Origin of the sequence: Vagococcus lutrae (assembly GCF_003987555.1) — a bacterium.
GTDB lineage: Bacteria > Bacillota > Bacilli > Lactobacillales > Vagococcaceae > Vagococcus_A > Vagococcus_A lutrae.
The window spans coordinates 1-57,671 of sequence record NZ_NGJW01000003.1; the positions used below are offsets into that span (position 1 = coordinate 1).

General features: G+C 37.7%; 55 protein-coding genes, 1 pseudogene, 1 riboswitch and 1 other annotated feature (1 of these 58 running past the window's edge). Of the genes and pseudogenes, 47 read left to right on the plus strand and 9 right to left on the minus strand.

Annotated elements, in window-relative coordinates; all coding sequences use genetic code 11:
- A pseudogene (locus CBF33_RS02815) lies at positions 1–343 on the minus strand (transposase family protein); the annotation flags it as partial.
- A gap of 257 nt (positions 344–600) precedes the next feature.
- Between CBF33_RS02815 and CBF33_RS02820 the strand changes: the two are divergent.
- The 22 genes from CBF33_RS02820 (at position 601) to CBF33_RS02925 (ending at position 25,841) form a co-directional block, all read left to right on the plus strand.
- Positions 601–987, plus strand: a complete 387-nt coding sequence (locus tag CBF33_RS02820; protein WP_023605633.1) for a DUF1149 family protein — start codon at positions 601–603, stop codon at positions 985–987.
- A gap of 137 nt (positions 988–1,124) precedes the next feature.
- The gene (locus CBF33_RS02825) at positions 1,125–3,320 is read left to right on the plus strand and encodes a Tex family protein (RefSeq protein ID WP_126761421.1); all 2,196 of its coding nucleotides are present in this window, start codon (positions 1,125–1,127) and stop codon (positions 3,318–3,320) included.
- Positions 3,321–3,369: 49 nt separating this feature from the next.
- Entirely contained in the window at positions 3,370–3,819 is a 450-nt protein-coding gene (locus CBF33_RS02830) for a SprT family protein (RefSeq protein ID WP_126761705.1), read from the plus strand.
- 81 nt (positions 3,820–3,900) lie between these two features.
- On the plus strand, positions 3,901–4,788 hold the full coding sequence (cdaA, locus tag CBF33_RS02835; protein ID WP_272163232.1) for a diadenylate cyclase CdaA: 888 nt from the start codon (positions 3,901–3,903) through the stop codon (positions 4,786–4,788).
- Positions 4,778–5,821: a CdaR family protein gene (locus CBF33_RS02840; protein ID WP_170167734.1), complete on the plus strand. Its 1,044-nt coding sequence runs from the start codon at positions 4,778–4,780 to the stop codon at positions 5,819–5,821. The genes cdaA and CBF33_RS02840 overlap by 11 nt, the downstream gene beginning before the upstream one ends.
- Positions 5,822–5,854: 33 nt before the next feature.
- Positions 5,855–7,213: a phosphoglucosamine mutase gene (gene glmM, locus CBF33_RS02845; RefSeq protein WP_023605628.1), complete on the plus strand. Its 1,359-nt coding sequence runs from the start codon at positions 5,855–5,857 to the stop codon at positions 7,211–7,213.
- 282 nt (positions 7,214–7,495) lie between these two features.
- The gene (alaS, locus tag CBF33_RS02850; RefSeq protein ID WP_126761425.1) at positions 7,496–10,156 is read left to right on the plus strand and encodes an alanine--tRNA ligase; all 2,661 of its coding nucleotides are present in this window, start codon (positions 7,496–7,498) and stop codon (positions 10,154–10,156) included.
- Positions 10,157–10,182: 26 nt separating this feature from the next.
- On the plus strand, positions 10,183–10,740 hold the full coding sequence (locus CBF33_RS02855) for a DUF805 domain-containing protein (RefSeq protein WP_126761427.1): 558 nt from the start codon (positions 10,183–10,185) through the stop codon (positions 10,738–10,740).
- Positions 10,741–10,873: 133 nt separating this feature from the next.
- Complete coding sequence (locus CBF33_RS02860; protein WP_126761429.1) at positions 10,874–11,635, plus strand: hypothetical protein; 762 nt, start codon at positions 10,874–10,876, stop codon at positions 11,633–11,635.
- A 137-nt stretch (positions 11,636–11,772) separates the two neighbouring features.
- A complete protein-coding gene (gene murC, locus CBF33_RS02865; protein WP_371871931.1) occupies positions 11,773–13,104 on the plus strand; it encodes a UDP-N-acetylmuramate--L-alanine ligase in 1,332 nt (443 codons plus the stop codon).
- Between the two features lie 63 nt (positions 13,105–13,167).
- A complete protein-coding gene (locus CBF33_RS02870; protein WP_023605623.1) occupies positions 13,168–13,872 on the plus strand; it encodes a Bax inhibitor-1/YccA family protein in 705 nt (234 codons plus the stop codon).
- Positions 13,873–13,990: 118 nt separating this feature from the next.
- Positions 13,991–16,645, plus strand: coding sequence for a DNA polymerase I (gene polA, locus CBF33_RS02875; protein ID WP_126761431.1), 2,655 nt, complete (start codon positions 13,991–13,993; stop codon positions 16,643–16,645).
- 67 nt (positions 16,646–16,712) lie between these two features.
- Complete coding sequence (gene mutM / locus CBF33_RS02880) at positions 16,713–17,540, plus strand: DNA-formamidopyrimidine glycosylase (RefSeq protein WP_126761433.1); 828 nt, start codon at positions 16,713–16,715, stop codon at positions 17,538–17,540.
- A gap of 17 nt (positions 17,541–17,557) precedes the next feature.
- Positions 17,558–18,163 (plus strand): dephospho-CoA kinase, encoded by a 606-nt coding sequence (coaE, locus tag CBF33_RS02885; RefSeq protein ID WP_126761435.1) that lies wholly within the window; start codon positions 17,558–17,560, stop codon positions 18,161–18,163.
- Between the two features lie 92 nt (positions 18,164–18,255).
- The gene (gene nrdR, locus CBF33_RS02890) at positions 18,256–18,744 is read left to right on the plus strand and encodes a transcriptional regulator NrdR (RefSeq protein ID WP_126761437.1); all 489 of its coding nucleotides are present in this window, start codon (positions 18,256–18,258) and stop codon (positions 18,742–18,744) included.
- Between the two features lie 12 nt (positions 18,745–18,756).
- A complete protein-coding gene (locus CBF33_RS02895; RefSeq protein WP_126761439.1) occupies positions 18,757–20,160 on the plus strand; it encodes a replication initiation and membrane attachment family protein in 1,404 nt (467 codons plus the stop codon).
- A complete protein-coding gene (gene dnaI / locus CBF33_RS02900; protein WP_126761441.1) occupies positions 20,160–21,089 on the plus strand; it encodes a primosomal protein DnaI in 930 nt (309 codons plus the stop codon). The genes CBF33_RS02895 and dnaI overlap by 1 nt, the downstream gene beginning before the upstream one ends.
- 101 nt (positions 21,090–21,190) lie before the next feature.
- A complete protein-coding gene (locus tag CBF33_RS02905) occupies positions 21,191–21,757 on the plus strand; it encodes a YceD family protein (protein ID WP_126761443.1) in 567 nt (188 codons plus the stop codon).
- Between the two features lie 57 nt (positions 21,758–21,814).
- Positions 21,815–21,985: a 50S ribosomal protein L32 gene (gene rpmF, locus CBF33_RS02910; RefSeq protein ID WP_023605615.1), complete on the plus strand. Its 171-nt coding sequence runs from the start codon at positions 21,815–21,817 to the stop codon at positions 21,983–21,985.
- Between the two features lie 151 nt (positions 21,986–22,136).
- Positions 22,137–23,555: an NADP-dependent phosphogluconate dehydrogenase gene (gene gndA, locus CBF33_RS02915; RefSeq protein ID WP_126761445.1), complete on the plus strand. Its 1,419-nt coding sequence runs from the start codon at positions 22,137–22,139 to the stop codon at positions 23,553–23,555.
- A gap of 112 nt (positions 23,556–23,667) precedes the next feature.
- Positions 23,668–24,354, plus strand: coding sequence for a response regulator transcription factor (locus CBF33_RS02920; protein WP_023605613.1), 687 nt, complete (start codon positions 23,668–23,670; stop codon positions 24,352–24,354).
- Positions 24,354–25,841, plus strand: coding sequence for a HAMP domain-containing histidine kinase (locus CBF33_RS02925; protein ID WP_126761447.1), 1,488 nt, complete (start codon positions 24,354–24,356; stop codon positions 25,839–25,841). Before CBF33_RS02920 ends, CBF33_RS02925 begins: the two co-directional genes overlap by 1 nt.
- A gap of 42 nt (positions 25,842–25,883) precedes the next feature.
- Here the strand turns inward: CBF33_RS02925 and CBF33_RS02930 are convergent, their stop codons facing one another.
- The 3 genes from CBF33_RS02930 to CBF33_RS02940 all read right to left on the minus strand — a co-directional run bounded on the left by CBF33_RS02930 (position 25,884) and on the right by CBF33_RS02940 (position 28,211).
- Positions 25,884–26,327 carry a GNAT family N-acetyltransferase gene (locus CBF33_RS02930; protein WP_023605611.1) on the minus strand — a complete coding sequence of 148 codons (444 nt, stop codon included), beginning with the start codon at positions 26,325–26,327 and terminating at the stop codon, positions 25,884–25,886.
- 291 nt (positions 26,328–26,618) lie between these two features.
- A riboswitch (M-box (ykoK) riboswitch) is annotated at positions 26,619–26,795 on the minus strand.
- A 95-nt stretch (positions 26,796–26,890) separates the two neighbouring features.
- Positions 26,891–27,841 carry a membrane protein insertase YidC gene (yidC, locus tag CBF33_RS02935; protein WP_126761449.1) on the minus strand — a complete coding sequence of 317 codons (951 nt, stop codon included), beginning with the start codon at positions 27,839–27,841 and terminating at the stop codon, positions 26,891–26,893.
- Positions 27,842–27,935: 94 nt separating this feature from the next.
- Positions 27,936–28,211, minus strand: a complete 276-nt coding sequence (locus CBF33_RS02940; RefSeq protein ID WP_126761451.1) for an acylphosphatase — start codon at positions 28,209–28,211, stop codon at positions 27,936–27,938.
- A 108-nt stretch (positions 28,212–28,319) separates the two neighbouring features.
- Here CBF33_RS02940 and CBF33_RS02945 point away from each other — a divergent pair, with 108 nt between their 5' ends.
- The 16 genes from CBF33_RS02945 to CBF33_RS03020 all read left to right on the plus strand — a co-directional run bounded on the left by CBF33_RS02945 (position 28,320) and on the right by CBF33_RS03020 (position 44,137).
- Positions 28,320–29,081, plus strand: coding sequence for a TrmH family RNA methyltransferase (locus CBF33_RS02945; protein WP_126761453.1), 762 nt, complete (start codon positions 28,320–28,322; stop codon positions 29,079–29,081).
- Positions 29,082–29,179: 98 nt separating this feature from the next.
- Entirely contained in the window at positions 29,180–29,671 is a 492-nt protein-coding gene (locus CBF33_RS02950; RefSeq protein WP_023605607.1) for an HD domain-containing protein, read from the plus strand.
- 88 nt (positions 29,672–29,759) lie between these two features.
- Positions 29,760–30,098: a winged helix-turn-helix transcriptional regulator gene (locus CBF33_RS02955; protein ID WP_126761709.1), complete on the plus strand. Its 339-nt coding sequence runs from the start codon at positions 29,760–29,762 to the stop codon at positions 30,096–30,098.
- 34 nt (positions 30,099–30,132) lie between these two features.
- Positions 30,133–30,343 (plus strand) — a binding site (T-box leader).
- 55 nt (positions 30,344–30,398) lie between these two features.
- Positions 30,399–31,451: a phenylalanine--tRNA ligase subunit alpha gene (gene pheS / locus CBF33_RS02960; RefSeq protein ID WP_126761455.1), complete on the plus strand. Its 1,053-nt coding sequence runs from the start codon at positions 30,399–30,401 to the stop codon at positions 31,449–31,451.
- 1 nt (position 31,452) lies between these two features.
- Positions 31,453–33,867, plus strand: a complete 2,415-nt coding sequence (gene pheT / locus CBF33_RS02965) for a phenylalanine--tRNA ligase subunit beta (protein WP_126761457.1) — start codon at positions 31,453–31,455, stop codon at positions 33,865–33,867.
- A 171-nt stretch (positions 33,868–34,038) separates the two neighbouring features.
- Positions 34,039–34,851: a glutamate racemase gene (racE, locus tag CBF33_RS02970; RefSeq protein WP_126761459.1), complete on the plus strand. Its 813-nt coding sequence runs from the start codon at positions 34,039–34,041 to the stop codon at positions 34,849–34,851.
- Positions 34,852–34,872: 21 nt separating this feature from the next.
- Positions 34,873–36,219 carry a ribonuclease PH gene (gene rph / locus CBF33_RS02975; protein ID WP_126761461.1) on the plus strand — a complete coding sequence of 449 codons (1,347 nt, stop codon included), beginning with the start codon at positions 34,873–34,875 and terminating at the stop codon, positions 36,217–36,219.
- Position 36,220: 1 nt separating this feature from the next.
- Positions 36,221–36,736, plus strand: a complete 516-nt coding sequence (locus CBF33_RS02980) for a metallophosphoesterase (protein ID WP_126761463.1) — start codon at positions 36,221–36,223, stop codon at positions 36,734–36,736.
- Between the two features lie 23 nt (positions 36,737–36,759).
- On the plus strand, positions 36,760–37,218 hold the full coding sequence (gene cbpB / locus CBF33_RS02985; RefSeq protein ID WP_126761465.1) for a cyclic-di-AMP-binding protein CbpB: 459 nt from the start codon (positions 36,760–36,762) through the stop codon (positions 37,216–37,218).
- Positions 37,219–37,289: 71 nt separating this feature from the next.
- Entirely contained in the window at positions 37,290–38,423 is a 1,134-nt protein-coding gene (locus CBF33_RS02990) for an N-acetyldiaminopimelate deacetylase (RefSeq protein WP_126761467.1), read from the plus strand.
- Positions 38,424–38,589: 166 nt separating this feature from the next.
- A complete protein-coding gene (locus CBF33_RS02995) occupies positions 38,590–40,104 on the plus strand; it encodes an ABC transporter substrate-binding protein (protein WP_126761711.1) in 1,515 nt (504 codons plus the stop codon).
- A gap of 69 nt (positions 40,105–40,173) precedes the next feature.
- Complete coding sequence (locus tag CBF33_RS03000) at positions 40,174–41,133, plus strand: ABC transporter permease (protein ID WP_126761469.1); 960 nt, start codon at positions 40,174–40,176, stop codon at positions 41,131–41,133.
- Complete coding sequence (locus CBF33_RS03005; RefSeq protein ID WP_126761471.1) at positions 41,133–41,963, plus strand: ABC transporter permease; 831 nt, start codon at positions 41,133–41,135, stop codon at positions 41,961–41,963. The genes CBF33_RS03000 and CBF33_RS03005 overlap by 1 nt, the downstream gene beginning before the upstream one ends.
- Positions 41,964–41,965: 2 nt before the next feature.
- Positions 41,966–42,859 (plus strand): ABC transporter ATP-binding protein, encoded by an 894-nt coding sequence (locus CBF33_RS03010; RefSeq protein ID WP_126761473.1) that lies wholly within the window; start codon positions 41,966–41,968, stop codon positions 42,857–42,859.
- 2 nt (positions 42,860–42,861) lie between these two features.
- The gene (locus tag CBF33_RS03015) at positions 42,862–43,749 is read left to right on the plus strand and encodes an ATP-binding cassette domain-containing protein (protein ID WP_126761475.1); all 888 of its coding nucleotides are present in this window, start codon (positions 42,862–42,864) and stop codon (positions 43,747–43,749) included.
- 1 nt (position 43,750) lies between these two features.
- Positions 43,751–44,137 carry an OsmC family protein gene (locus CBF33_RS03020; protein ID WP_126761477.1) on the plus strand — a complete coding sequence of 129 codons (387 nt, stop codon included), beginning with the start codon at positions 43,751–43,753 and terminating at the stop codon, positions 44,135–44,137.
- Positions 44,138–44,342: 205 nt separating this feature from the next.
- Here CBF33_RS03020 and CBF33_RS03025 read toward each other — a convergent pair whose 3' ends face one another.
- Positions 44,343–45,236, minus strand: coding sequence for a LysR family transcriptional regulator (locus CBF33_RS03025; RefSeq protein WP_126761479.1), 894 nt, complete (start codon positions 45,234–45,236; stop codon positions 44,343–44,345).
- Positions 45,237–45,365: 129 nt separating this feature from the next.
- Here CBF33_RS03025 and CBF33_RS03030 point away from each other — a divergent pair, with 129 nt between their 5' ends.
- Genes CBF33_RS03030 through CBF33_RS03050 form a run of 5 tightly spaced genes read left to right on the plus strand, consistent with a single transcriptional unit; the run spans position 45,366 to position 50,517 of the window.
- Positions 45,366–46,277 (plus strand): ACP S-malonyltransferase, encoded by a 912-nt coding sequence (locus tag CBF33_RS03030; RefSeq protein WP_126761481.1) that lies wholly within the window; start codon positions 45,366–45,368, stop codon positions 46,275–46,277.
- A 1-nt stretch (position 46,278) separates the two neighbouring features.
- Positions 46,279–47,922, plus strand: a complete 1,644-nt coding sequence (mdcA, locus tag CBF33_RS03035; RefSeq protein WP_126761483.1) for a malonate decarboxylase subunit alpha — start codon at positions 46,279–46,281, stop codon at positions 47,920–47,922.
- Positions 47,923–47,937: 15 nt separating this feature from the next.
- On the plus strand, positions 47,938–48,240 hold the full coding sequence (locus CBF33_RS03040) for a malonate decarboxylase subunit delta (RefSeq protein ID WP_126761485.1): 303 nt from the start codon (positions 47,938–47,940) through the stop codon (positions 48,238–48,240).
- Positions 48,230–49,903, plus strand: coding sequence for a biotin-independent malonate decarboxylase subunit beta (gene mdcD / locus CBF33_RS03045; protein ID WP_126761713.1), 1,674 nt, complete (start codon positions 48,230–48,232; stop codon positions 49,901–49,903). Before CBF33_RS03040 ends, mdcD begins: the two co-directional genes overlap by 11 nt.
- On the plus strand, positions 49,897–50,517 hold the full coding sequence (locus tag CBF33_RS03050; protein ID WP_126761487.1) for a malonate decarboxylase holo-ACP synthase: 621 nt from the start codon (positions 49,897–49,899) through the stop codon (positions 50,515–50,517). The genes mdcD and CBF33_RS03050 overlap by 7 nt, the downstream gene beginning before the upstream one ends.
- Before the next feature lie 30 nt (positions 50,518–50,547).
- Here the strand turns inward: CBF33_RS03050 and citG are convergent, their stop codons facing one another.
- The 4 genes from citG to CBF33_RS03070 form a co-directional block, all read right to left on the minus strand.
- Positions 50,548–51,462: a triphosphoribosyl-dephospho-CoA synthase CitG gene (citG, locus tag CBF33_RS03055; RefSeq protein ID WP_126761489.1), complete on the minus strand. Its 915-nt coding sequence runs from the start codon at positions 51,460–51,462 to the stop codon at positions 50,548–50,550.
- Positions 51,463–51,518: 56 nt separating this feature from the next.
- Entirely contained in the window at positions 51,519–52,799 is a 1,281-nt protein-coding gene (locus CBF33_RS03060; protein ID WP_126761491.1) for a purine/pyrimidine permease, read from the minus strand.
- Between the two features lie 90 nt (positions 52,800–52,889).
- Positions 52,890–53,978, minus strand: a complete 1,089-nt coding sequence (locus tag CBF33_RS03065) for a M42 family metallopeptidase (RefSeq protein WP_126761493.1) — start codon at positions 53,976–53,978, stop codon at positions 52,890–52,892.
- Between the two features lie 156 nt (positions 53,979–54,134).
- The gene (locus tag CBF33_RS03070) at positions 54,135–55,031 is read right to left on the minus strand and encodes a mechanosensitive ion channel family protein (protein WP_244919677.1); all 897 of its coding nucleotides are present in this window, start codon (positions 55,029–55,031) and stop codon (positions 54,135–54,137) included.
- A gap of 128 nt (positions 55,032–55,159) precedes the next feature.
- Here CBF33_RS03070 and CBF33_RS03075 point away from each other — a divergent pair, with 128 nt between their 5' ends.
- The 4 genes from CBF33_RS03075 to gcvH form a co-directional block, all read left to right on the plus strand.
- Complete coding sequence (locus CBF33_RS03075) at positions 55,160–55,600, plus strand: DUF948 domain-containing protein (RefSeq protein WP_126761497.1); 441 nt, start codon at positions 55,160–55,162, stop codon at positions 55,598–55,600.
- A 26-nt stretch (positions 55,601–55,626) separates the two neighbouring features.
- Positions 55,627–56,238, plus strand: coding sequence for a YtxH domain-containing protein (locus CBF33_RS03080; protein ID WP_126761499.1), 612 nt, complete (start codon positions 55,627–55,629; stop codon positions 56,236–56,238).
- Between the two features lie 112 nt (positions 56,239–56,350).
- Positions 56,351–57,427: a glycine cleavage system aminomethyltransferase GcvT gene (gene gcvT / locus CBF33_RS03085; RefSeq protein WP_126761501.1), complete on the plus strand. Its 1,077-nt coding sequence runs from the start codon at positions 56,351–56,353 to the stop codon at positions 57,425–57,427.
- 27 nt (positions 57,428–57,454) lie between these two features.
- On the plus strand, positions 57,455–57,671 hold the 5' portion of the coding sequence (gcvH, locus tag CBF33_RS03090) for a glycine cleavage system protein GcvH (RefSeq protein WP_126761503.1). Its footprint extends 170 nt past the window's final position; the window shows 217 of its 387 coding nt (coding positions 1–217); the start codon lies at positions 57,455–57,457; its stop codon lies beyond the right edge, outside the window.

Sequence of the window (57,671 nt, forward strand, 5' to 3'; positions counted from 1 at the left end):
GTCTTGAAATAGAGTGTCCTTTCTCGACAAAATAAGGGGTAGCGGTCCAATGATGAGCACAATTTTTACAGGTATAGCGTTGTTTTGCGACGTTCATAATTAAAGGCAAATGATTAAATTGATCAAAACGCACGACCGCTTTTTTCTTACCATTTCTTACGACTACTTGTTTCCCACTTTCGTTATACACCGTTGAACCACAATGATGACAAGGTGTTAGAGGGGGTGAAAAAGTAGCGTTCACCACACATGTTTGTTGTCCTTTTACCATTTCGTAAGAAATGTCAGATGTGATTAAATTTGGCTCTATGATTCGTAGTAATTTTTTGATATCATTAGACATGAGCATATCGCCTCCCGTTTGGTTTTTTGTCGTAAATTAATCATATAGGAGAACGGTATGCTTTTTAATACCTAAAATTAAGAAAATTAAAAAAGGGCTGACGAATCATTTTTTTGATTCATCAGTCCTTTAAATTATAGAGCCCTTTTTTGTTATCCTAGGAATTTTAAACGCATTTTTAAGTATTTCATGATATAATAGAGAAGTGAAAACTCTTAAGATTGAAGAGTAATTTGTGATGGATAGGGAGATTAGTCATGGAAATTATTAGACAAAAAGAGATGGTGGAAGCTTTTCACTATGATTATCATCAAGAAACAGATAGCGAAACAGAAATTCGTGTAGAGATTAAACCGATAGATATGTCTGAAGAGCCAAACTTTAAACACGATCGTGATAGCGTACTAGGTCTTCGCGTTGTTTTTAAAGTGGTCTTTGAACAATTTGCTTTAACTGGTGCAGTTAACCAATTAGTAACGGTTTTACATCGTACAATTAAAACTGCAGATGAATTAGAACCTGCGGAGTTAGATGAATTAATGAAGCCGTTATTCTCGATGATTGAGCGTCTAACATATGAAGTAACAGAGATTGCATTAGATCAACCAGGTATTCAATTAAATTTTCAAAATGAAAACCAATAGTTATGAGCACAGTCAACGTGACAATCATCGGTTGTCACGTTTTTTTGTAGGGTTAAATGGAATGATGTGTGTCTAAAGAGAAAGTATGTTACCATAAAATAGCAGAAAATGTCATGGTTGAGAAGGAGAAACAAAGTATGTCAGAAGATAAAAATCAACAAATTATGAACTTGCTGATGCAAGAGTTAGATAACCGTTATGCAATGAAACAAATGAAGACGGTCTTGTCGCTAATTGATGAAGGCAATACGATTCCGTTTATTGCACGATACCGTAAAGAAATGACAGGTAGTCTAGATGAAGTAGCGATTCAAGAAATATTAGAACGTCATCGTTTCCTTGAAAACTTGGAAACAAGACGAAGTGAAGTACTCCGTTTAATCGATGAACAAGGTAAATTAACCGAAGAGTTAGAGCGTGATATAGTAAAAGCGACGAAACTTCAACAATTAGAAGATTTGTATCGTCCATACAAGCAAAAACGTCGTACGAAAGCAACAATTGCCAGAGAAAAAGGACTATTGCCATTGGCAGAATGGTTATTATCATTGCCAAACCAAGCAGAAGTAGAAGCAGAAGCACAGAAGTATATTAACGAAGAAAAAGAATTGACGACCGTAGAAGACGTTTTAAGTGGTGCACATGAAATCATGGCTGAAACGATTAGCGATGAGCCTAAATATCGTCAATGGTTACGAAACTTTGCTGAGCGGACAGGTGTCTTGGTAACAGAGGGGAAACAAGTCGAAAAAGATGAGAAGAAAGTATATGAAATGTACTATGATCATCAAGAACCGGTAGCTAAAGTGGCTTCGCACCGTGTGTTAGCTATGAATCGTGGTGAGAAAGAAGACATATTAAAGGTTTCAGTGAGTGTTGAGGAAGAAAAAGTTATGGCTTATTTTGACGAACAACTTATTGGAAATAAAACATCAAGTCCAGCTGTCAGTTATGTCAGAAATGCCTACGAGGATAGTTATAAACGTTTTATTGGACCAGCGATTGAACGAGAAATACGTAGTAATTTAACAGAACAAGCGGATCAGCAAGCGATTGATATCTTTGGCGAAAACTTGCGTCACCTATTATTACAATCACCTTTAAAGAAAAAAGTAGTGATGGGGTTTGACCCAGCGTATCGTACCGGTTGTAAATTAGCAATTGTCGATGAAACTGGAAAAGTTGAAGCAATCGATGTGATTTATCCACATAAACCAGCTAGTCATGCTAAACGTGCTGAAGCTGCAACAAAATTCCAAGAATTGATTAAAAAATATCAAGTCGAAATGGTAGCAATTGGTAATGGTACCGCGAGCCGTGAATCAGAAAAATTTGTGGCAGAAAACTTAAAAGCGCTAGAAGAAACAGTTTACTATGTGATTGTAAATGAAGCGGGAGCATCGGTTTATTCTGCGAGCGAAGTGGCGAGAGAGGAGTTTCCAGACCTTCAAGTAGAAGAACGTAGTGCGGTTAGTATTGCTCGCCGTTTACAAGATCCTTTAGCGGAATTAGTGAAAATCGACCCGAAAGCAGTAGGAGTCGGGCAGTATCAACATGACGTTTCACAAAAACAACTGAACGAGCAACTGTCCTTTGTGGTCGAAACTGCCGTCAACCAAGTCGGGGTAAATGTTAATACAGCTAGTCCTCAACTGTTAGAGCATGTATCGGGTTTAACAAAAGCGACAGCTAAAAATCTAGTAGCTTATCGTGAGGAAAATGGGGCGTTCAATAGTCGAAATGAGTTTAAAAAAGTACCGCGCTTAGGGCCTAAAGCATTTGAGCAGTCGGTTGGTTTCTTACGAATTTTAGACGGAAAGTCACCATTAGATAATACAAGTATCCATCCAGAGTCATATGATACGACTAAAGCGTTGTTGCAACGTCTAGAGATTGAGCTTGAAGAACTAGGTAGTAAAGAGGCAACCGATAAACTAGAGGCGATTTCTGTTAACAACTTGGCAAAAGAACTTGAAGTTGGCGAGCAAACCCTTGAAGATATTGTCGAAGCATTAAAACAGCCGGGTCGCGATTTGCGCGAAGATATGCCAGCACCTTTATTACGACAAGATGTTTTAGAAATGAAAGATTTGCTTGTTGGAATGGAACTTGAGGGGACTGTTCGTAATGTTGTTGACTTTGGTGCGTTTGTCGATATTGGAGTAAAGCAAGACGGTTTAGTTCATTTATCAAAAATGAGCACCAAGTTTGTTAAACATCCTCGAGATATTGTTTCAGTCGGAGATGTTGTGACCGTATGGGTAGAAAAAGTTGAGTTAGATAAACAGCGTATATCATTGACGATGAAACAGCCAAAAGACAGTGCACAATAAAGAAAAAATAGCACGGTATCAAAAGTTAATAGAAGAAACACCAGTTAAAATGCAAGCCACTAATCATTGGCTTACCAACTTAGTTTGTGAGATTTCAGTGGCATTTTTTAATAAACCTTTTCGGCATCGTGCAAGCTATAATAATAGGTTGAAAACAACGGGTGGTCGTTATCGTCTTGATAATCATCACTTAGAGTTCAATTGGTTAGTTTTAGAGCGTTTATCGGCAACAATCTTTGTACAAGTGATTTTACATGAATTGTGTCACTATCATCTTCATTTAATGGGAAAAGGATATCGACATCGTGATCAGGATTTTAAACGTTTATTAAAACAAACGGGTGGCTTACGTTATGTGCCCAATCTCAGACTTGATGAAGAATATCCCTATCTATACCAATGTTTAGCGTGTGAACAGAAAATACATCGTTTTAAGAAAATAGACACGAAAAAGTATCGCTGTCGTTGTCATGGTCAATTATCTTTAATAGATAATTGATTGAAATAATTACTAAACCAATTTAACTCTATATGTTATAATAAAAAAATAACCAAGTCATACCAAAGGGGAGAAGCGAATGTGATAAAACTTAGCGAAATATTTAATCTCCAAGCTTGGAATGATATTTTACAGCAGAATATTATGACGCGAGGTTTCTTAGTTAATATCTTGGATATTTTAGTTGTTTGGTATCTCATTTATAAGTTAATGGACTTATTACGTGGGACTAAAGCTATTCAAGTGTTGAAAGGAATCGCAGTCATTTTAATTATTCGTGTTGTCAGTGGTGTGGTCGGTTTAAACACTGTATCGTGGTTAATGAATCAAGTCATCACATACGGCGTCATTGCCACTATCATTATTTTCCAACCGGAAGTGAGACGGGGACTTGAACATTTAGGTCGTGGCTCATTCTTTTCTCGTAAGAGTAACACCGACTTGAGAAAAGAAGAGTATATGGTTCAAAGTTTTGACAAGGCCATTCAATATATGTCAAAACGAAAAATTGGTGCGCTCATCACAATCGGGAGAAAAACAGGTTTGGAAGATTTTATCGAAACAGGGATTCCGTTAAATGCAGCGATATCGGGTGAATTGTTAATCAATATATTCATTCCCAATACACCGTTACATGACGGTGCTGTGATTGTGAAAGACGGGAAACTTGCTGCTGCATCGGCTTATTTACCGTTATCTGAAAATGACAGTATTCCTAAAGAATTTGGTACCCGTCATCGGGCAGCTTTGGGTATCAGCGAAGTGAGTGATGCATTAACTATAATTGTTTCAGAAGAAACGGGTGATGTGAGTATTACGAAAGATGGCAAACTATTACCACATCTAACAAAAGAAGAATATTTAGACATATTAACACATGAGTTAGTCGAAAAACATGAGCCAAAAGAAGATAAGTTACTCGCTTCTTTCTTTGAAGGGTTCTCAAAGGGGGCTAATCATGATAAATAAACTAACGACAACGAAAGCCTTTACGATTGTTTTATCGTTTATGTTTGCGATGTTATTGTTCTTTAATGCCAATCCGGAAAGTCGTTTGGTTAGTCGAAATGAAGCCGGAAATACGATGAAAGAGTTATCAGATGTTGCTGAAAATGTTAAAATAAAACTTATCTATGATGACCAAAAATATTTTGTATCTGGCTATGAAGAAGAAACCAATGTTTATTTACAAAGTGCGAACAAAGTATTGCTAGATACAGAAAAGGCGGAAGAAACGCGTAATTTTTCTGTGGTTGCAGATTTAACCGATTTTAAAGAAGGAACCTATGAAGTTCCACTTAAAATAGACGGATTAAATCGGGCTGTCAGTGCAACGTTAGAGAAAGAAAGTATTTTTGTGACGCTCGAACGCCGGAAAACGAGTTCATTTAAAGTTTCTCCGCGCTTAAATGATAGTTTATTGAAACAAGGATACGATTTAACTGATATTACAGTAGAACCTGAAACAGTATCGATAACAGCAGGAGAACAAACGCTACAAAAAATTTCGGATGTGATTGTATCTATTGATGACAAGGAAGTATCCTCTGATTTTACTAAGCAAGTGACAGTTTTACCAATCGATGATAAGGGTAACGTTTTAGGGGTGATTGCAGTCCCTTCTGTTGTAACGGTAAGATTGACTATTACCGCACCGACGAAGTCTGTTCCAATTAAAGTGAATCAGTCAGGGTCGATACCTGAGGGTGTTGCATCCTATCGATTTGAACCTACGATTGATCATGTAAAAGTTACTGGACCTCGTGAAGCGTTAGATCAGGTTGAAGAAGCCGTTATTATCGTGGACACCTCGTCTGTTAATCGTAAAACAACGCAATCGTATCGTTTTGAGGCTATTCCTAACGTGACGTTAGAACCGACTGTGACAGATGTCACCGTCATTCCGGAAATGAAGCCGACAAAAGAAACATCTGAAAAAAATCAGTCATCATCTAAAGAAAAAGAAGAATCAAAAGTTAAAGAAACAGATGAAACCAAGTAATTGGTAAATTTTAATGAAATAGGTGAATAGAGAATGGGTAAATATTTTGGAACTGATGGTGTACGAGGCATTGCCAATCAAGAATTAACACCAGAACTAGCATTTAAACTAGGAAGATGTGGTGGTCATGTATTAGTTCAACATCACCAAGATGAAGAAACGCGTCCTCAAGTTTTAGTTGGTAGAGATACACGTATCTCAGGACAAATGTTAGAACAAGCGTTAGTAGCGGGTTTAATGTCAGTTGGTATCGAAGTGTTACAATTAGGAGTAATCTCAACACCTGCTGTGGCTTATTTAACACGAGTACAAAAAGCAGATGCGGGTGTTATGATTTCTGCTTCACATAATCCAGCAGAAGATAATGGAATAAAATTCTTTGGACCGGACGGATTTAAGTTAGCTGATGACGAAGAATTAGAAATCGAGGCGTTGCTTGATGCAGAAGAAGACACACTACCTCGTCCGTCTGCAAAAGGATTAGGTATTTTAGAGGACTACCCAGAAGGCTTACTGAAGTATTCTCAATTTTTAACAGAAACAGTGGATACTGATTTTGAAGGTATGGTTGTGTGTTTAGATGCCGCATATGGTGCAACAGCGCCATTGGTAAATCGTGTTTTTGCAGACTTAGAAGCAGATTTTCATACAATGGGAACGCAATATAACGGCTTAAATATTAATGACCAAGTTGGCTCGACTCATCCAGAAGCATTGGCGGCATTTGTGGTTGAAAAAGAAGCAGATTTAGGTTTAGCTTTTGATGGAGATGGCGACCGCGTCATCGCAGTGGATGAAAAAGGAAATATTGTCGACGGCGATAAAATCATGTATATTTGTGGGAAATATTTAAACGAACATCATTTGTTAAATCACAATACGATTGTTTCAACTGTTATGAGTAATTTAGGTTTTCATAAAGCGGTTGAGGCACAAGGAATGGTGGCCTTACAAACACAAGTTGGTGACCGTTATGTTGTGGAAGAAATGCGTAAAAATGGGTACAACTTTGGTGGTGAACAGTCAGGGCATATTGTTTTCTTAGATTATAATACGACAGGAGACGGTATGCTTTCAGGTATCCAGTTAATGAATGTCATGAAACAAACGGGTAAAAAACTTTCTGAACTAGCAGCTGAAGTAGAAGAGTATCCGCAAAAACTTGTTAACATTCGAGTGAGTGATAAAGCAGGTGCGATGACGTATCCAGCGATTAAAACTGTCATCGAAGAAGCAGAGCGTGAAATGGATGGAAATGGTCGTATATTAGTACGTCCGTCTGGAACAGAACCATTATTACGTGTCATGGCTGAAGCACCAACGGTTGAACAAGTTAACTATTATGTTGATAAGATTGCCGATGTAGTGCGTGCTGAAATCGGTATCGAGTAGAACCATAAAGCAATTGACAATTAAATCCGGCTTGATTATAATTTAACTACAAGGATATTTTTTAATGTGAGACTGTTCAGAGAATTTTTCATTTGGTGCGAGAAAAATAAGTTAGGATTAAAAAGCTCCCTTGCTTGAGTTAATATTGAAAAATATTACGTTACATCACGTTACGATGTTTGAGAGGTAATGATCGACATCATTGCAAACAAGGTGGTACCGCGCTCGTCGTCCTTGTTTTGCAATGATGTTTTTTTATGAAAGAAAAAGGAGATTATAGAGATGAAAGCATTAAGTAGTAGTGAAACACGTCAACTATTTTTAGATTTTTTTAAAGAGAAAGGGCATCATGTCGAGCCGAGTGCGTCATTGATTCCTGTAGAAGATCCAACGTTACTTTGGATTAACTCAGGTGTGGCAACTTTAAAAAAATATTTTGATGGCACGGCCGTACCAGAGAGCCCTCGTTTAACCAATGCTCAAAAGAGTATCAGAACGAATGATATTGAAAATGTCGGAAAAACAGCTCGTCATCATACCATGTTTGAGATGTTAGGGAATTTTTCAATTGGTGATTATTTTAAAGAAGAAGCGATTACTTGGGCATGGGAATTTTTAACGGATGAAAAATGGCTAGCACTTGACCCAGATAAGTTGTATGTGACTGTTCATCCAGAAGATAGTGAAGCTCGCCGATTATGGCAAGAAAAAATCGGCTTATCTGAGGATCGTGTGATTGATATAGCTGATAACTTTTGGGAAATTGGAGTGGGACCTAGTGGCCCTAACTCAGAAATTTTTTATGACCGTGGTGAGAGCTACAATGATGTAGCAGAAGACGACCCAGAAAACTATCCAGGTGGGGAAAACGAGCGTTATCTTGAAATCTGGAATTTAGTATTTTCTGAATTCAATCATACTGAAGAAGATACCTACGAGCCACTTCCGCATAAAAATATTGATACAGGTATGGGACTAGAACGGTTAGTCTCTGTTTTACAAGATACTCCAACGAACTTTGAAACAGATTTATTCATGCCGATTATTAAAGCCACAGAAGCACTAGCGGTGGATAAAGTGTATGGAGAAGATGAGCAAGTAGATGTTTCCTTTAAGGTAATTGCCGATCATACTCGTGCCGTTGCTTTCGCGATTGGCGATGGGGCGTTACCTTCAAACGAAGGCCGTGGCTATGTTTTACGTCGTCTACTAAGACGTGCTGTTATGCATGGTAAAAAACTAGGCATTCATAAACCGTTTATGCATCAACTCGTTCCGGTTGTGGGTAGTATTATGTCTGCGCACTATCCTGAAGTGTTGGAGCAAAAGGAATTTATTTCAAAAGTCATCAAAACTGAAGAAGAACGTTTCCATGAAACGATTAATGATGGACTTTCTATTTTAGAAGAAGTGATTCGTGACTTAAAAGAAAAAGCAGTAAATGAGTTGAGTGGTGAAGTTATCTTTAAACTTTATGATACGTATGGGTTCCCTGTTGAATTAACAGAAGAAATTGCTGAAGATGCAGGCCTATCGGTTGACCACGCAGGTTTTGAAAAAGAAATGGAACAACAAAGAGAACGAGCACGTCAAGCACGTCAAGAAGTAGGGTCTATGTCTTTACAATCTGAAACACTTCTTGCGATCAAAGAGACAAGTGCGTTTACAGGATACGATTGTTTAGAGAATGAAGCTACTTTAGTAGCCTTAGTCGCAAATGATGAGCGTATCTCAGAAGCGGTCGTTAGTGATGTAGAAGAAGTAGAAGCGATATTCAACCAAACACCTTTCTATGCTGAAATGGGTGGACAGATTTTTGATACGGGTTGGATTTATGATAATGAAGGTCGCTTAGTTGGTACAGTAGATGATGTTCAAAAGTCACCAAATGGGCAACCTCTTCATCATATACGCTTAGAAACGTCTTTAATGGAAGGACAAACGTATCGTCTTGTTGTCGATCACGCACGACGTCGTGCTGTGATTAAAAATCATACAGCGACTCACTTACTTCATCAAGCACTTAAAGATGTCTTAGGTGAACATGCTAATCAAGCTGGTTCACTCGTTACACCAGATTATCTACGTTTTGATTTTACGCATTTTGGTCAAGTGACGAAAGAAGAACTTGAAAAAATGGAAAGTATCGTGAATCAAAAAATCTGGCAACAACTACCTGTTATGACAGTCGAAACAGATATTGAAACGGCTAAGGAAATGGGTGCCATGGCTCTCTTTGGTGAAAAGTATGGTCAAAATGTCCGCGTCGTAAATGTTTCAGATTATTCTCTAGAATTATGCGGAGGTGTCCATGTTGGAAACACATCAGAAATTGGTGTTTTCAAATTGATTTCTGAATCAGGTATTGGTGCAGGAGTTCGCCGGATTGAGGCTGTGACAGGAGAAAAAGCGTATCAATATTTAGTAGAGCGTGAGAATACGTTGAAGGCGACGGCTGAATTAGTGAAAAGTAAACGCATTTTAGAAGTGCCACAAAAAGTGATAGCTCTTCAAGAACAATTAAAACAAGCTCAAAAAGAAAATGAACAGCTTTTAGCTAAAATGGCAAATCAAGAAGCTGGTGCTATTTTTAATGACGTGGCATCAGAATCAGGCATTACCTATGTAGCAAAAGAAGTGGCGGTAAAAGATATGAATCAATTACGCCAACTGGCTGATCAGTGGAAACAAAAAGCGGTATCTGATATTTTAGTATTAGGGTTAGTGAATGAAGGAAAAGCGAACCTCTTAGTCGCCATGAGCGATGATATGGTTAAAAAAGGCTATAAAGCAGGAGACCTTATTAAAGCCATTGCACCAATGATTAATGGTGGCGGTGGTGGCCGTCCTGATATGGCTCAAGCAGGTGGTAAAAAGCCTGAAGGTATGTCAGAAGCCATTGCGGCAGTGCCAGCATGGATTAGTGAAGTCGCGTCAGTTTAATAAGGGAATAGAAGGAGAGAGAGAAAATGGCTAGAATCGAACAACGTCCAGGTAAAGTGAGCTTTGGACAGGCAATGAAAGATTTTTTTAAAGGGTATGTTGATTTTAAAGGAAGAACGACACGTGCAGGTTACTGGTGGCCGGTATTAGTTTATGGGATTGTTCATACAGTGTTTATCGCCTATTTTATTATGAAAATCATCGGAACATCAGCTTTAGTAGCCATTGACAATGAGGCAGATGTCTTGGCACTTTTGATGTCGATGGGTGGCGTAATGATTCTTTATTTAGTGTTCGTATTAGCGACTATTTTACCCTTTCTGTCGCTTACTGTTCGACGTAATCGTGACACAGGGATTACGGGTAAAGGAAGTGCGGTCTTACTGATTGCTAATTTTATCCTTGGTCGTGTGAATGTCGCTCAGGAAAATAGTTTATTAAATATTATATCTTTTGTTTTAGTTATCTTCTTGTTCGTTATTACGATTATGCCAACAAATGCTTGGCTAACAGAAAAAACCTCTGGCTTACAGGCATTTTTCTTACGCCATAAGGAAACACGTTATAATCGTGATTTATTTTAATCAAAAATTTTTAATGTAGAACAGTTCGTTCAACAAGTGATTTTGTTGAATGAACTGTTTTTTTGGATATTTTTTATTTGAGATAGGTGTGCTACAATAGAGAAGATAGTGAGAAAGATGAGGCGGGGAAAAAATGGAGAGTATGTCAGAACGCAAGCATTTTCGTTTTCCATTAGTATCAGACGATGAGCCTGTTAGGCTTGCTAATGAAACCAAGCGTATTTTATTTGAAGGAGAACCAGATACGTTATTGTCAGGAAATGTAGATACTTACGTCAATAAAAAGGCAAACGTGTCAAAAACTACTGAATCAGTCAAAGAAGAGACGACTCAGAAACGTTTAAAAAAAGAAAATGATACACAAGAAAAAGAGACATTAAAAAATAAATCGCAACATGCTCAGCAATTACCTAAGCGTCGTAGTAGGGAAATGTCTAGTGCTAAGCGACCCGAAATAAAGCAAACAGAATCAAGCATAAATCGTCGGTCACATCGACCTATATATCAAACGACGCTGAATAATGAAAAAAAGAATCAAACTTTTGAAAAGACGACATCCGTGCGTAAGACGTCGCATCAAGCCCCTTTTCGTCCTAAGAAATTGCCTGAATCATTAATGAGTGAGGCTAAAACGAATGTATGGAAAAGCGCAGAATTAGCGAATCAAATTAAAGAAGAGAAGAAAGATTACTTGCTATTTGACACGGTTAACCCTGATTTTGAAGAAGATAAAATAACAAATAATGACAACGATTTAAATCATCGAAAGGCTTCAAAATCTGATGTGACTAACCAGCCAATGTCTAAAAAGAAAATGCGTTTAGAAAAATCTTTATCAGGTATAATGGATGAAGAACAGTCACAGTTACGAGCAAATAAATATTTTAATTCCTAAAACTTACCTATCAGAAGTGATAGGTAAGTTTTTTGGTTGAAAAAAGAACAAAAATATACGATAATAGATAGGTTAAGAAACATAGTAAATTAACTAGTCATTTATGTATGTGCATGGAAAAGAGGATCTTCATGAAAATGGATAAAAATAAAATCTATCATTTTGTAGGAATTAAAGGCGCTGGGATGAGCGCACTAGCATTAATATTGCATGAAAAAGGCTTTAATGTTCAAGGTTCTGATATTACCGAATATGTTTTTACACAAAGAGAGTTAGAAAAAGCGGGTATTACGATTTTGCCGTTTGATAAGCATAATATAAAGTCTAATATGATAGTTGTGGCGGGAAATGCGTTTAAAGATAGTCATGTTGAAATTCAAGAAGCATTAAAAAAAGGTTTAAATGTTGTACGATATCATCGTTTTATAGGTGAATTGATTAAGAGTTTTACAAGTATAGCGGTGACAGGGTCCCATGGTAAAACCAGTACTACGGGCTTGTTAGCGCATGTGCTCAGTGGTATTAAACCAACCAGTTATCTGATTGGAGATGGGACGGGTCACGGTATTTCTGAAGCAGACTTTTTTGCGTTTGAAGCGTGTGAATATCGTCGTCATTTTTTAGCGTACGCTCCAGACTATGCGATTATCACCAATATTGATTTTGACCATCCAGATTATTATCAAAGTATTGAGGATGTTTTTGATGCTTTTCAAAGTTTTTCAACACAAGTTAAAAAAGGGATTGTCGCATTTGGAGAAGATGAACAATTACGTCGTTTAAATGTGGAAGTTCCCGTCTATTATTATGGCACGAGTGATGAAAATGATTTTGTCGTTAAAAATATAAACCGTACGACATCAGGTTCAGCTTTTGATGTTTATTTCAACAATGAGATGATTGGGCACTACCAAGTACCGGCATATGGCTTGCATAATGTCTATAATGCGTTATCAGTGATTGCGATTGCCCACTTGGAAGGCTTAGACGACCGTGAAGTGGCAGAAGAGCTATTAACATTTGGTGGGGTAAAACGTCGTTTTTCAGAGAAAAAAGTGACCGATATGATTATCGTGGATGATTACGCTCATCACCCTGCAGAAATCAAAGCAACTATTGACGGAGCCCGTCAAAAGTATCCTGAAAAAGAAGTGATTGCTGTTTTTCAACCTCATACCTTTACGCGTACTGTGGCTCTTTTAGACGAATTTGCTGAAGCACTAGACTTAGCAGATCACGTATATTTATGTGACATCTTCGGTTCTGCACGTGAAGAACAAGGTAGTGTCAAGATTGAAAACTTAGGAGATAAGATTGAGAAAGGTGGCGCCGTGATTACAGAAGATAATGTGTCGCCATTGTTAGACTATCACGATGCTGTTATGATTTTCATGGGAGCAGGCGATGTTCAAAAATTTGAACGTGCGTATGAGCGTCTTTTAACACAAACACGTCCTAATATAATGTAGTAAAAATTAGGTCTTTATTGTGGAACACGTTATAATAGATGTAAGATAATAAGGAGTGATAGTATGAATCAACCATCTTTTAATAATACAGCTTCAACGAATGAGCATGGTTTGTCACAATTCTATGCAAGAATCTATGGATATTTGGGAATCGGAATTGCTTTAAGTGCCTTATCCTCGTTCTTGATGATGAATGTTTTCTATGAGCAGTTTATTGGCATGTTAACACAAAGTCGTTTCTCATTCTTAATGTTATGGGTAGCAGAAATAGCATTGGTCATTTATTTAGGTCGTAAAGCGACAACCAATCCTACTATGGCCTTAGCAGGTTTTATTGCCTACTCACTATTAAACGGGGTTACGATTAGCGTTACCTTAGCTTTATATAGTCAGGCTAGTGTGACGAAAGGCTTTATCGCTGCGGCGTTAACTTTCGGTAGCATGGCAATTGTCGGTGCTACTACGAAGAAAGATTTAAGTGCCATGGGCCAAGCCCTTCGCAGTATGTTGATTGGTTTGATTGTCGTTATTTTAGTTAATGGTTTTATTCTTCAAAGTAGTGCGGCCGATTTGTTTATTTCGATAGTCATGGTTGCAGTTTTTGCTGGTCTAACAGCTTACGATCATCAAATGATTCGTCGTTACTACGACCAAGTGCAAGGAGATGAAGCCACACTAAAAGGTTTAGCCGTCTTCTGTGCCTTACAATTATACTTAGATTTTATCAACTTACTACTAGCGTTTATTCGCATATTTGGACGCGATTAATCAGCGCAAAACACTCTGTTTTTAGACAGAGTGTTTTTTTGTGCTTCATTTTTTAATTTCGCATTCTGATGATAAGTTTGTTAAAATATAGAAGAGAGAAAAGATGGGAGATAAGTCAATGAGTAAAAAAAATAAGCTGTTATTAATAGATGGAAATAGTGTCGCGTTTCGCGCATTCTATGCTCTGTATCAAGCGTTAAATAATTTTAAAAATCGAAACGGTTTACATACCAATGCGATTTATGCGTTTCATAATATGTTTGATAATGTGTTAGAAAAAGAAAAGCCTACGCATGTTTTAGTGGCATTTGATGCAGGAAAAACGACGTTTCGTCATGATACATATACTGATTACAAAGCAGGACGTTCTAAAACACCTAGTGAGTTTAAAGAACAGATGCCCTATATTCGTGAATTAGTCGAAGCGTTTGGTGTAAAATATTTTGAATTAATGAACTATGAAGCCGATGATATTATTGGGACATTAGCGAAGCAAGTACCCGCCGAACAATTTGATGTCGTGATTATCTCTGGCGATAAAGATTTAACCCAACTAGCTGATGAGCATATTCGAGTAGATGTGACGGTTAAAGGCGTTAGTGAGTTAGAGTCTTACACGCCAGAACATATCCGTGAAAAATATGAGTTAACCCCTGCTCAGATTATCGACATGAAAGGGTTAGCAGGAGATAATTCTGATAATCTACCGGGCGTTACGGGGATAGGCGAGAAAACAGCGATTAAGTTATTAAAAGAATATGGCACTGTTGAAGGCGTATACGACCACATTGATGAGATGAAAAAAAGTAAACGAAAAGAGAACTTGATAAACGACCGTGAGCAAGCATTTATGAGTAAACAACTCGCCACTATCCATACAGATGTACCACTTCCTTTAAAAGTAGAAGACCTTGCCTTTAATGGCAAAAATGTGGAACATCTAGTACAGTTCTATAAAGAAATGGATTTTAATAGTTTCTTAGCTAAACTAGATACCTCTGAATATGGAGCGTTAGAAGAACCATTGCCAGATGTGACATACGAGTTAGTAACGGAAGTGACAGATGAAATGCTAACAGATGATATGGTCATGTATATGGAAATGTTGGAGGAAAACTATCATGTCGCACCTATTGAAGGTATCGCCTTTAGTAATGGGAAAAAGACCTACGTCATGATTGGAGAAGAAGTCTTTGAAAACGCAAAACTAAGAAAATGGTTAGCAAGTGATGATTATAAAAAGCAAGTATTTAATGCTAAAAGCTATAAAGTCGCACTCAATCGACGAGACATCGATTTACAAGGCGTCTCCTTTGATACACTAATTGCTGCTTATCTATTAGACACTAATGATAAAAATGAAGATCTAGCAGAAATAGCGAGTCATTATGATTATCATCAGATTGAAACTGACGAACAAGTATATGGTAAAGGGGCGAAACGCGCCGTTCCAGAAACAGAAAGATTCGCAGAGCATTTAGCACGAAAAGTGGCCGCAATGACTGCGATTCATCCGCTCATGTTAGAGCGCTTAGAAGAATATCAACAGACGGAGTTATTCTATGAAATGGAGTTACCATTGTCGTTAGTCTTAGCTAAAATGGAAATGGCGGGGATTAAAGTAGATGCTAGTCGTTTAGAAACTATGCAAGTGGAATTTGCGGAACGACTAAAAGAGATTGAACAACGTGTATTTGAAATAGCGGGAGAAGAGTTCAATTTAAACTCACCGAAACAATTAGGAGTTATTCTATTTGAAAAAATGAAATTACCCGTGATAAAGAAAACAAAAACGGGTTATTCGACAGCTGTGGATGTTTTAGAGCAACTGAAAACAGAATCTCCAATTATTGATGAAATTTTAGATTATCGTCAAATTATGAAAATTCAGTCAACATATGTAGAAGGACTTTTAAAAGTCATTCATCCGGGTGACCAAAAAATTCATACGCGATATGTTCAAACGTTAACACAGACAGGTCGATTAAGTTCAGTCGATCCTAACCTACAAAATATTCCCGTTCGATTAGAAGAAGGACGTAAAATTCGTCAAGCATTTGTTCCGCGTAAAGAAGGATGGAAAATCTACGCATCGGATTACTCTCAAATTGAGTTGCGCGTGCTTGCTCATATAAGTGAAGATGAACATTTGATTCAAGCCTTTGTTGAAGACCAAGATATTCACGCGAGTACAGCTCGTCGTGTATTTGGATTAGATGAGACAGCGACAGTGGATGGTAATTTACGTCGCCAAGCTAAAGCGGTGAATTTTGGAGTTGTTTACGGGATTAGTGATTATGGTTTATCTCAAAACTTAGGTATTACGCGAAAAGAAGCGAAACACTTTATCGATACTTACTTTGAGAAATATCCAGGTGTTAAAACTTATATGGAAGACATCGTGAGAGAAGCGAAAGATAAAGGTTATGTGGAAACGTTGTGGCATCGTCGTCGTTTTTTACCAGACATTAATGCCCGTAACTTTAATATTCGCTCTTTCGCAGAACGTACTGCAATTAATACGCCTATTCAAGGAAGTGCTGCCGATATCTTGAAATTGGCCATGATTGAGTTAGATAAGCGAATAGAAGCAGAAGGACTACAAGCTACGATGTTATTACAAGTTCATGATGAGCTTGTCTTTGAAGCGCCCGCTGACGAGATACCAGCTCTTGAAAAATTGGTGACCGACGTTATGGAAACCATTACGACATTACGTGTGCCTTTAAGAGCGGACAGTAGCTATGGCGATACATGGTACGATGCAAAATAATAAAGGAAGAGAAAGTGAGATAGTTGCTTTCTCTTTTCCTATTATAGAAGAGGAAGAGGTATGAAACATGCCAGAATTACCAGAGGTAGAAGCGGTCAGAACAGGCTTAGAACAGTTAGTTGTCAATAAAACGATTGAGTCTGTGAGCGTGATGTGGCCTAAAATTATAGAAACAACCGATATTGAAAAATTTAAACTAGCATTAATAGGTGAGTCAATCGAAGCTATTTTAAGAAGAGGCAAGTTTTTAATTATTCGTTTGACACATTTCGATTTGATTTCTCATTTAAGAATGGAAGGAAAGTATGAATTTCATCAAGCTGATGACCCATTAATGAAACATACGCATGTTGTGTTTCATTTTAATGATGGCACGGAATTGCGCTATTTAGATGTCAGAAAATTTGGTCGGATGGCGCTTATCGACAAGCACCAAGCAGAAGAATATCGTGGGATTAAAAAACTAGGTCCAGAACCTGTGTTACCTGATTTTAACCTTACTGTTTTTGAAGAACAGCTAGGGAGACGTGTAAAAGCGATTAAGCCACTATTATTAGATCAGCACCTTGTTACTGGGTTGGGAAATATCTATGTAGATGAAGCCTTATATCAAGCACGTATTCATCCAGAACAACCAGCTAATACGTTGGCAAAAGATGAGATAGAAGTCTTACACAGTGCGATAATTGAAGTGCTAGCGCGAGCTGTAGCAGCAGGTGGGACGACTATTCGAACGTATAAAAATGCTCTGGGGGAAGCGGGAAAATTTCAAGTAGCGCTTAAAGTTTATGGACAGACGGGCCAGGCTTGTGACCGATGCCAAACACCTATCAAGAAAATAAAAGTGGCACAGAGAGGGACACATTTTTGTCCGAAGTGTCAAGTACTTCATTAGAAAGAAGGAAGTAAGAGATGACCTATACGTTAGGATTAACTGGGGGCATTGCAACAGGGAAATCAACTGTGACACGTTTTTTTATTCAACATGATATTCCAGTAGTGGATGCCGATGTGATAGCTCGTGAAGTTGTCGAGCCAGGGACAGACGGCCTAGCAGAAATCGTTAAAACTTTTGGCAAAGAGATTCTTTTAGAAGATGGTTCGTTAAATCGAAAAAAGCTAGGCGAAATAATTTTTAAAGATGAAGATAAACGAGAAATGTTAAATCAGATTTTACATCAAGAAATTCATCAAAAAATGATGATGGCAAAAGAAAAATGGGAAAGTGAAAAGGTGCCGCTGATTGTGTTTGACATTCCTTTATTATATGAGGCGGAATATCAAAGCACGTTTGATGCGATTATGGTCGTCTATGTTCCGGAAAAAACGCAGATAGCACGCTTAATGGCAAGAGACGAACTCACTGTCCAACAAGCGCGTGACCGCATCGCCTCTCAATTACCAATTGAAGAAAAAAAAGCACGCGCAGATATTGTGATAGATAATAGTCAAACAATCGCTGACACTTACGAACAAGTTCAGAATTGGTTGATAGAACAGTTTAAAACGTTCAAATGATACAACTGTACCAATACCGCTTTTTCATGTTATAATAAAGGTATCAAGATGATGATATTGTTTATAATGTCAGCAGAAAATGAGGTGAGGATATGCAATGTCCAAAATGCCATTACAATGGATCACGAGTGGTAGATAGTCGACCATCGGATGAAGGACGTGCGATACGTCGTCGACGTGAATGTGAAAAATGTGGATACCGTTTTACAACGTTTGAAAGAATAGAAGCGACGCCCCTATTAGTCATTAAGAAAAATGGGGATCGCGAAGAATTTAACCGCGATAAAGTTTTAAGAGGAATTATTCGCTCTGCCGAAAAACGTCCCGTTTCACTTGACCAAATGGAAGCGTTGGTTGATCAAGTAGAAAATAAAGTCCGTGCATTAGGAGAAAATGAAGTGTCAACTAACCAAGTAGGTGAGTTTGTCATGGAAGGCTTAGTGCACCTAGACGAGATTGCTTATATTCGTTTTGCGAGTGTTTACCGACAATTTAAAGATGTAGGAGTTTTCTTTGAAGAAATGCAAGAAATTGTCAAAAAGAATACGCAATCATCAAAAGAAAATCAAGATGAAAATTAGGAGTGTGAGCCGATGAAAAATGCTTGGGAATATGTACATCCTAAGGATACCTTTTCAGTCACGCTTATCGGCACTTTAACACGTGAAGATTATCAAACGCTAGCCGAATTTTATCAGCCTGTCATTGGTATGACAGGCTTTACCTTATATCACGCCTTGACGACGTTTTTAGACGTGGATAAAGTCGGCCAAAAGGACCGCTATTTTTTACACGCCGATATTTTAAATCAGTTAGATATAGATTTACAACAATTTTATCTCGGTCGTCAAAAATTAGAGGGAATCGGTCTATTGAAAGTGTATCAATTAGAAGAAAAAGATAAACGTGAATGGCGCTATCAGTTGCAGCCACCACTCAGTGCGATAAAAATTTTACAAGATCCGTTACTTGCAACACTTCTATTAGAAAAAATCGGAGAGCGTCGTTTTAATACCCTATCTCGTTACTATCAAGTAATCGAAGAACCACGAGATAATTTTAAAGAGGTAACAGAATCTTTTGTGAATGTCTATCAAGTGAATCACGAACGCGTATTAGCCTATGAAGTACCAGAAGGCATGACAGAGCCTGAAGTGTCACTGCAAACACAAGCGACAACGATTTCGTCATTTGATTGGCAATTTTTCAATCAACTCATTGCGTCCTTAAAGCTAGATGAGCGTCATGTGACAGAGCACCTAAAACCGATGATCCTCAGCCTGCATCAGCTATACGGTCTGAATGAGTTGACGATGAAGACGTTTGTCGAAGCGAGTGTTAATTTTGAAACCAATCAGGTTGATTTGTCTCGTTTACAACGATTAATTGTTAAACGACAGACACCCGCTATTAAAAAAAGTACGGTTTCTACCAAAATAGAAGAAGCGTCTTTAACAGAAAAAGAGCAATTAATGAAGCGCTACAATCAGCTAGAAAAACAAGGCTATACTGAGGGAGAACGCCAAGTCATCATGATCAGCGAAACATTGTATCCTATGGTGTTTTTAGAAGATATTAAACAACAAAAACAAGGTTTTGTTTCAGAAGACGAGCGATGGGTTATTCGAAATCTAGTCAATCAAACGCCTTTATCCAATAGTGTTATTAATATTTTAGTGCATTATTGTTTGGTAATACAAAATAATCCTGTCCTTGAATCAAAATATGCCAATAAAATTGCCAATGATTGGGCTCAAACGGGTATTAAAACACCGGAAATGGCAATTGATAAAGTTAAAGACATGGTAAGTAAGCCGACTACGAAACGCAAAAATTATTCTAAAAATAATCAAGTGGTTCATTCATCACGCAAAGAATCTTTGCCGAAGTGGGTAAATCAAGAACAGCAAGAAACACCTGTTTCAAATGAAACGTTAGCGCAAATTAATGAACGACTGCGTGCCATGAAAAATAAGACAAGAAAGGAGGATAATTAATGGAAAATGTTGGAAATGCCATGGGGGAAGTTATGCGTAGACAGCAGTGGAATGATCGTTTTCAGGCAATTAAACAAGAAATATTGCAACATCCAGAAGTGGCTCAATTTTTAAACGAGCATCAAGAGCAGTTAACGGACGAGATGATTGACCGAAGCATTAGTAATTTGAATGAATTTATTCAAGAACAAGCGAAGTTTCGTGTATCAGACCCGACACAGATTGCTCCTGGATATGAACCAAAGCTTGTGCTACAAAGCTATGGAATCGATGTAACGTACGTCCCAACGGAAGCTCTGATTGAAGCTCAAGAGGCAGAGAAGGTAAAAAAACGAGTGACAACGATAGATATGCCCAGAGATATACGTCATGCTAGTTTTGATCAATTTGAAGTGACAAATGAACGGATGTTAGCTTTGGATGAGAGTTTGAAGTTTATCGAATCTTATACGCAGGCCGGTAAGCAGTTTGTCCCAGGTTTGTATTTTCAAGGATCGTTTGGCGTGGGTAAAACGTATCTTTTAGGTGCCATAGCCAATGAGCTCGCAGAACGTGGTTATCAAACAACACTTGTTCATTTCCCGACCTTTGCAGTGGAAATGAAAAATGCGATTGGGACGAATACGACGGGCGAAAAACTAGACGCGGTGAAAAAGACACCGGTTCTCATGATTGATGATATCGGAGCTGATTCGATGAGTAGTTGGATTCGAGATGACGTCTTAGGTGTTATCTTGCAATATCGTATGCAAGAACAGCTTCCAACATTTTTTAGCTCTAACTTTAGTATGGAACAGTTAGAAAATGAACATTTGCGCATTACGCAAAGAGGGGAAGACGAACCATTGAAAGCGAAACGTATTATGGAACGCGTGCGCTTTTTATCAAAAGAAATTAAAATGGTGGGCAAGAATCGTCGCTTATCCTAAAGAAATAACGTGTGTTTCTGTCGATATCTGTCTAGGAAAAATCGTTGACAATCGATAGGAATACTAGTATAATCATTCTTGTTGCTTAAGAGGTGAGAAAAATGAAATGGGCATTATCAGCATTAAATAAGTTTAAAGGTCAACAATTACCAATTAAAGAAACAATCGTCATTGAAAAAGAGTTGATGGAACGAGAAGCAAGCGTTCTAGCTGCCTCACCTTTTAATGTCGAAGGCTTTTTAGCTGTTGATGAAGAAGAGTATCTTTTGTCTTTAAAGGTTGAAGGCACGCTAACATTACCGTCGACACGTTCACTTGAACCGACAGAGATTCCTTTATCTTTTGAAATTGATGAACGATATATGACATCAGAAATCTACGAACGGGATGCCGATATCGAGGGAAATGAACTCGTGATTGTACTAACAACGAACACGCTAAATGCGGTTGAATCTGTTATTGATTATACGTTGTTAAATATTCCGCTACAGATACTCACTGAAGAAGAAAGAAGTGGAAAAGAGATGCCATCTGGTGACGGTTGGCAAATTATCTCAGAAGCCTCTTATCTTCAACAACAAGAAGCGACAAAGGAAGAACCTAAATTAGATCCTCGTCTTGCGAAATTATCGGCTTTGTTAGATAATAACGATTCAGATAACAGGTAAGATTGGAATAGATGTTAGTCATTGACTAACAAAAGTATTGAAGGAGGTGTAGTTCAAATGGCAGTACCTGCAAGAAGAACTTCAAAAGCAAAAAAAGCAAAACGTCGTACACACTATAAATTATCAGTACCTGGTATGAGCACATGTTCAAACTGTGGTGAGATGAAACGTAGTCACCACGTATGTCCAGAATGTGGTCATTATGCTGGAAAAGAAGTACAAGCTTAATAACATTTAATTAGAAATGTTGAAACTCATTAGACAACCATGGAGTCTAATGAGTTTTTTTATCGTTTGAAAGTTGTTTTAGTTCACATCTGAATTAAGGTATATTATACTTAATAAAAGAGTCAATTTAGAAATTACAGGAGGCAAGACAATGTCAAAACAAAATATTGGGGTCGTCGGTATGGCGGTCATGGGAAAAAACTTAGCATTGAATATTGAAAGTAGAGGATATTCAGTTTCTATTTTTAACCGAACAGCGGCTCGTACAGAAGAAGTTATCAAAGAACATGATGATAAAAATTTAGTTGCGACTTATACGATTGAAGACTTCGTGGCATCATTAGAAAAACCACGCAAAATTATGTTAATGGTTCAAGCAGGTAAAGCGACTGATTTAACGATTCAATCTCTACTACCTCATTTAGATAAAGGAGATATTTTAATCGACGGAGGAAATACGTTCTACAAAGATACGATTCGTCGTAACGAAGAATTAGCTAATTCAGGCATTAACTTCATCGGAACAGGTGTATCTGGTGGGGAAGAAGGGGCATTAAAAGGGCCTGCTATTATGCCTGGGGGGCAAAAAGAGGCGTATGAATTAGTAGCCCCTATCTTTGAACAGATTGCTGCCATTGCGGAAGAAGACGGTCAACCATGTGTAACATATATTGGGCCTAATGGAGCAGGGCATTACGTTAAAATGGCTCACAATGGTATTGAATACGGCGATATGCAATTAATTGCTGAATCCTATGATATTATGACTCGTCTACTTGGTTTATCAGTAGAAGAAGTCGCTGAAATTTTTGCCGATTGGAATAAAGGTGAGCTTGACAGCTACTTAATGGAAATTACGGCAGATATTCTAACTCGTAAAGACGAAGAAACAGGCAAACCGATTGTCGATGTGATTTTGGATGCAGCTGGAAACAAAGGAACAGGAAAATGGACGAGCCAGAGTGCTTTAGACTTAGGTGTCCCACTACCTCTTATTACAGAATCGGTTTTTGCTCGCTATATCTCAGCGATGAAAGACGAACGTGTTGCAGCAAGCAAAATCATTCCGGCTCCAACAGTTTCAGCATTTGAAGGAAATAAAGAAGAATTTGTTGAAAAAATACGTCAAGCTCTATACTTCAGTAAAATCATGAGCTATGCACAAGGTTTTGCTCAATTACGTGTGGCAAGTGAAGAGTATGGTTGGGATTTAGAATATGGTGAGATTGCTAAGATATTTAGAGCAGGATGTATCATCCGTGCGAAATTCTTGCAAAAAATCACAGATGCTTACGAACGTGATCCACAACTTACGAATCTTTTGTTAGACGAGTACTTTAACGAGATTACGCAACGTTACCAACAGTCTGTCCGCGAAGTAGTAGCAATGGCTGTTCAGGCAGGCGTTCCTGTCCCGACATTTTCTTCAGCGATTGCCTACTATGACTCTTATCGAAGTGCTGACTTACCTGCCAATATTATTCAAGCACAACGTGATTACTTTGGTGCACATACATATCAAAGAAAAGATAAAGAAGGCACGTTCCATTACGACTGGTATCAAAATTAATCATTTTCAGGAAAAGCTATCATTCTTTGCTTAGAATGATAGCTTTTTTCACATTTTATCGTTATAATACTAACAGTATTAGATTATATTTCGAAGAGAGGAAATATGAAAGATGAGTAAAATTTTAATCATAGAAGATGAAAAAAACTTAGCACGTTTTGTTGAGTTAGAATTAAAACATGAAGGATATGAAGTAGAAGTCCATCACAATGGTCGTACAGGGCTTGAAGCAGCTCTTGGCTCTGATTGGGATGCGATTTTATTAGATTTAATGCTACCTGAGCTAAATGGTTTAGAAGTTTGCCGTCGTATTCGTCAAACGAAGGAAACACCCATTATTATGATGACAGCTCGTGATTCAGTGATTGACCGTGTATCAGGTTTAGACCATGGTGCCGATGATTATATCGTTAAACCTTTTGCGATTGAAGAGTTGTTAGCTCGCTTACGTGCTTTATTACGCCGTATCGATATAGAAGGTGACCGTAATGTGACTAAGCAAACAACGTTAACTTATCGTAATTTAACAATCGAAAAGGAAAATCGTGTTGTTAGACGAGATAATGACGTGATTGAATTAACTAAACGCGAGTATGAATTACTCTTAACTTTAATGGAAAACATCAATGTCGTCTTATCACGTGATGTTCTCTTGAAAAAGGTATGGGGATATGAAACAGAAGTCGAAACAAATGTGGTCGATGTTTATATTCGCTATCTCCGTAATAAAATTGATGTGCCAGGTGAAGATAGCTATATCCAAACCGTTCGCGGTACAGGGTATGTGATGAGGTCTTAATGAAACGTTTAAAAGAATGGTGGGAGTCTCAGCCTTTTAAAATAGGTCTTAGCTTTAAATGGACACTGATGACCTCGGTTTTTGTTTTTGTTATTGTCACGATTTTTTCAGTGGTGACTTATAAAACGAGTTTTGCTATTTTAGTGAAGCAAGAACGCGAAAATATTGAGATGACTTTAGACCATATTACTAAGCGTTTGAGCACTTCTCAAAATGAGCTTTCAATTCGAAATACCACCTACTACTTGCGTGAAGGAAACTCACAACCAAGTATTGAGCCGATAGACCAAACGTTAGAAGCGAACTTAATTCGATTGAACACGTTTATTTCAGAACTGTCACAACCCGAGTTAAGTGTATCGGTTTATAATTTAGATAAAAAACTCGTTTTCGAAACGCGAAATACTGGTTATCCTTATGTTGGTAGTAATAGTAAGAGAATAGAAGAGCAAAAAGTGGGGAACTTATCTGGGTTTGTCGCGTATCAACCTGTTTTTTCTCAAAAAACAGGCGAACAAACGGGTTACGTGCAACTTTTTTACGATTTATCTTCCGTTTATGAAGTCAGACGTAAGTTATTAAATACTCTAGTGACGTTAGTGTTACTTGGCTTAGTGGTGAGTTTTGTACTAGGTTTTATCTTGTCGACTTACTTCTTACGTCCATTAAAACAAATTACTGAAATCATCAATCAAATTAAAAATGACCCGCAAGTTGACGTGCGTATTCCTGAGATGAATCGTCACGATGAATTTGGAGATTTAGCAGAAGTCTTTAATGACATGATGGATCGTATGCAAAAATTTATCGAACAACAGCAACAGTTTGTTGGAGATGTATCACATGAATTGCGTACACCTGTTGCTATAATTGAAGGGCATTTAAAGCTACTTAATCGCTGGGGAAAAGATGACCCTGAAATCTTAGAAGAATCGCTAGAGGCGTCACTACAAGAAATCACGAGGATGAAAAGTCTTGTACAAGAAATGCTTGACCTTTCACGTATTGAGCAAGTAGAGTTTCAACACAAACATGATACATCATTAGCAAAAGAAGTCATTCATCAGACTGTCAATAACTTTACTTTACTTTACGAAGACTTTATTTTCATATTAGATGATGATTTATCTGAAGAAAAAGAAGTCAAAATGTACCGAAATCATTTTGAACAAGTGTTAATTATCTTACTTGATAATGCGGTTAAGTACTCTTTAGACCGTAAAGAGATTCATGTTTCAGTCTCTTCTACTATGAATACCCTAGAAATCGCCGTTCAGGATTATGGGGAAGGGATTGCCGAAGAAGATCTTGACCGTGTTTTCAATCGTTTTTATCGTGTCGATAAGGCAAGAAGTCGTCATAAGGGCGGCAATGGACTCGGTTTAGCGATTGCTAAAGAACTCATTGAAAACTATCGAGGAGCCATTCAAGTGGATAGTGTCTTAGGACACGGCACAGTGTTTAGAATTCAACTACCTATTAAATAATAGAAAAAACCGCTCGTCTCCTTTTAGGGGACAAGCGGTTTTTTATTGTAGCCGTTTAATATAAGGCTTTAAAATTAGCCCTTGCGACTTAATAAATGTATTGCCACTAGACTCATAGCCCAGTTTTTCATAAAATAACCAAGCTGATTCTCTTGCGGTTAAAAAGATTTCTTCGTAACCTTGTTGGCGTGCAATTAATTCCGCATAGGCCATTAATGACTGGCCAATTTTCATCCCACGATAAGCGTCGGAAACAGCGACTTGTTTGATTTGAGCTGTGTTCTCACGGTCAGTATTATCTAAAAAGAGTGTTCCGACCACGCGTTGGTCAATAATTGCTGCTAGATGAATGGCAAGCTCTTCTTGAATTGGCGCATCTGTGATAAGTGTTAATCCACTTGGTTGGTTCAAATGCTGATTGCGTAAAGCAATGCCTTCATAATATTCTTTACTTTGCCATTGAATTGTTTTCATTTTGATTGCCATAATCTATCATCCTTTCTCACATTACCTTAAAAATTAAAACTGAAACATCGAAAAATCCGTTGTCTGTTTGGTAATAGGGATAAGGTGATGACTGAGCATAAATGATAATACAACATTCATTATTTTTTTCATGTTAGCCTCCTATGATACGGCCACCATTAGATGATTGCCATATGTTTTGATATACGTGTGCAACTGACTGGGTCCATTCGCGTCGTCCATGACAACCACCTCCTTAAAATATAAAAAAACCTTACATGACGAAAAACGCAACGTAAGGTTGATAGTATCAATCATGATTAATCGTTGAGTTTTAGCACTATACAACGTAAAAAATTATCGTAATAATTTTTAGGTACATTCAGAAAAGCCTTATGTCGACTATTCATGTTCTACCCATTGGCGTCTCTCGACGTTTCTGGGCAGTACCCTGTGTTTGTGTAGAAGCCTCGCCTAACAAATCTATTAAGTTATAGCTAAAATATAACATGATTTTATCTGTTTGACAATCAATAAAACAAAAAAGAACTTGAATGTTCAAGTTCTTTTTCACAAAGAGTCATTTATTTATTTCGTTGTTGCTTACCAGCATTACGTCCTTTTCCTTGTGGACGATTTCTTGCAGGTTGATTGACTTTTTTTGTAGCCGGTTTAGCAGTTGGTGTAACATTTTTAATTGGTTCAACTGGCTCTGGTGGGTTTAAACGCATCATTTCTTCAATTTCCGCTTTGATTTTTGGTTTTTGGATTAAGTTTGTATAAAGAGATTGTAAACAACTGAAAAGTCCTCCGACAACCCAGTATAGCGTCACTCCAGCTGGAGATGAGAAAGAAATAAACGTAATCATTAGCGGTGACATATAAAGCATCATTTTCATTTGTTTCTTTTGTTCTTCAGGAATACCTATCATGCTAATAAAACTTTGTAATAAGTAAGCTAAACCTGCTAGGATAGTCAGCAGTAAGCTTGTTTGACTTAAGTTGATACCTAAGAATGTCGCATTAGAAATATCAATGCCAACTGGATATTTGACTGAGAAGAATAAAGCAGTAAAAATTGGCATTTGAATTAGTAAAGGTAAACATCCGATACCACCAAACATGCTAACGTCGTATTTAGCATAGAGTTCTTTCATTTCCTTATTAACCGCCATTTGTTCTTCAGGAGAAGTAGCCATTTTTAATTTTTCCTGAATAGCTGTCATTTGTGGCTTGAGATACGCCATTTTTTCAGACATGTAGGTTGATTTTTTAGTCTGATGTAGCATTAATGGGAATAATAAGAGACGGACGATAATCGTTAAAACGATGACAGCAACCCCATAGTTACCAAAGATATCGACTAAGTAGTTGATAATCACACTCATCGGTTTTACTAAAAAGTTGTAAATCAATCCGTTCCCAGTTGGTTGTCCAGCATTTGGACCTGTTTTATAAACATCGACACAACCAGATAACGTTAAAGCGAGACCAAATAACCCTGAGGCCATTAGCCATTTTTTCATATTTTTCATTGCGTTCTTCCTTTTGTTAAATTTTATTCATAAGAATAACTATAATCGAAAATGAGATAGTTTTCAATGATTAGTTAGAACCTTATGAGAGTCTTTAATAGGTTACCTTAAAAGAGGAGTACGTTGGCAACGTATCGTCATATTCTAACTCATAATCATCGACACGACCGCTTGGAGTAGGGGAAGCTTTTATTTTTTGAATAAATAACGCTATTCTTTCGGGACTACCACTGGCTTCAATATAAACGGAACCGTCCGCTTGATTTTTAACGAGTCCTTTTATTCCATATTGGTCGGCGACAAATTTAGTCATATAACGAAAACCAACTCCTTGAACCCGGCCATAAACAGTTAATCTTATTTTTTTCACCAGAATCACTCCTTTCTTTCTATTATATAGGGTGACTAGAGAATTGTCATGCTAACATTCGCATGCTTCATGTTATAATAGACAGGCAGTGTGATAGGAGGATAACACATGGAAATTATAACATCTAAACAGAATCCTAAGATGAAAGAGTTACGAAAACTAGCCAAAGCTAAGGAGCGTCAACGGCAAGGTCGCTATCTTATTGAAGGAGAGCATTTAATAGAAGAAGCGGTACAAGCTGAAGTTGAAATAGAGCATATTATCGTGACAGAAACGTACTACCATAGTAAAGAAAAGGAATTGAATAAATCTATACTCATCGTGACATCAGAAGATGTTTTTAATAGCTTATCTAGCTTGCCGAGCCCTCAAGGAATTATGGCAGTATTGCCAATAAAAAATATAGAATTGCCTAATAAAGCAACAGGAAAGTGGTTGTTGTTAGACGAAGTGCAGGATCCAGGAAATGTGGGAACGCTCGTCCGCACGGCAGATGCTGCAGGGTATCAAGGTGTCATCATAGGAGAAGGTACAGCGGATATCTATCAATCGAAAGTTTTGCGTTCTATGCAAGGAAGTCATTTTCATTTGCCTGTGATATCTGTGGCGTTAACGCAAGCGATTGATTGGTTTCATGAACATCAAGTCCCAGTTTATGGCACGGCTTTAGATGAAACGGCGTTACCTTATTATGAGGTGGCGCGAACCAATGATATAGCGATTATTATGGGAAATGAAGGAAAAGGAATTCGGCCTGAACTTTTGGCGAAGACAACAAAAAATCTCTATATACCAATGCCCGGCAAGGCGGAGTCTTTAAATGTCGGAGTGGCAGCAGGTATTATTTTGTTTGAAACGATAAAAAAATAGCGTGTTTTTTTAAAATCAAACGCTAGTAAAAATAGATAAGTCGTGATATGATAAGGAACGTAGTCAAGTCGCAGTGGTCCACATAAAGGAATGATGAAATGAATTTAGATTGGCAATCAGATCAAGAATACTTGTCATTAGTAGAAGATCTTTTAGAAACTGAGGAAGTCCAAAAACTTTCAGAGTTCAAACAACATCGGTATGCGACGCGCTTGAGTCATTCAATTAGCGTTTCTTATATAAGTTATAAAGTTGTCAAAAAATTAAATGGTGATGCACGTGCGACCGCTAGAGCGGGATTATTGCACGATTTATTTTATTACGATTGGCGAGATACGAAGTTTGATGAAGGCACACATGCCTATGTTCATCCACGTATCGCAGTGAAAAATGCAGAAAAGTTAACAGAACTATCCGATTTAGAAAGAGATATTATTATTAAACATATGTGGTTAGCAACAATTGCGCCCCCTAGATATAAAGAAAGCTTCGTCGTCACGTTTGTTGACAAATACTGTGCGACACATGAAAGTTTAATGCCTGTGTTTAGAAGAGCTAAACGAAAAATGTCCGCTTTCTTTATGGTTTAGTCAGTCAAGAAGTGATGAGTCGTAAAGATTATCACTTTTTTGTTTGACTTTAATTAAGAGAAGAATTGAGGTGGATTTAATGAAAACGATGGATGTAAATGAAATAAAAGAATTTCAAATGTGTCCGAAGTTTGAAAAAACATTCAGTATTCTTGGTAAACGTTGGAATGGACTGATTATTGATGTCTTGCTGCTTGAAGGGACACAGCGTTTTGGTGAATTAGCTGATAAAATTCCGAATATTAGTGACCGTGTTTTAGTCGAACGACTAAAGGAACTTGAATCGTTCGGTATTGTTAAACGTCAAGAAGATTCTTGTAACAGTAAGAAAGTAGAGTACTGTCTAACAGAAATGGGTTGCGCTTTGAAGCCAGCGATGAAAGAGATACAAGCATGGGCTGAAACTTGGATTAAGTTACCAAGTTAATTTGACCTTTTCTGAAGATTCTTGTAGACTAATAATAGAAGCAATAATGGAAACAAGTAAATCAGATAAGGCTTGTCAGGGAGACTCTTCATGACTGAAAGAGAGTTAAGCTGAGTTGATTGAAATTCACTTCCGTAGCTCCTTAGTCAAAAACTAAGGCGGTGATACCACCGTTAAAAAAGTAAAGGATAATTACTAACGGTAGTTATTAAAATAGGATGGTACCACGACACCTCGTTCCTGATATAGGAAGAGGTGTCTTTTTTATATGAAAAATAATGCAAAAGAAAGGAAATGAACATGGACTTACAAGAGCAATTAGAACATTTAAAGAAAGAAACGCTTGCTAAAATCGAAGATGTGAGTAACTTAGATCATCTCAATGATATTCGTGTTAACATATTGGGGAAAAAAGGCCCCTTAACAGAAATTTTAAGAGGGATGAAAGATTTAACCGCAGAGGAGCGTCCAAAAGTAGGAAGCTTTGCTAACCAAGTAAAAGAAAAATTAGCGGATGCCATTCAAGAGAAAAAAGATATACTTGAACAAGAGGCATTAACGTTAGCGTTAAAAGCCGAAACAATTGACGTGACACTACCAGGAAATACATCGGTACATGGGACGACGCATATTCTGACACAAACGATTGAAGAAATTGAAGATATATTTTTAGGTATGGGATATCAAATTATTGAAGGTTACGAAGTGGAGCAAGATGCGTACAACTTTGAGCGTATGAATATTCCTAAAAATCATCCCGCTCGTGATATGCAAGATTCTTTTTATATTTCTAATGAATTACTATTACGTACGCACACATCACCCGTTCAAGCACGGACGATGGAGAAGCATGATTTCTCTCAAGGCTCTTTACGAATGATTAGTCCTGGGAAAGTGTTCCGTCGTGATAATGACGATGCAACGCACAGTCATCAATTTCATCAAATCGAAGGTTTAGTTATCGATGAAGGAATTACTATGGGAGATTTGAAAGGAACGCTAGAAGTTCTCTTAAAGAAAATGTTTGGCGAAGACCGTGAAATTCGTCTACGTCCTAGCTACTTCCCGTTTACAGAACCTTCTGTTGAAGTGGATGTGAGTTGTTTTAAATGTGGCGGCGAAGGTTGTAATGTCTGTAAGGGATCAGGTTGGATTGAGATTTTAGGTGCCGGTATGGTTCATCCTGATGTGCTTAAAATGTCAGGCATTGATTCAGAAAAATATAGCGGATTTGCTTTTGGTTTAGGGCCAGACCGTGTAGCCATGCTAAGACATGGTGTGAATGATATTCGTTATTTCTATCATAATGACCACCGATTTATTGAACAGTTTAATGTAAAGGAGTCAAACTAATATGTTAGTATCTTATAAATGGTTACAAGAATTAATCGATATTGAGCATGTTTCTGTTGATGAGTTAGCAGATAAACTATCTCGCACAGGAATAGAAGTCGAAGAAGTCAATCGTGCGGCAGATGGCTTGAAAAAACTGGTTGTCGGTGATGTACGTGAGTGTGTGCCTCATGCTAATAGTGACCACCTATCAGTTTGTCAAGTGGATGTGGGTGAAGAAGAACTTTATCAAATTGTATGTGGTGCGCCCAATGTAGCCGCGGGACAAAAGGTGATTGTGGCATTGCCTGGAGCGAGAATTGTCGATAATATTAAAATCAAAAAGAGTAAAATGCGTGGCGAAGTATCTCAAGGTATGATTTGTTCTTTAGAAGAGCTAGGTTTTCCTGAAAAAGTTATTCCAAAAGCTGAATCGGACGGGATTTTCGTCTTACCTGAAGAAGCAAAACCGGGTGAGAGTATCTTCCCTTATTTAGATATGAATGATCCGATTATCGAGTTATCAGTGACGCCAAACCGTGCAGATGCGTTAAGCATGAGAGGGGTAGCTCATGAAGTTGGCGCCATCTATCGTCAGAAACCTCATTTTGAAAAAGTGACGCTGAAAGAAGATTTATCGAAAGATATTCGTGATTATCTAACCGTTACAGTTGATTCAAAAGAAGATACGCCTAACTATCGTATGCGTATGATTGAAGGTGTAAAAGTCAAACGTAGTCCACTATGGTTAGAGAGTCGATTAATGCATGAGGGAATTCGTCCTGTCAATAATATCGTCGATGTGACGAACTATGTTTTACTTTTATTTGGACAACCTCTTCATGCTTTTGATTATGAAGCGCTAGGCAGTCGTGAAATTTTAGTGCGTCGTGCCTTTGAAAATGAAACGCTAACTACACTAGATGAAGTAGAGCGTAAATTAGGAACGGAATCGATTGTTGTCACGAATGGTCGAGAACCTGTTGCACTTGCTGGTGTTATGGGAGGGTATGACTCTGAGATTACTGAAAAGACGACTGTTGTAGCATTGGAAGCAGCAAGTTTTGACCCTAGTTTGACACGTAAAACCGCAACAAAACATGGCTTGAGAAGTGAATCAAGTGCACGTTTTGAAAAAGGAATAAACCTTGGGACGATTGAAGAGGCCCTTGACTATGCTGCCATGATGATTGCTGAATTAGGCGAAGGGACGGTAATTGGAGGCCAACTTATTGGAAGCGAAACAGCACCCGAAGAAGTGGCGGTGACGGTTTCCCTTGACTATATTAACCGTGTCTTAGGAACAAGTTTGTCAGAGGACGAAGTTTCTGAAATATTTACTGCTTTAGATTTTCCATTTACGGTGAGTGACGCAGTATATACAGTGGATATACCTTCACGTCGTTGGGACATAAAAATACCAGCCGATATTGTCGAAGAGGTGGCACGTATCTATGGTTATGACCGTTTACCTTCAACTTTACCAAGTGGAGAAGCGTTACCTGGACGTTTAACTAGACGTCAATTTTTAACACGTCAAATGCGTCATGCGCTAGAAGGAGCGGGACTTTCTGAAGTCATTAGCTATGCGTTAACTACACCAGAGAAAGCGACACAATTTACGCTAGAAGAGCTTCCAACCGTGGCATTAAGTTCTCCTATGAGTGTAGACCACAGTGTATTACGTCAAAATTTAGCTAGTGGTATGCTAGATGATATTGCCTATAACCAAGCACGTAAACAACTTAATAATAAATTTTATGAGATAGGCAATACCTTTATTTCGAATGGCGATCACGATTTACCTGAACAACGCGAGCATTTAGTGTTAGCAATCAGTGGCTTAACAGAAGATAAAAATTGGCAAGGAACCCAACGCTTAGTCAACTATTATGACTTAAAAGGTGTCGTCGAACGTGTCTTAAATATATTAGGTGTGACGAATGTACGTTATCATGCCCTGACTGATTTAAATGAGATGCATCCTGGAAGAACAGCAGGTATTTATGTGGGAGAAACATTGATTGGTTTTGTCGGACAGGTTCATCCCGTAACAGCAAAATCATATGATATCAAAGAAACATATTTAGCTGAATTGGATTTAGCACGGATTTTTGAATTAGAGGTTCCGGGTATCAAATTTGAAGAAGTTAGCAAATATCCAGCTATCTCGCGTGACATTGCACTACTAGTTCACCAAGATGTGACACATGAGATGTTAGTTGAAACGATTAAACAAAACGGTGGTGCTTATCTGAAAGAAGTCGTACTGTTTGATATATTCACAGGAGAAAAACTAGGTTTAGATAAAAAATCAATGGCCTACTCATTGACTTTCCAAAACTCAGAAGAAACCCTTGTGGATGACGTGGTTAATACCGCAATGAATAAAATTGAAAAAGCATTAGTAGCGGAACATCAAGCAGAAATTCGTTAAATTTTGCGAACACATTTTAATATAAAAAAGGATAGTTTTGACTATCCTTTTTTATTTTGCATGAAGGATTCGTTATAAATTTAAATTAAGTTTTGTGCTTTTAGTATTAAGAACGACTAAAAACGTATATAATAGAAGAGAATGAGATGTTTGATTAGTAGGAGGGATAGAATGAGTGACAATCGACCGATTGGTTTTATTGATTCAGGAGTGGGCGGTTTAACGGTCGTCAAGGAAGCGTTAAAACAATTACCCAATGAATCTGTCGCTTACTTAGGTGATCAAGCACGCTGTCCCTATGGTCCCAGACCACATGAAGAGGTATTAGCGTTTACGTGGGAGATGACGCGTTTTTTATTGAAAAAAAATATTAAAATGCTTGTGATAGCGTGTAATACTGCAACCGCTGTCGCATTGGAGGACATTAAGGCAGCCTTAGACATACCGGTCGTTGGAGTTATTTTACCAGGGAGCCGTGCTGCTTTGAAGCGGACGGAAACACATCGTATTGGCGTGATTGGAACTGAAATGACGGTTAAAAGTTTAGCATACAGTCAGGCAATGGCTCAAAAGTCTGCTAAAACAGCGGTTCATGAACTCGCTTGTCCGAAATTTGTGCCGCTTGTTGAGAGTAAACAGTATCGAAGTTCATTAGCTAAAATGGTTGTAGCAGAATCGTTAAAACCTCTAAAACAAAAAGGGGTAGACACCTTAGTTTTGGGGTGTACACACTATCCATTACTAAAACCTTTAATTCAAAATTTTATGGGGGACGATGTGACGCTTGTAGATTCTGGAGCTGAAACAGTTGGAGAAGTGAGTATGTTGTTAGATTACTTTGATATTGCAGCTAATGAACAACCGCATCCACCAGAACATCATTTTTACACGACTGCGTCACCTAAGATGTTTGAAGAAATTGGAAAAGATTGGTTACCATTACCGTCATTGACGGTCGAAAAAGTTGTAATTGTTGATAATTAATAATAGAAAGTAGATGATGAGATGCGACATGATGCTAGACAGCCACAAATGATTCGCTCGGTTAAAATTCAACCTAATATTCTTTCTTATGCAGAAGGCTCTGCATTGATACAAATGGGGAAAACGAAAGTGTTATGTGCGGCGACTGTGGAAGAATCTGTCCCTCCTTTTTTAAAAGGAACTGGAAAAGGATGGGTAACAGCTGAATATAGCATGCTACCAAGAGCAACACAAACCCGTAATCGACGAGAAAGTCATAAAGGGAAACTGTCTGGGCGTACAATGGAAATTCAGCGTCTGATAGGTCGTTCTTTACGTGCTGTCGTCGATTTAGAAGCACTTGGTGAGCGTTCAATTGTCGTGGATTGTGACGTTATTGAAGCGGATGGTGGGACACGTACTGCAAGTATTACAGGCGCTTTTGTTGCCTTATCACTTGCTATTTCGTCCGAATTGAAAAAAGGGAATTTGCTAACTAATCCGATTAAAGAAAGTGTTGCGGCGATTAGTGTTGGCATTTTAGAAGACGGATTGAAAGTCTGTGATCTTGATTATCATGAGGATGTTGCGGCTTTAGTAGATATGAATGTCGTCATGACAGGTTCTGGTCGCCTTATTGAAGTACAAGGGACGGGTGAGGAAGCAACGTTTTCTCGCCAACAGATGAATGATTTACTAGATTTAGCAGAAGAGGGAATTCAAGAGTTAATTATTTGCCAAAATAAAAGTATGAATCATCAGTCAGAAACGCATAGAGTCAACCAAAATGAGTTGTTGATTGCCACGCATAATAAAGGTAAAGCACGTGAATTTGAAAAAATGTTTGCTAAAAAAGGCATAACAATCAAAACCTTAAACGACTATCCAGATATTCCAGAAGTGGAAGAAACAGGTCATACTTTTGAAGAAAATGCCCGGTTAAAAGCAGAAACGATTGCAAATCTTTTTGGATGTACAGTCTTGGCAGATGATTCGGGATTGATGGTAGAAGCTTTAGGCGGGCAACCGGGTGTCTATTCAGCTCGTTTTGCGGGAATGAATCGCGGAGACGCAGCAAATAATGCCAAGCTATTACATGAGTTAACAGATGTTCCGAAAGAAAAACGCCAAGCCAAATTTCATTGCACATTAGTGGCTGCACATCCGGATAAAGAAAGCCTCGTTGTATCAGGTGAAGTAATGGGGCAAATCTTGACAATTCCTCGTGGTGATAATGGTTTTGGTTATGATCCATTATTTTATGTACCAAGTCTAGGTCAATCAATGGCGGAATTAGATGAAGAAACTAAGAATCAGATAAGTCATCGCGCGCAAGCATTAGCCGCTCTTGATAAAAAATGGGATGATTGGATGAAGGAGACAGATTAGGATGAAATATTTAGTTATCAGTGATAATCATGGCGATCGCGATGTGTTAGTGGACGTTATTAATCGTTGGCGAGATGGAGTAGATGTGATGATTCATTGTGGAGATTCTGAATTATCACCTGAAGACGAGTTGTGGGAATCATTTGATGTGAGGGTAAAAGGAAATTGTGATTTTGATTCTCGCTATCCAGAACGAGTGACGTATGAAAAAGGAAACGAACGCTTTTACGTCACACACGGTCATTTATCACGCGTGCGTGCTGGTCTACACTGGCTCGCGCATGAGGCTGAAGAACAAAATGCTACAATTTGTTTGTTTGGTCATACACATCAACTCGGAGTTGAAAAAATTGATGATATTTTATATTTAAATCCTGGTAGTATTCGTTTACCACGAGGTCGCTATATGATAAAAACATACGCGATAATTGAGAGTTGCCAAACACAGTATAAGGTTGATTATTATGACCAAGAACATCAGAAAGTACCAGAGTTAAGTTGTCAATTTCAGAAATAAGTCATGGTGAGAGGAAGCATAGTATGATTGCTCAAGAAATACAAGAACATTTGCTAGAAAATCAAGCGCATTTTTTAATCCCAGCTGATAAAGTCGCGCACGTTATGGACCAAAATCCTTTGAGTCATGCGCTATTAGTTTTATCAAAAGTAAAATATTCCCGTATTCCTGTTTTAGATAAGGAAGATCGTTTGGTCGGTCTAATCGGATTAAGCGATGTTGTCGATGAGATGTTAGCTTTAACTGAAATTAGTACGGATGGATTGGATCACAAGTGTGTTCGCGATGTGATGGACACCGATGTATTTTCTGTTACAAATCCAGAAGATATCGAATACTTATTACATGCTTCGGTTGACCATTCCTTTATCCCGGTTACCGATGAAGCTCAGCACTTTTTAGGAATTGTTACTCGCCGCACTATTTTAAAAGCAGTTAATCATCTTTTACATACGTGTGAGACAGTATCTAAAACGGTGTAATCATATAAATAATAAAGAGCGAAGACTAGAAGAAGTTATTTCTAGTCTTTTTCTAAAGGAGGGAATATAAAGTGATAACTGAAGAAGATTTGAAGTCGATTAGAAGAGCGTTACATAAAATCCCTGAAATCGGCTTAAAGGAATACAAAACGCATGAATATTTAATGACGTTTATTCGTCATTTACCTACTGAACATTTAGAAATACGCGTGGATGAAACCGCGGTATTAGTAAAAGTAAAAGGGATAGTCGGGAAACATACTGTTGCTTGGCGAACAGATATTGATGGCTTACCTATTTTAGAACAAACAGATGTTGAGTTTTCATCAGAACACACTGGATATATGCATGCTTGCGGTCATGACGTACATATGACATTGGCATTAGGGTTACTACATTACCTCAGCCATCATCCTATTGAACATGATGTTGTCATTTTCTTTCAACCGGCGGAAGAAAATGAAGCAGGAGCTAAACGTTATTTAGAACGAGAGATTTTTAAGGGATGGGAACCGGATGAAATTTATGCCTTGCATGTTAATCCTTCTTTACCAATAGGCATGATTAGTACGCGTGTGGGGAGTTTTGCTGCTGGAGATTGTGAATTTCGGATTTGTTTAAAAGGGAAATCGGGACACGGTGCGTCACCACACTTAGCGAACGATATGATTGTAGCGAGTGCATCGTTGATTCAGCAAGTCCAGTCGATTGTCAGTCGCAATGTCAATCCGCTTGAAGAAGCCGTCATTACGATTGGTTCGATTCATGGCGGAGAAGCAACGAATGTCATTGCAGACGAAGTCACACTAAGAGGCTCTATTAGAACGTTAACGCCCGAATTAAATCTTTTAACACAAAACCGTTTGAAGACGTTAGTTAAAGGTATAGGAATAAGTTATGATTGTGACGCAACGATTGAGCTTGACCAAAAAGGATACGTTCCCGTGATAAATGATAAAAAAACGACTAATCGTCTCATTGAGGCAGCTAAAAACAGTCAATTTGTTCAATTTGAAGAATGTTTACCAGCGTTAATTGCTGAAGATTTTGGTTATTTATTAGCCCATTTTCCAGGAACAATATTTTGGATGGGTGCCGAGTGCGAATATCCCTTACATCATGAAAAAATGCTAGTAAATGAAGCGTGTTTAATGCCCACACTAGATTTTTTAATTGAATATTTTACCACTAAACTTACTTTTTGATTTATCTTTCAAAAGGTAAGTTTATTTATTTGACCTACATATAACGTTTCGTTATACTTGTATTACATTTTGTTATAAATGAACAAAAGATACAGGAGGAGTTCAATTGAAGAAAATAGTTAATAAGTTTGTTTGGATAGGGGCGTTGATAGTGCTGGCCGGGGGGATGGCAGCATGTGGTAAAAACACGAACACAACATCGTCATCATCGACGTCATCTCAATCAGACGTTTTCACATATGCTATTAGCGGAGACCCCAGTTCACTTAATCCAATCAATGTAAGTGACCGTTGGGGTTTAACCGTGACTAATATGGTCTTTTCACCGCTTGTTAGAATTGAAGGGGACGGTACACAGAAGTTTGAGTTAGCAGAAAGTCTAGAAGCGTCAGAAGACGGTAAATCTTTGCTAGCACGTTTACGCCAAGATATTAAGTGGTCGGATGGCGAACCGTTTACAGCCGATGATGTGGTTTTTACGTATACTGAAAAAGCGAAACGTGAAAACGGTGGAGCAGACGGGCTTTGGGTTGATGACCAACCGATTAAAGTAGTAAAAGTTAATGATTATGAAGTTCGTTTTGAATTACCAACGGTGAGTGCGGCAGCTTTAAATAACATAGCGACTGAAGTTTATATCATCCCGCAACATGTGTATCAAGATATACCGGATTTTTCGGTTACTGATTTAGGTCAGGATTTAGTGGGTACTGGACCGTACAAACTTGTTAAAAATAAACGGGGTGAGTACTTACAATTTGTGGCGAACGAACACTATTTCCGTGAACCTGCTAACATTAAAAATGTTACGCTACGTATCTTAACGAGTAGCGATACAACCAAAGTGGCCTTACAAAAAGGTGAAATAGATGCATCGTTTGTTTTACCTAACGATGTAAAGGAAATTGAGAAGAGTGGTTTGAAGCCTTACGTTTATAGTGAAAACCGTGTTGGATATCTAGGACTTAATACTCATTCACAAAAGTTGGCACAAAAAGAGGTTCGTCAAGTGATATTCTATGCTTTAAATCGTGAGGAGATGAATCTGGCCAGTTATTTATCAAAGGACTATTTTGATAATGCTGTTTCTATATTGCCACCACAAAATCCTTTTGTGACGGATAAAGTCAATGATTATTCGCAAGATGAAGCGAAAAGCAAAGCTTTGTTAAAACAAGCGAATATCAATAATTTACGTATTAATTTAGGGTTTAGTTCAGATGATCCTGCTCAGTCGTTGCAAGCCGCTTTAATTCAGCAACAATTGCAAAAAGTTGGTATTCAGGTAGAGCTTAAAGGAGGAGACGGTTCGGCAATATTTACGGAATTGAAGAAACCCGGAAGTGAAGCATACGATATGTTTTTAGGTGGCTATATTATGGGGAATGACCCTGATTTGTATTCAACGTTATATGCATCGTATGGCTCAGCAAATTATTTCCAATATCACTCAGACGAGACAGACCAGTTGTTTCATGAAGGTGCTGTTGCTTTAGATCAAGAGAAAAGACAATCTGCTTACGAGGCTTTACAAGTCAAAATTATGGACGATGCGATTGTGTACCCCATTGTAGATAGTAAGAAAGTCTTAATGGTTAATCCACGCATTGAACATGTGGAAGAAGCTGGCTTAGTGCCAATCTATACGTTTGAAGATATGTCAAAATTGAGTTTTAAATAACGAACGAGAATAACAGAAGTGTTCTCACTTCTGTTATTTTTTTATTGATAAGAAAGGAGCTGCCAAGAGATGTTACGTTATATTTTTAAGCGTGTTTTACAATTAATACCATTACTTCTAATTATTTCTTTTATCGTATTTAGCTTGATTTATATTGCGCCATTTGATGCAGTAGATGCGATAACAACGCCCAATATGTCACAAGAAACAATTGAAATTTTAAAAGCGAAGCATGGATTAAATGAACCGTTCTTAACACAATACGTTTACTGGTTACGTCAGATTTTATCTGGTGATTTTGGACAATCGCTCGTTACTCAGACAAGTATTAGTGAAGAACTTTTAACACGTTTGCCTAATACTATTCGTTTAATTTTACCAGCCTATTTGACGGCTTTAGGACTCGCGATTGTTTTAGGTCTTATTGCGGGTGCGAATCATCATCGTATGGTAGACCGTTTGATTGATACAATCTGTTCAATCGGCATCGCCACACCTACTTTTTGGTTCGCGATGTTGATGATTTATTTGGTGGGTTATCGCTTAAATTGGCTCCCTATTATAGGAATGCATACAATTGGTAAAGAAGGTCAACTTTTTGATTACCTTCAACATTTTATCTTACCGTATTTCGTTTTAGTTGTTGCTTTTTTTCCAGAATTAACACGGTATGTTCGTTCTTCGACTTTACAACAGCTGTCGAAAGATTACGTGATGGTTCAAAAGTCTTTTGGAGCGAGTAAGAAATCTATTTTTATGCATCATATTAGTCGAAATGTTTTGATACCGATTGTGACCCAAATTGGATTGGCTCTCCCGATGCTCGTGACGGGAGCGATTATTACAGAGAGTATTTTTGGTTGGCCGGGAGTAGGCCCTTATCTGATGAGTGCGACGAAAAGTCTAGATTACCCAGTGATTATGGCGGTCATGTTATTGTCAGCAACGCTTGTAATTTTGGGGAATTTATTATCCGATATCTTGTATCGACTTGTCGACCCACGAATTAAACAAGGGGGGGAAGTTTAATGAATTGGTCACAACGTTTTCGTTTGAATTTAAGAAAATATCCTAGTTATGGCATCGCCTTATTGTTTTTGTTTGTCATCTTCATGTTAGCTTTATTAATCCCTTTTGTTCCCATTGACCCAAACGCAACGGACGTATCGAATATTTCAGCGTTGCCAAGTCGTGCTCATTGGTTTGGTACCGATGAGTTAGGACGCGACTATTTGATACGTGTGATTTATGGTAGCCGTATATCTTTATTAGTCGGTGTCTTAGCGATGTTGACGTCAACGATTATTGGCACGGGTATTGGTCTTCTTTCTGGCTATTATGGTGGTAGAGTGGATAGTTTTTTAATGCGTATGGTTGACATCCTATCATCGATTCCGTGGCTCGTTTTAGTTATTGTTTTAAGCGTGTTTCTTCAGCCAGGTTTAAGAACCATCATCATTGTAATCGGTGGGTTTTCATGGATGAATATTGCGCGATTGGTCAGAGGTGAAACGCTGTCTGCTAAAGAACGTGATTATGTCCTTTATGCTCAGTTTATTGGTGAAAAAAACAGCAAAATCATCTACCGACATATTTTTCCTTTAGTCTTACCTACTTTAATTGTTGCGGCGACAACAAGTATTTCTGGAGCGATTATGACTGAATCAGCGTTAAGTTTTTTAGGCATAGGCATCCAACCACCTATTGCGAGTTGGGGGAGTCTCCTTCAAAATGCGCAAAGTAGCTTGCAACGTGCGCCTCATATGGCATTATTACCTGGTTTATTTGTGATGATGACAGTCTATTCTTTTAATAAACTAGGAGATTTAATTAGAGCAAGTATGGTAAAGGAGGGATAGAAGTGGAAAATATATTAGAAGTTCGAGATTTAAATGTGACCATTCAACATCCTTTGACTAAAGAGAATACTCGGATATTAAAAAATCTCTCTCTGAATGTAACAAAAGGAAAGATAACAGGGGTAGTTGGAGAATCTGGGAGTGGTAAAAGCATGCTGATGAAATCAATCAAAGGTTTATTACCAGATACAGCTACGCGTTCATACCAGTCTTTCATTTATCAAAATCAGGATGTTAAACTTTCAGGTCATAATTCGCTTTCCATAACTATGATTTTTCAAGATCCAATGAGCTCATTAAATCCACTTCGGACGATTGGCTATCATTTGTTAGAAGTGATTCGGCGTTTTCATACTAAACTATCTAAACAGGAACAGTTTGAAAAAGCAGTGGAAGAATTAGAAAAAGTGGGAATTAGTCAACCAACGTTGAGAATGAAACAATATCCTCATGAATTATCAGGAGGGATGCGTCAGCGCGTATTAATCGCTATGGCTTTCTTAACGAATGCGGATCTTTTAATTGCAGATGAACCAACAACCGCACTGGATGTCACGATTCAAGCACAAATATTAGCCCTCATCAAAGAAAGACAGCTAAAAGAAGGGCTGACAGTTCTATTTGTCACACATGACTTTGGTGTAGTGGCATCGATTTGTGAAGAAGTCAAAGTGATGTATCAGGGACGCATTGTTGAAGAAGGAACGGTTGAGGATATTTTTTATCAAGCACGACATCCTTATACTAAAGGACTATTACGAGCGATTCCAAGTACTCCTGGGGTACCTTTATATTCTATGGCAAAAGATAGGCAGTCTTTTGAGAATAGTGAGGACGCTTCAATGAAAAAAATAAGTGACCGTCACTATGTTTTAACGGAAGAGGTGACACATTAATTATGACAGAGACGTTGATAGAGGTAGCACAAGTAAGTAAGAGTTATACAGCTAAAGAGAAATGGCTGTCACGTAATCAAACGCCAACTTTCGCTGTTCGAGATGTTTCGTTAAAGATCAAACAGGGAGAAACATTAGGATTAGTAGGAGAATCAGGAAGTGGAAAAACGACATTAGGAAAATTGATTTTACAAATGATTCTCCCAACAGAGGGACTTATCAACTATCGTGATGTCGATATTAGAAAACTTAGTAAAAAAGAAAAACAAGGATTATATCAAAAGATGCAAATCATCTTTCAAGATCCGTACTCATCACTGAATCCGCAACGTACGGCTTTGCAAAGTGTGATGGAACCTTTAGAAGTTGCCAATCACGCTGAACCAGAAAAACAAGCAACGTTAATGTTAAAGCGTGTCGGAATAAAAGGGAAAGACATTCATAAGTATCCAGCCGAGTTTAGTGGGGGGCAACGTCAAAGAATTGGGATAGCACGAGCGATTGCCGTTCATCCAGAATTTATCGTATGTGATGAAGCTATTTCTGCTTTAGATGTGTCCATTCAAGCTCAGATTATTTCACTCTTAATGGCGTTACAAGAAGAATACGGTTTGACTTATTTGTTTATTTCACATGACTTAGCTATGGTAAGATATATATCAACGCGGATTGCTGTTATGTTTCAAGGTAAGTTAGTGGAGATAGGTCCAACGGAGTCGTTATTTAACGACCCACAACATCCCTATACTAAGAATTTGTTGTCTGCGATTCCAGTCGCTGACCCTAAATTAAAAAAAGATTTTTCTCAAGTTGAAAATGTAGCACGACCGAGTGATAATGGTTATTGGAAACAGATAGGTGAGGAACATTTCGTATGGAAGGAGCAATAAGATGAGAGAGATTAAATTAGTTCAAGGAAAAGAGGGAATTGAATTACCCTACGAAACTGGAAATTGGGTGTTATTAAAAGAGCAGGGATATTCACCGGTAGAAATGTTAGTCGCTTCAGTTGCTGCGTGTGGTGCTTATGTTTTACAATCCATTTTATCTAAGTCTCATATAGCATTTGAGTTTTCTGAAGTAACAGCTAGTTATACACGCTCAAGCGAACAGAAAAGCCAACCTTTATCTTCCATTGAGATTGTCTTTGAGCTATCTGTTGCGAAAGAGCACGAGCCACGTGTAGAACGTCTTTTAGCGTTGGTAAATGAGTACTGTCCAGTGATTCAATCGTTATCTGAAGATATTGTAATCAAAAAACAAATACGGTTTAAATAAAATCTTAGGACTGTATACAGTGAGTGTAGTAACGTCGAAAAGTGGGAGTATATTTAACGAAAGACGAAGCAACTCAATTTGAAATATTAAAGAGAAATATCTAAATATTTAGGTAGTATATGAAATTGTTAAAAAGACAGTCTTTTTATAAAGACTGTCTTTTTTTTATTATGTAAGAGGTATTGATATTTCTTCAAGGTATATTTTATTGACATGTATAAGGTAATTTAATATGAGCATGTGCTTCTTTTTCTTTAAAAAAGCGAGTAACATCCATCACGATTTTATCATGAAAGGGTTTCTTTTTAGTGGTGTTGTGCCAACATAAGTAAACAGTACGGGTCATAGAGCCTTCGGATAATGGTTTTAAAATAATTGAATCAGTGACTAGTTCGTGCCATGAAACAACAGGGACAAATGTAATACCGATGTGAGAAGTGATAAGGCCTCTTAAAGTTGCAGGGTCGTCACATTCATATGCGATATCTAGTTTAACATTTAGCTGTTTCATATAACTATCTAGTGTTTGGCGAAGAGCATTGTGTTTTGTTAAACCAATCACTGTTTGTTGCTTGATATCTTTAATCGAGATAGATTCTTGAGCTGCTAACGGATGATCTTTTGGAACAGCTAACATTAATGGCTCCTCAAATAAGGCGATAAAGTTATCCTCTTGGTTTAACTCCGATGTTATTAAATAATCATAGGCAGGTTCGTGCTGACGATGTTGGCTAATAGAGAAAAAGAGAGAGGGATCGTGTTGATGAAAAGACTGAATAAATTCTGGTATCCACATTGAACAAACACTTAGGTGTATTGCGATACTATTTTGCAAATGAAATTTCATTTGCTCGACTTCTGAGATACCTGATTTCAACTGGTTTAGGGATTCTTCGACATAAGGCAAGAAACGTTTACCGTATGGGCTGAGTTTGATTCTTCTACCGTCTTTGATGAACAAAGGGGCACCAAGTTCATCTTCTAATTGTGAAATTTGTTTACTTAAGGCAGGTTGAGAGATAAAAAGTTCGTTGGCAGCAAGTGTTATATTTTCTAATTGAGCTGCTTTAATAAAATATTCAAGTTGAATTAAACGCATAAAAGGCCTCCATTCATATAGTTTTGGTTATGGATAGGGCAATAAAATTTATTAGATTTTTCTCGTTCAGTATACTACTATAAATGAAAGAGAGGTTTTTTTCAAGTACATAAAAGGGAGGAAATAGCTATGAAATGTTTCATGATGCTTCCAGGACAAGGCTCTCAGTTTGAAGGCATGTTATCAGAAGTATCTGCTGAAGATAAACAATTAGTAGAAAGATTAACAGGTGTTCATATGACGGATACAAACGAACAATATCGGTCTACGATTGGTATCCAACTAGGCTTGTTATTAAAACAAGTCTCTGAGGCGCGAAAGATTTTAGCGGAAGGATTTACTCCTAGCAATGTTGCTGGACACTCGATTGGGTCTTTCTCAGCCGCTGTCATAGCGGGCAGTTTATCATTTGAAGATGCGATTAAACTGGTACATTTAAGAAGCCAATTGATGGCGGAAGCTTATCCTGATAGTTATGGGATGGCAGCAGTCGTTGGTTTATTAAAAAATGAGCTGCTACCCATTGTGGAAGCAGCGACGACATCAGAAGAACCCGTCTACTTGTCAAATGAAAATGCCCCTCAACAATTTACGATATCAGGACATATTAACGCACTCAATCGTGTTATCAAATCAGCTTCACAGTCAGGTGCTAGCAAAGCGATTTTATTAGCCGTTCCGACTCCGTCACATTGTCCTTTGATGTCAGGCGTTCGGGATGCACTGGCTTTAGCATTAGAGCAAGTGACAATAAAGGCCCCTAACTGTCTTTACTTCATGAATCATACGGGATTAGGGACTAATCTAGCGAAAGACGTAAAAAAAGATTTAATCGAAGGAGTCGCTTCACCTGTGAAGTGGGATATCATGACTAAGATTGCTTTAGAAAATCGTATGGATTTAGCTGTGGACATTGGACCAGGTGAAACATTAACTAAGCTCATTCAAGCTCAAGATGATTCGCTAAAAGTCATTAACGTATCAAAATTGGGAGTGGACGATGCTTTATATGTATTAAATAAAGAAAGGAAGAAGTATTAAAATGGAGAAAGTAAAAAGCTGGACAAAAAATCGAGATGCCAAGCAACAAAAAATGAATCAAGTTCGACATTTAATGGACGGAAAATTTATTGATTCTAAGAACATAATATCAGTGTTAGAAACATTGATTACATCAGGCGATAAAGTGGTACTAGAAGGAGATAATCAAAAACAAGCAAGTTTTCTTTCTCAAAATTTAGTCAAAGTGTCTCCAGAAAAAGTGAACCGACTTCATATGATTATGTCAAGTATTTCTAGACCAGAGCATTTAGACTTGTTTGATCAAAAAATAGCAGAAAAAATTGACTTTTCTTATGCTGGTGCTCAAAGCGTCCGCGTTTCACAAATGTTAGAAGCTGGCACACTAAAAATTGGAGATATCCATACTTATTTAGAGTTATATGGTCGACTCTTTGTCGATTTAATTCCAAATGTTGCGTTAGTTGCAGCTGATAAAGCGGATGAACAAGGAAATTTATATACAGGATTTAATACAGAAGAAACACCTACTATCGTTGAAGCAACAGCATTTAAAGATGGTATTGTTATCGTTCAAGTCAATGAAGTGGTTAAAGAATTGCCAAGAGTCGATATTCCAAGTTCTTGGGTGGATGTTGTGGTTAAAGCAGATACACCCTATCAATTAGAAGCGTTATTTACTCGTGACCCTCAAGAAATCTCCGAGTTACATATATTGATGGCGATGATGGCTTTAAAAGGTATCTATCAAAAGCATGAAGTAAAATCGCTTAATCACGGTATTGGATTTAACACTGCTGCCATTGAGTTATTATTACCTACATATGGTGAAAAATTAGGACTTAAAGGAAAAATTGCCAAAAACTGGGTACTAAACCCACACCCAACGATGATTCCTGCTATTGAAAGTGGTTGGGTTGAGAGTATTCATAGCTTTGGTGGCGAAGTCGGAATGGAGAAATATATCGCAGCTCGTCCAGATATTTTCTTTGTGGGACAAGACGGTACGATGCGTAGTAATCGTGCATTATGTCAAGTAGCAGGACAATATGCGATTGATATGTTTATCGGTTCTACTTTACAGATTGATCAATTTGGAAATTCTTCTACCGTAACCGGCGGACGTTTATCAGGATTTGGTGGGGCACCTAACATGGGACATAATCCAGGTGGTCGTCGTCACGCAACACCTGCTTGGAGTGCGCTGAAAAACCCTGAGAGCGAATTAGCTAGAGGTAAAAAACTTGTCGTGCAAATGGTTGAAACATATGGTGCGAATAAAAAACCAGTTTTTGTAAATGAGTTAGATGCAGTCAGTGTGGCTAAAACATCGAAATTAGCTAATACGCCAGTAATGATTTACGGAGAAGATACTACACATATTGTGACGGAAGAAGGTATCGCTTACCTATATAAAACAACCAGTCCAAGTGAACGTCGCTTAGCACTTTCAGCCATTGCTGGGGTTTCAGATTTAGGTATGAAGAGTGACCGTCAAGAGTTGATGTCCCTACGTGAGCGAGGCATTGTCGCGTTACCAGAAGACTTAAATATTAAGCGTACAGAAGCAAAACGTAGTTTATTAGCAGCACAATCAATTAATGATTTAGTTGAATGGTCTGGTGGTTTATATCAACCGCCTGCAAAATTCCGTTCATGGTCATAAGAAAGGGTGGAAAACATGGAAAAATTATCATTTACCTACAAAACTAAAGAACCAATTAAAAAAAGAAAACATGTTGGGGTAGTTGCTTCAGGTGATTTAGAAGTTCTCGTTAACCCAATCGATCATGATGAGACAACTGTTTCAGTTATCACCGGTAGTGATGGATTTGCTCCCGTTTGGGAAAATGTTTTGAATCGTTTCTTCGAACGTTATCCGATTCAAGCTGCAATTGAAATTAACGATTTTGGTGCGACACCTGGTGTGGTGTTTTTAAGACTTACACAGGCATTGGAGGGAATTTACGATGTTGAGAAATAGTTTTGTAGAATTACGAGCTAGAGAACGAGCGTTTCAATTACTAGATAAACATGAAGGAAAAGAAATATTGGACCCATTTTATCGTGTGAAGTCACCTCATCTGGAACCACAAGGAATTGTTCCTTCATTTGATGATGGTGTGGTACTTGTTAGAGGTAAAATGCAAGATAAAGACGTCTTAATCGTAAGTATCGAGGGAAAATTCCAAGGAGGCGGTATCGGGGAAGTTGCCGGTGCCAAAATTGCGATGGCCTTAGAGATGGCTCTTGAAGAAAATAAAGAAGGTCATCCAGTGTATCCTGTAATTATTCTAGATACTGGTGGTGTTCGTCTACAAGAAGCGAATTATGGCTTACTATCTATTTCTGAAATTGGAAATATGATTGTAGCGCTTAAAAAATATGTCCCTGTTATCGGACTTGTCCCTGGACTGGTAGGTTCATTTGGTGGTATGAGTATTACGTCTGCACTAATGTCATACTTGATTGCTACAAATAAGGCTCGTGTTGGTTTAAATGGACCAGAAGTGATTGAACAAGAAGCGGGTGTCAGAGAGTTTGATGCAAGTGATAAGGCGCTCATTTGGGATACAATTGGGGCAAGACAACGCGTGGCGACAGGTGTCATTGATGAATTACTTAAAGATGATGTAGAAGTGATTCGTGAAGCCATCATTACGGCTATCGTAAATAAAAAAGATAGTAAACGTACAGAAAAAGCTAATTTCTTCTTAAACTACTTATCACAAATGGATGCTTCTGAAAAATTAACACCTGAAAAATATATAGCAGATTATGAGGCTAATAAAGAGAAAGAGTTTAAAGTGAAAGAAGCTTATGAAGGGGATCAACGTTTAAATAATACTCGTGGATATAAATGGTTCGCTGGATTGACAGGAATGAAACAACCAACGTCAGATTTTCCAACAGTTTTATCTAAAACAGTTGAAATTAACAAGCGTCCTATGACTTTTGTCACTATTACAACAAACGATAACAATCGTTTCTACCGTGTGAGAAATGGCGAAGCAGGTCTAGTGGAAGGCTTTGTTGTATCAAAAGTGTTAGAACAAGTGATAGCAGAAGATAAAGATAAGAAAGAAAAACGACCAATCATTGCAATTATAGACGTACCAAGTCAAGCTTATGGTTATAATGAAGAGCTTATCGGTATCCACATGGCATTAGCATCAAGTGCTGAGTTTTATGCACGTGCTCGCCAAGCTGGACATCCTGTTGTCGGATTAATTGTCGGAAATGCTATTTCAGGTGCTTTCTTAGCACATGGTTTACAATGCAACCGATTGATTGCTCTAAATGACGAGCAAATTAATGTTCAAGCAATGTCGAAAGAAAGTGCAGCACGTGTGACCAATAGAACCTTGGAAGAGGTTGAAGAAGCTACTAAGAAAATTCCAGCAATGGCTTATGACATTAAGAACTTTGAAAAACTTGGAGCACTTTTTGCTTTGGTTGATGGCATTGAAGCAGATCGCGTATCTGAAACAGATGTTGAAAAAATGCAAGATGTCATGTTAAAAGCGATTGCTAGTACCGAGAATGCACCAGCAGATTTATCATTCCGTTATGAAACGGAACAAGCTAAATCATATGGCCGTGTTGCAACACGCCAAGTACGTGAAATGATTAGAGAACAATGGTAAAAATAAACATTCAACCACATGACCTCGTTGTATTTGCAAGTACAGCGTTGGTCATCCATGAAGAAACACCTGATTGGGTCGCAGCTTTGTTAAACAAGCCGCGACTCACTGCTGTTTGTCGTCGAGCCTCTTTGCATGACGAACTATTGCCTATCGGTTTACGAGGGAAAGATAGGAGTCAACGATTTGCATGTTGGGTACCTGTTAAAGCAGTCGAGCAACATATTCAACCATTTGAGTTGTTAGACACACACTTTCAAAAGAATATTTGCAGTCATCATCAGCATTATTTTGTCGTGCAACACTATCAGGCTATTTATCCATTTCTATGCGAAAATCATATTGGAATAGGAGGAAGTTTAGGGTTTGAATTAGCGACAGGTATTTGTACTGTTAAAGAAACAAGCGATTTAGATTTGATTTGGTATGCAGATGAACCGTTTAGTCAATCAGAAGCTAAAACGATGCTTACTAATTTAAGTTTTAAAAATGAAATCCCTGATTGCCAAGTGATAACTTCTAAAGGTGGTTTTTCATTGAAAGAATATGCCACATCCGAAACCTTTTTGATGAAGACGATACAAGGTCCGATATTGACAAAAGAAGGATGGTAAAAAAGCCGTGCAAATTATTGCGCGGCTTTTTTATATAAATGAATGGGTTAGACAGCTTTCCAAATCATCTAAAAAAATGACGAGAGCGAGCAGATCAGCTGAGCCACCAGGACTAAGAGAACGTTTCACACATGCTTCATTAAAAGATTCTATACGCTCAATTAAGATTGCTTCATCAATGATATCAGTATCTTCTAATAAACAAGTAGCGTAATGTTGAATCCATGTTAATCCGTCAAAGCCACCACGATGCAAAATATTGCTATCTTCCAACCGACTCATTAAAAATAATAATGTAAGTAAATTTTGATATGTATCCGAATCATTTGGTATTGCTTGTCGAAAGGGTAGCACTTCTTTAAAGAGAATATCGTAACCTGATAGAGCGACTCCTCGAATTCCACTAATACCATGCTCAATATAGAGTTTTTCTCCATTTGATAAAGCGGCACCTTTTCTTTTTTTCTCTATTATTTTTTTAAAATCATTTTGCATGTCTTCTTCAATCATTTCTTTTATATAGTTTGAAATGATATGCCAATCTTCTTGAGTTAAGGTTAAACAAACTAAGTATTTTTTTTGGCTTAAATAATAGGTAATAGCACCAATCATCAATCCAAATGAAAAAATAGCTCCCTTATGTGTATTGATACCATTAGTCGCTGCTAGCATTTCGTTTTCGGCAGCTAAGCCTAATTTTCTAACTGATTTAAATAGTTTAGGTAAAGGCTTTTTTGATTGATAGGAGAGCATTGCTGTCTGATAAAAATAATCATACAAAGCATCTGCACTTTTTAAAAAGAGCGCATAATCCATATCGTCATGTGCGCCAGTATCATATTTATCAACTAAGCCAGGCTTAGGTGCTAGTGAGACTTCTTTTTTTAATGATGCCACAGCAATTTTGGCAATTCGTTTTGCTAATAAAGTTTGATGTTTAACCATGATAGACTCCTTATATGTAATGAAAAAAGGTAAGCTTAACGCTTACCTTTTTTAAATTAAGATGCAATAGGGTGTTTTTTCATTGCAATTTGTTCTAAAATTATCGCGATAATCGTTCCTACAATTAAACCATTACTAAAAATAGCTGTTAAAACTGCTGGAAAACCGTCAAAGGCAGTTTTAGGTAAGAACATAATACCAATACCTACAAACCAGCTAACAGCAATATTGAAGTTCGTTTTAACAGTAGCTGGTGCGTTTTTAATTTGATCCATGGCAATCGTAATCGTACCTAAACCAAAAGTAGGAACGAGTGCAGCATATCCAACAGCGGTTGGTAGAGCGGCGAAAAATGATGTGAGAACAGGGGATAGACTAATTAAAATAATAAGAATGTTACCTAATATAAAAGGCTTTTTATCTGTCCCTTTTGTTTGTTCAATGAATGAAGCAGAGCCAGAAATTGGCACAGGAGGGATACTACTGAAAACACCTGCTAACATGTGCATTAGACCTGCTACAAATGATGCTTGAGACAAACGATTTGTTGGCTGTTCTCCTAGTTTAACAAAGACTAATTCTACCGCTTTGATACTAGCAAGTAAATTAGTTAAAAGCAATAGGGTTAAGAATAATGTACTAATAATCATACTACCATCAAATATCGGCATGCCGAAAGGAAATAGTTTTGGTAAAGCAAAGATACTGTCGACTTTTGCAACAGAAGGTGCTAAATTAAAGAGCTTAAACAATGTCCAACCGACTAATACAGAAATAAGTGTTGCATACATTTTTAAAGAGGGAATCGACATACAAATAAATGCAATAGCGATTGTCACAAGAGATAAGATCACGACGCTTAGATTGATAGAAGGATGGTCGGCGGTAATGCCTGCTAAACTGGTTAAAAATGCTCCTGAGAGTTGAACAACAAGTAAAATCAGGTAAATACCAATAACAGTTGGGGTAAATAACGCTGAAATTTTATCAACCAGTTTGAAAACAACAAACAAAATAAAGATAATACCGCTTAAGATAAAACTAAAACTTAATACTTGTAGAGTTTTGGTCATAGAACCAAACATTAAAGGTCCGATACCAGCATATAAAGTGTAAACACCCCACCAAACCCCCGCAGGTCCTTCTTGTATTGGTAAATGGTGTCCAGCAATCGCTTGTAAAATCCCTGCGATACCTAGTGTTAATAGTGTACGACTAACAAATTCCATTGCATCATGTTGATCGAGACCTAGCGTAGCGGCTACGGCAACAGGAATAACAATGCTTCCCATTAAAATAAAAATCATCCACTGAAATGAGGATAGTATTTTTTTCATTATTTACGACACTCCTTATTTAATCAAATAAAGTCATACCCTGTTCATTTTATTAGAAAAGGATATGACTCAGGTAACTAAAATTGTAAATTAGATAAAGGAAATTTTAGCATTTTCATTATCTTTGACGACAGCTTCAACAATGTTGTAGACGTCGACAGCGTCATTTAAGCTCATTAATTCAACTGGTGAATGAGAGTAACGACGAGGAACTGCTAATGTTGCAACTGGAATACCACCATTTGCGTGAGTTAAAGCAGCTGAATCTGTTGTATAACCACCACTAACAATCGCTACTTCTTGTAATGAAACATCTAGTTTATCTGCTTTTTCTTCAATAATACGACGAACTGCTGGATGGATAAAGCTGAAGAATCGAATACCAACACCATCGGCTACTGAAAGACCAGGTCCTTGATTTAAACGGATTGGTAATTCAACTTCAGTGTTGACATCAGGCGTATCTCCACATGGGATAGTATCAAGTGCGATAGCGTAATCTGCAGGAACTCTGAAAGCAGCAGTTTCAGCACCATAAAGACCAACTTCTTCTTGTACGGTAAAGACGCCGTATAAAGTACCCGCAAAATCTTCAGCTTTAATATTTTTAAATAATTCTAAGACGATTGAGCAGCATAAGCGGTCATCGATAGCTTTTGTTGCGATAAAGTCTTTATTGTGCATCTCCATGAAGTCACTTGTCCAAATAATTTGGTCGCCAATACGAATACCAGCTGCTTCTACTTCTTCGCGAGAGAACATGGCAACGTCAACATAGCATTGACTAGCAGGTTTAACGGTAGAAGCTTCTTGTGGAGATTGTAAGTGTCCAGGTTTATTACCAATAACACCAGGGATGTTGTTTTTACCAACCATTACTTTACGTCCAGGTAATAGATTATCTGGAACACCGCCAATTTTTTCAAATAGGATAAAGCCGTTTGGTAAAATATTTTTAACGACTAATCCAATCTCATCGGTATGCGCGGCAAGCATGACGTTAGGTCCTTCTTTATGTCCTTTTTTAACGGCAATAATATTTCCTTTTACGTCGACACTTACTTCATCAGCAAAAGGCTCAATTTGACTAAGGATTTCCTTGATAACAAGTTGTTCTTGACCAGAACCTCCATTAATTTGGCTGAGCGTTTTCAACTGATTGCGTAACTTTTCTTTCATTTTATTCACCCTTTCTTATTTGTTCATATAAAGTATACAAAAGAACGAAAAGGAAATAAAATAGCTAATTAGCACGATTTGATAACTAAAAGGTTATGAATAAAAAAAGAGCAGACCGCGTCTGCTCAACAAAGTAAGTGTTTTCAAGGGATACCTTTATTTAGGTGTTAGAATAAGTGGCGTTTGAGGCACAGCAATGCCATTTTCAGATAATTTCGTTAAATAAGCCTCTAAAAACTCCGATTGAATTTTGATTTGGGAGCCATTTCGCGTGTACATAATAATTTTTAAAGCAAGGTTGCCATTTCCTAAATCTATCAAACCAACAATTTCCGGTGGCGTCTTAATATCTGGATAAAGAGGTACCATGACTTCGTTAACATCTGTGATAAGTTGCTTCATATACTCGATATTCGTATCCGGTGCAACGCGTAGTTGAATTGCAACAAGTCGGTTTGCTTTAGAAAGATTACTGATAACGAGTATCGTACGATTTGGTATAAAATGAATAGCACCGTCAACACCTTTGATTTGTGTCGTACGTAAACCAACACTCTGAACAGTTCCTTGAAAGGCATCGATTTCAACAAAATCTCCGACTTCGATTTGCTTTTCTAAAATAATAAAAAAACCTGTAATAAAATCGTTAATAAAGCCTTGTGCACCTAACCCTATCGCTACCCCCGCAATACCTGCTCCAGCTAGTAAAGAAGAAACTGGGATACCAATAATAGATAGTAATGCGTAGGCGTATATGAAGAAAAGTGTATATTGAAAAACATTACTGACTAATGAATAAAGTGTTTGAACTCGGTTTTCACTGTAATTATCTTTTTGTTTATATTTTTCAAAAGAATTTCGAATGATTTTATTGCCAACACGATAAAAAAGTCCTAATACTAGTGACGCGATAATAATTGAAAATAGTTTATTTAGCAGTAAAGAAAAAACATGGTCCCAATTAATAGAACGCCAATATCGGGCGAAAGCATTTAATTGTTTTGTGGTTTCCGCTGCGATAGGTAAATCGCCAGTTGTCGAAGTAGTTTCCATGTGATTCATTCCTTTCTATTATTTATTGTAACAGACTTTATTAGTCATAAAAAGGGAGATTAGTTGAGTAATTCATTTATCAATGATAAAATTATATTACACTAACGTTATAGAAATGAGGGATGTCAATGTCAGGTACAGAAGTGGCAGCACTTATTGCGGCAATTGCTTTTGTCATCTTAGTATTGGTGATAGTGATTGCAACAGTTATGATACTGCCAAAAGTCAAGGTAACGATTGAAAAAACCAATCAAACTATTGACGAAGCTCAGTCGATACTAAAAGAAACAAATACGACGATTCAAGTTTTGACAAAAGATGTCAGCGTTTTAACGCATCAAGTGGAAGATTTGTTGCTAAGGAGTAACGAATTGTTAGAAGATGTGAATCATAAAGTAGCAACGATTGATCCTTTATTCAATGCCGCAGCTGAATTGGGAGAAAGTGTTTCTGACTTAAATCAATCTAGTCGAAATGCCGCAACAAAGCTAGGTGCAATTGGAACAAATGTGGCAAAAGCTTCAGTTATTTCAAGATTAACTAAAAATGCGTTAAATTTTATGAAATAGTAATCACTTAGAGGAGGAAATATATTATGGCAAAAAAATCAGACGGCTTTTTACTAGGAGCAATTATCGGTGGAGCAGCGGCAGCAGCGGCAGCTTTGTTATTAGCACCAAAAGCAGGTAAAGAAACACGCGACGATTTAATGGACAAAGCAGATGAGTTGAAACAACGTGTACTTGATTATGCAGATTACGCTGTTGAAAAAGGACAAGATTTCACAGACATGGCCATTTCTAAAACAGAATCATCTGTTGATAAAGCTAAGCAAATGACGGATGAACAATTAAATAAATTCCGTAATCAAACAAACGACATGGCTCAAGATTTTAAGCAAAATATTTCCGATATTGATGTAGACTTAGATATTTCTGATAAATTTAAAGAAGTTGAAGATAAAACGTTAGACGGCATCGCTAACGCAGGTGATAGCATTGTTAAAGGAGCACATGCTATGGCTGATAAGGTTGAAGATGTGGTCGGAACTGTTGAGGATAAAGCTTTAGATAGTGCTGATAAAATGGAAGATATCGTTTTAGATGCAGAAGACGTAGCTGAGGACAAAGTAGATGATTTACAAGATAAAGCAGAAGAAGCTGCTGATGAAGTCATTGAAGCAACAGATGAAGACGAAGAAAAATAATAAATAAAAGGCGCTCGCTATTGAGCGTCTTTTTTTTGTAAAAAAAGTCCCTTTTTACATAAATTTTGTGATAAAATTAAAGTGATAAAAAAAAGATAGGATGTGATATGACGTGGAACAAAAAACACCTTTGTATCAGACTCATGTAGCATTAAATGCCAAGATGGTGCCGTTTGCAGGGTTCTCCATGCCGATTCAATATAAAGAATCTGGTGTAATTAAAGAGCATCAAGCAGTTCGTAACCATGCTGGGTTATTCGATGTTTCACACATGGGAACGCTTAAACTATCGGGGAAAGGCGCACTTGAGACACTTCAGAAAATAGGAACCAATGATTTTGCTAGTATGAAGTCTGGGGATGTTCGTTACACGCTGATGTGTCAAGAGAATGGCGGTGTCCTCGATGACTTTATCGTTTATTGCTATGAAGATCATTATCGATTGATTATCAACGCTAGTAATCGAGAGTCGGATGAACAATGGATTCGTCAACATTTAGCGGCTGACTCTGTTTTAGAGAGTTTATCAGACGAAATAGCGATTTTAGCTTTGCAAGGACCAAAGTCACACGACATATTAAGTCAATTACTATCATCAGAAGATTTACCAAGTAAAAAATTCAAGTTTACGATGATTGAGACGTCTGAATATGGCATATTTACCGTATCGACGACGGGATATACAGGTGAAGACGGCTATGAACTATATTGTTCAAGCGATGTGGTCGTTCGTTTGTGGACAGACTTATTAGCGGTAGGTAAAGAGAAAGGTCTATTACCATGTGGACTTGGAGCGCGAGACACTCTAAGATTAGAAGCAGGGTTGCCTTTATACGGACACGAGTTAACACCAGAACGTCCGGCAACAGAAGCAAATGTTGATTTTGCTATAAAGATGAAAAAAGAATCATTCATTGGAAAAGAAGCATTAGTTGAAAGTCTACCAATAAATCAGACGCGAGTTGGATTAAAAGTAATTGGAAGAGGCATTGTACGCGAGGGCGCTGTTTTAACACAGGATAAAAAGGAAGTTGGAGTGGTCACATCAGGTACTCATTCCCCTACCTTAGGTTATAGTATTGCAATGGCGACTGTTTTATGTGATGTTGCAGATGTTGGGACACGGTTTATGGCAAGTGTTCGAGGGAGAGAAATAGAAGTCGAAGTGGTAGCGCTTCCTTTTGTTTAATAGATAAATAGAGAGGAGAAATTTATAATGAATGTACCAGAAAAACTATTTTACACAGAGGAACATGAATGGGTTGCCTTCTCAGAAGATAAAAAAGTGGCGACAGTGGGGATAACTGACTTTGCACAGGATCAGTTAGGAGATATTGTTTTTGTTGGCTTACCAGAAATAGGCGATGTCGTTAACATGGGAGATAGTTTAGCGGATATTGAATCAGTTAAATCAGTTTCAGATATTTATTCAC

Bases quoted from the DNA above. Each gene is read 5' to 3' on its own strand.
- CBF33_RS02855 (WP_126761427.1), top strand. From the start codon at position 10,183: ATGGCTAGAATCGAACAACGTCCAGGTAAAGTGAGCTTTGGACAGGCA.
- CBF33_RS02950 (WP_023605607.1), top strand. From the start codon at position 29,180: ATGAATTTAGATTGGCAATCAGATCAAGAATACTTGTCATTAGTAGAA.
- pheS (WP_126761455.1), top strand. From the start codon at position 30,399: ATGGACTTACAAGAGCAATTAGAACATTTAAAGAAAGAAACGCTTGCT.
- CBF33_RS02925 (WP_126761447.1), top strand. From the start codon at position 24,354: ATGAAACGTTTAAAAGAATGGTGGGAGTCTCAGCCTTTTAAAATAGGT.
- CBF33_RS03060 (WP_126761491.1), bottom strand. From the start codon at position 52,799: ATGAAAAAAATACTATCCTCATTTCAGTGGATGATTTTTATTTTAATG.
- CBF33_RS03020 (WP_126761477.1), top strand. From the start codon at position 43,751: ATGAGAGAGATTAAATTAGTTCAAGGAAAAGAGGGAATTGAATTACCC.
- CBF33_RS02840 (WP_170167734.1), top strand. From the start codon at position 4,778: ATGATAAATAAACTAACGACAACGAAAGCCTTTACGATTGTTTTATCG.
- racE (WP_126761459.1), top strand. From the start codon at position 34,039: ATGAGTGACAATCGACCGATTGGTTTTATTGATTCAGGAGTGGGCGGT.
- polA (WP_126761431.1), top strand. From the start codon at position 13,991: ATGAGTAAAAAAAATAAGCTGTTATTAATAGATGGAAATAGTGTCGCG.
- alaS (WP_126761425.1), top strand. From the start codon at position 7,496: ATGAAAGCATTAAGTAGTAGTGAAACACGTCAACTATTTTTAGATTTT.
- CBF33_RS03050 (WP_126761487.1), top strand. From the start codon at position 49,897: ATGGTAAAAATAAACATTCAACCACATGACCTCGTTGTATTTGCAAGT.
- CBF33_RS02995 (WP_126761711.1), top strand. From the start codon at position 38,590: ATGGCAGCATGTGGTAAAAACACGAACACAACATCGTCATCATCGACG.
- CBF33_RS03030 (WP_126761481.1), top strand. From the start codon at position 45,366: ATGAAATGTTTCATGATGCTTCCAGGACAAGGCTCTCAGTTTGAAGGC.
- coaE (WP_126761435.1), top strand. From the start codon at position 17,558: ATGACCTATACGTTAGGATTAACTGGGGGCATTGCAACAGGGAAATCA.
- CBF33_RS02930 (WP_023605611.1), bottom strand. From the start codon at position 26,327: ATGGCAATCAAAATGAAAACAATTCAATGGCAAAGTAAAGAATATTAT.
- CBF33_RS02905 (WP_126761443.1), top strand. From the start codon at position 21,191: ATGAAATGGGCATTATCAGCATTAAATAAGTTTAAAGGTCAACAATTA.
- murC (WP_371871931.1), top strand. From the start codon at position 11,773: ATGGATAAAAATAAAATCTATCATTTTGTAGGAATTAAAGGCGCTGGG.
- gndA (WP_126761445.1), top strand. From the start codon at position 22,137: ATGTCAAAACAAAATATTGGGGTCGTCGGTATGGCGGTCATGGGAAAA.
- CBF33_RS02860 (WP_126761429.1), top strand. From the start codon at position 10,874: ATGGAGAGTATGTCAGAACGCAAGCATTTTCGTTTTCCATTAGTATCA.
- CBF33_RS03070 (WP_244919677.1), bottom strand. From the start codon at position 55,031: ATGGAAACTACTTCGACAACTGGCGATTTACCTATCGCAGCGGAAACC.
- CBF33_RS02830 (WP_126761705.1), top strand. From the start codon at position 3,370: ATGCAAGCCACTAATCATTGGCTTACCAACTTAGTTTGTGAGATTTCA.
- pheT (WP_126761457.1), top strand. From the start codon at position 31,453: ATGTTAGTATCTTATAAATGGTTACAAGAATTAATCGATATTGAGCAT.
- mutM (WP_126761433.1), top strand. From the start codon at position 16,713: ATGCCAGAATTACCAGAGGTAGAAGCGGTCAGAACAGGCTTAGAACAG.
- CBF33_RS03025 (WP_126761479.1), bottom strand. From the start codon at position 45,236: ATGCGTTTAATTCAACTTGAATATTTTATTAAAGCAGCTCAATTAGAA.
- citG (WP_126761489.1), bottom strand. From the start codon at position 51,462: ATGGTTAAACATCAAACTTTATTAGCAAAACGAATTGCCAAAATTGCT.
- CBF33_RS02945 (WP_126761453.1), top strand. From the start codon at position 28,320: ATGGAAATTATAACATCTAAACAGAATCCTAAGATGAAAGAGTTACGA.
- glmM (WP_023605628.1), top strand. From the start codon at position 5,855: ATGGGTAAATATTTTGGAACTGATGGTGTACGAGGCATTGCCAATCAA.
- CBF33_RS02980 (WP_126761463.1), top strand. From the start codon at position 36,221: ATGAAATATTTAGTTATCAGTGATAATCATGGCGATCGCGATGTGTTA.
- CBF33_RS02920 (WP_023605613.1), top strand. From the start codon at position 23,668: ATGAGTAAAATTTTAATCATAGAAGATGAAAAAAACTTAGCACGTTTT.
- dnaI (WP_126761441.1), top strand. From the start codon at position 20,160: ATGGAAAATGTTGGAAATGCCATGGGGGAAGTTATGCGTAGACAGCAG.
- CBF33_RS02825 (WP_126761421.1), top strand. From the start codon at position 1,125: ATGTCAGAAGATAAAAATCAACAAATTATGAACTTGCTGATGCAAGAG.
- CBF33_RS02895 (WP_126761439.1), top strand. From the start codon at position 18,757: ATGAAAAATGCTTGGGAATATGTACATCCTAAGGATACCTTTTCAGTC.
- mdcA (WP_126761483.1), top strand. From the start codon at position 46,279: ATGGAGAAAGTAAAAAGCTGGACAAAAAATCGAGATGCCAAGCAACAA.
- CBF33_RS03005 (WP_126761471.1), top strand. From the start codon at position 41,133: ATGAATTGGTCACAACGTTTTCGTTTGAATTTAAGAAAATATCCTAGT.
- rph (WP_126761461.1), top strand. From the start codon at position 34,873: ATGCGACATGATGCTAGACAGCCACAAATGATTCGCTCGGTTAAAATT.
- CBF33_RS02870 (WP_023605623.1), top strand. From the start codon at position 13,168: ATGAATCAACCATCTTTTAATAATACAGCTTCAACGAATGAGCATGGT.
- CBF33_RS03015 (WP_126761475.1), top strand. From the start codon at position 42,862: ATGACAGAGACGTTGATAGAGGTAGCACAAGTAAGTAAGAGTTATACA.
- CBF33_RS02820 (WP_023605633.1), top strand. From the start codon at position 601: ATGGAAATTATTAGACAAAAAGAGATGGTGGAAGCTTTTCACTATGAT.
- CBF33_RS03065 (WP_126761493.1), bottom strand. From the start codon at position 53,978: ATGAAAGAAAAGTTACGCAATCAGTTGAAAACGCTCAGCCAAATTAAT.
- rpmF (WP_023605615.1), top strand. From the start codon at position 21,815: ATGGCAGTACCTGCAAGAAGAACTTCAAAAGCAAAAAAAGCAAAACGT.
- CBF33_RS03000 (WP_126761469.1), top strand. From the start codon at position 40,174: ATGTTACGTTATATTTTTAAGCGTGTTTTACAATTAATACCATTACTT.
- CBF33_RS03080 (WP_126761499.1), top strand. From the start codon at position 55,627: ATGGCAAAAAAATCAGACGGCTTTTTACTAGGAGCAATTATCGGTGGA.
- CBF33_RS03040 (WP_126761485.1), top strand. From the start codon at position 47,938: ATGGAAAAATTATCATTTACCTACAAAACTAAAGAACCAATTAAAAAA.
- yidC (WP_126761449.1), bottom strand. From the start codon at position 27,841: ATGAAAAATATGAAAAAATGGCTAATGGCCTCAGGGTTATTTGGTCTC.
- cbpB (WP_126761465.1), top strand. From the start codon at position 36,760: ATGATTGCTCAAGAAATACAAGAACATTTGCTAGAAAATCAAGCGCAT.
- nrdR (WP_126761437.1), top strand. From the start codon at position 18,256: ATGCAATGTCCAAAATGCCATTACAATGGATCACGAGTGGTAGATAGT.
- CBF33_RS03075 (WP_126761497.1), top strand. From the start codon at position 55,160: ATGTCAGGTACAGAAGTGGCAGCACTTATTGCGGCAATTGCTTTTGTC.
- CBF33_RS02955 (WP_126761709.1), top strand. From the start codon at position 29,760: ATGGATGTAAATGAAATAAAAGAATTTCAAATGTGTCCGAAGTTTGAA.